Raw genomic sequence first — 51,386 nt, 5'->3', positions numbered from 1 at the left:
CAGCCAGCGCTACGCTTATATATGCGCATTTTTTATGAAGAGAGAATATCTGCAGGTACGCTCTCTCAACTTAAGCAGCACTTACGTGCTGTATTTTTAAAAGTGGTTTCGCAGCGGCAATGCTTGCCGCTGCTGCAACCAAAAATGTTGCATGAGCCGAGAGGGGCTCATGCGCTTTTGTAGATTTGACGCTCAGAATCGCGTCAAATCTTTTGCTGCTGTTCTGGCACGCTATCTGCTGTATAAAAAGTACTTGACGGGATGATTTGTTTCACATAGGCGCAAATGCTAAGGACGAAATAACTTTAGAATGCGGCGCATTTTCCATGAAAGGCATCATGGATATGTACAATAATGGAAATGCAGGCAACTTGAAAATTTCTGGCAACGAGGCTGATGCTGGTAAAAACGATGGGTTTGGTCTTGCACAAGTAGGTAATAATGCTACAAGTGCGTATTGGGTTGTATCTACCCCTTCTGCAGCACAGAGAACCTTAGACACAATCGATAAGTTCATTGAAACTGTTGATTCTAAGCGTGCGGCCCTAGGCGCAATCCAAAATCGTATGGAAAGCACCATCCGTAATCAGAGCTCGATTTCTGAGAACGAATCCGATGCTCGCAGCCGTATTCGTGATACTGACTTTGCCTCTGAAACCGCTGCTTTAACCTCAAATCAGATCATTCAGCAGGCCTCTCAGACCATCTTGTCCCAGGCCAATCAGCGTCCAACTATTGCGCTGCAGTTACTGGGTCAGTAATGGCTTAAGCTTCAACTAGCTTGCAAAAGGGCAGTGCTTAGCACTGCCTTTTTCGTTTGGGCGATACCACTGCTGACGCTACCTTGCTGACGACCTTGCTTATTGTGCTTGCTACTATTGGCGCTTGCTACTCGTGCTGCGGCTTTGATGCTGCAGTTATGGAGGCTATTGATAGCCTGGAGTGGCGATCTTGCGATGGTAATAGCTGCAGTTATTTGCAGCATGGTGCGGCCTGTGGTGGTGGGCCTTGCTTGACTGGTGGCTTTCGCGCCTAAACAAAGGGCCATGCTCGTGAGAGTGTGGCCCTTTTGTTTTGCGCCTGCGTTAGCCGGTGCGGCGCTGCGACGGTGCAGAGCTGCGGCTCTAAGGCGCGGCGCGGCGACGCTGTGTTGCGGTGCGGTGCTGCGGCGGTGCAGAGCTGCGGAGCTACGGCGCGGCGTTGAGTACTTTGAAGTGGCTATCTGTTGTGGTAGTCCTGAATCCTCTTGTACTCAGTATCGAAACGCTTAATCATGTCGTCGAGGTTATCCATGATGTGGGATACCTCATCAATGGCACTGTCATTCTCCTTGGAAATATCGGTACAGTGCATGGAGAGCTCGTAAACATTCTCCGAATCAGAGTTAATCTGGCTTGCAACCACGGTCTCAGAGGAGATAAGTTCGGTCATCTCCTGAGTCATTTGGCTCATACGCTCGATGTTCTCTGATACCTTTCTAAAGCCTGCAGCTGATTGCTGAATTGCCTCATGACCAGCATCGGCCAGCTCGCGAGATTTACGAGAAGACTGTACGGCAATTTGAGAGTTCTTAATTAATTCAGCTACAGTGCCATGAATCTGATTAGTACACTCTTTTGACTTGATTGCAAGGTTACGTACCTCATCAGCTACCACAGCAAAGCCACGACCTTGTTCACCAGCACGTGCTGCTTCGATAGCTGCATTTAATGCCAGAAGATTGGTGTGCTCTGAGATACTGATAATCTGCTTTAATAAATTAGAGATCTGCTCAGCATCGGCAGCTAAGGTCTCAATGATGCTACACATATTGTCGCTACCAGAGCTAATGTCATCTAAGGCAGAGCGATTCTTTTGCGACATAGTTGCTGTTGAGGTAACGAGGTCAGAGGTCTCACGTGCATAGTTATTGGTTTGATGCACTAATTGTTCAAGCTCGTTGATCTCATTGCTCGCGTGGGCAATTGAGTCATGAATATGGTTACTTCTCTCACTTTGCTCAACAATATAACGAGTGCTTTCATGAGCATATGAAGAGCAAGCATGTGCCTTGACACGTAACTCATCAACTGCATCGCCAACACGGTTGATCATAGATCTCATATTGGCATTGTTGGACAAAATCAACAGACGCACGTTGGAGATGATTTCATCTTCACGATCATTGGAGTAGCACAGCATGCCTACAGGATGGTCGTAGACTTTAGCAAGCAGCTTTTTGGCATTCTCCATCTTGCGCTTCATGATACCACGTTGATTAGCAACGCACAGGTATGAAGAGAGTGAACCCACTGCGATCGCTGCGATTGGATGTAAGAAGAAAGCACCTGCAGTCACAGCAGCACAACCTAGAGCAAGCTGCATAGACTTAGGAATAACTGGGAAGCTTGGCTTTAATGGCTGATTGCTATTGAGCTTTTTGTAAACTTCAATAGAACGCTGTACGTCCTTTTCATTTGGTGGATAACGAACCGACTCATAGCCAACGATATGGCCGCGATCAAACACTGGAGAGATGAAGGCATTCACCCAGTAGTAATCGCCATTCTTGGTTCGATTCTTCACAATGCCCATGAAGGACTTACCGCTCTTGATGGTAGTCCACATGAGAGCAAACACCGCTGCTGGCATGTCAGGATGGCGGACGATATTATGAGGTTTACCAATGAGTTCTTCTTCTGTAAAGCCACTAATTTCAATAAATGGCTTATTAACTTTAGTAATGACACCTTTCAGGTCGGTAAAGGAAATAATCTTGGCGTCCTTAGGAAAAGGCACACGCTTATCCGTTACCGGTAGATTGGTCTTCATTGGCACCTCCAAAAATGTCCTAGCTTATGTACTAACTAGGAACAAACACATCGCTCCAAACCTCAGCAATGCGCAATATAGGCACCCAAATAACAAGAAGCTTTGCTAAAAAGATGAAGACACGTTGAAGTGACTTAGCAAAAGCTACTAGGCTGCCATAAAAAACGGTACTTACTTTCGTGATCTTTGTACCGCGTAGATACAATTGACTATGCATGTGTTGGCGTTGGCCACGCACATAGAGCTACTTGAGATAGATATAACTTATCCCAAGCGCTTTTAATGAACTACTTACTAAAAAGTAAGACTGCAATAGTCTACGCTTTAGCAACTAATAGTATTAACTCACACTTGTCCATAAATGGACATAAAATCTCCTACAATTTAATGTCCAATCGTGTCTTGTTGCAAGTTGTTTTGGCACGCATCTCCTAGTTAATGACACATCTCACAGACTAAAAATAATCTTTGAGAGCGGCGTCAAAAGAGCTTGCTTCTCCAATCAGTATAAGTGTGCAAATACTTAAGCAAGGCATAAGCAAAACCTAAGCACTTTGCGCCCAATACTGGCAGCGACACAGTTATGAGTATCCAAAATAACTTACATATTAATGCACAAAAGACTTTGCATCAAAGCAAATAAGCATGTTAGGCAGAATTTTTATATAGCAACCGCCACCACCTAACTCATAAAAACCCGAAATTTATCAGCATTACGAGCAACTATGCTTTTAAGTTTCCATCTCTTGAGTATTTTGTTCAAACAACCATAAAATGGCACAAAATGGCCTTATAGCCCTATTCTCACGCAGTCTTTACACGATTATCACCAAAACCCCATCCTCACACGAACAAAGAGCCTCATCAACATCCAACCACATCAACTTTAAGCTCTGCTTTTACGCGGCTATCCAGCACAAGCAAGCTAAAAGCATCGACTGCAGCATGAACCAAGCGATCATCACCCTAGCCTATAAGATCACCGTATCGCTGCCTCTAAAGTTCACGCCAGGCTACATGAGTAGCATCCATGTCGCATGAGATCATATGCTTATCGCTGTAACAGCTAATAGCTGGACACGGACGAACACAACGAATAGCGGCATTAGCGCTGATGTACTTAATAGCATCTGTAGATGCACAAGTGCTCGCTTATGATTATTAACCAGCCTTAGCTGCGCTGATCTTGTGTTGCTTGGCTACTCCTCTTTTAAAGGATCTGTTTTGTAAGCTCTACTTGTATTGGCTCGTTAGGCTTGCAATCAATGGCCTTATCATCAGTTCCTTGATATCAGATGATCTTTAGGCCGTGATCTTGGGGCGTGCTCCGATGACCCACGATCTTATGTCCGCTATTTTGACCTGCGATCTTCAGCAGGCTATTTACCGTGAGTTCTGTTGGCTTGGGCAATTAGGTTGTGATCTCGGGTTAGTGATCTTAGGGATTTAATCTTGGGGATTTGCTCTTTAGCCTTGTGATCTTGTGACCTGGAATTTGACCTGTGATCTCGCAAGATCGGTGAGCTGCAGTATTGCCATTATTAAGCTTGTTCGCTCGTTGCTGCTCTGTTGGTGGCATACAGACAAGCAAGCGCTAGAGACAGCTAAGGAATTTAATCAACTGATGGCTAGAGACAGCTAAGGGAGTAGAAACGACAAAGGCCTAGAGCTTGTGCTTGCTAGGCCTTTGAAGATATTTAGCAGATATCTAGATGGATGGTGCTATTGGTGAACCTTCTGGTACTCAACCTCGAAGCGGTGAACCATTTCATCGAGGTTCTGCATGATCTGATTAACCTGCATAATGGTGTGATCGGATTCATCTGCCATATCAGAACACTGTTCAGCTAAGTTAGATACGTGAGCCGCATCTGACTCGATCTGATTAGCAATCGATGCCTGATTGCTAATACTGTCGGCCATGGTGTGGGTCATGTCCTTAATCTTAGAGATGTGAGTCTTAATCTCGTTAAAGCGAGTAGCAGACTGAGCAATAGCCTCCTGACCAGCCTCAGAGAGCTCTACAGAGTGAGCTGATGCATCGACAGCACGACGTGAGTTATCAATTAACTGACCTACGCACTCATCAATCTTGTTGGTGCACTCTTTAGACTTAATAGCGAGGTTACGCACCTCATCAGCTACCACGGCAAAGCCACGGCCCTGCTCACCAGCACGAGCAGCCTCAATAGATGCATTCAATGCCAGCAAGTTGGTGTGATCAGAGATATCAACAATAGTCTTTAAGAGCTCAGAGATGTTATCAGCACTAGCTGAGAGGTTATTGATAACGCCTACTAATTCTTGAGCACCCTCGTTAATTGCCTTAAGTGCCTTACGGTTGTTCTGAGTAGCATCGAAAGTGCTGTTAACGCGATCAGTAGTCTCAGTGGCAAGCTTATCGGTGTTCTGCACGTTATCACGCAGATTTTCGAGCATATGACTCATATTACCGATAGAAGCACGAATATTAGTACTCATAGCACTTTGCTGATGGATATCCTCAGCACTCTTGCTTGAGATCTCTGCAGAAACGCTAGCTCTGGACTTAAGAATTTCTAAAGCATCACCAACACGATTAATCATAGACATCATGTTAGCGTTGTTAGTAAGAATAGCTAGACGCAGACCAGAGATGAACTCATCTTCACGATCGTGGGAGTAGCACAGACGGCTTACTGGGTGATCGTAAACTGCAGCGAGCAGCTTATGTAAGTTCTCAACCTTGTGACGCATTAACCAGCGCTGATGGGCAACGCTAGCAAATGGGCCAATAATAGCTGCAGCTAAAGCGGCTAGTGGGTGAACAAAGTAAAGACCAATCGAGGCGGCCACGAATGCAGATGCTGTGATCATAGCACGTGGTGGAGTTGGAATAATTGGGCTTAAACGCTTACCTGTGCTTAAAGCCTTGTATACAGCCTCAGAACGCTGTACATCGCGCTCATCTGGGCAGTAACGTACGGACTCGTAGCCAACAATCTTACCGTTTTCAAATACTGGGGAGATGAATGCATTAACCCAGTAGTAGTCACCGCTCTTAGCACGGTTCTTTACGATCGCCATGAAAGGCTTGCCTGACTGAATAGTTGCCCACATCAGAGCAAAAGCTGCAGCAGGCATGTCAGGGTGACGCAGAATATTATGAGGCTTGCCAATCAGCTCTTCTTTTGAATAACCGCAGATATCCACTAACTCTTGATTTACCTTAGTGATGATACCTTTCAGATCGGTAAACGAAATGATCTTAACGTCCTTTGGAACGTTAATGCGATTGTTTGTTACAGGAAGATTTAACTTCATGGGGCACCTACTAGCTCAGCAGAATAAGTGAGTTAGAACCTAAATTAAGATCATCAAAGCTACGAGTTATATACCATGCTGTGGTGACAAACAGTATAGAGCAGCTAAGTACTATTACTAGGAAACAAGCGTGAATTTGAACTCTAGATCAAAGAGTTTACCCATACACACACTTGCATCATAAAGCTGCCTTGAGATGATTGCCACAACATGTACTCAAGGTATGATGATTGATGCTAACTTTGCCAAGCATTACTTGCTATGAGCATAAGTAGCTAAAAACAGTATCGCCATACATAAATGGCGATATTAAAATCCATGCAATCTCTTGCAGGTCCAAAAGCAAAGCGCACAAGTACTATTTAGAACTACTCTATCCATTCAAGCACTATAAACAACCTGTTAGATAGCTGCTTTAGCTTTTAATAGGCAGTTAATGATCCCTGGTGCTGAACTATGTAAATAAAACCTAAAGATCAGCTCGACTTATTCGAAGTCTAATCCGAAATATTAACGCTATTAACCTAGCATCTTGTATGTCAGTTGTGCTTTGATAACTACTATAACATAAACACAACCTAGCTAAATGCAAGAACACATGAGCAATCTAGTTATCTAGTGTTATTACAACACTTACAGTACTTATGATGCAGCTCTATAGCTTAGAGACATAATACTCCAATTTGTTTACAAAGCCTAAGAAAGTTAAATCTTATAGTCTTTTAGCAAACAAATGATCACCGCTGATGCACAAAGGTCAAACTCAGCTAGGATCATGAGTAACATAGTATTAAGTAATACTATTGCACTTTGTATCTATGCATACTAACCAAAGCCAATACATACATGCAAGTTCAGCTATCACAAGAACTATCTACATCACAAAATTTTTTCAAGTTTCTTCAACACATATGAAAATCACCCCCACCAAACCGCCAATCGCAAGAAAACTAAAGATCAAAGCCCATACACCAAACGATCACTTTACATTGCGTTTACCGGCTAAGATGAAGACCTCAGCAGCTACTCTGCTACCTAAATCCAAGCAAAAGATCACCAAGAGCAGCCAAGCATCTGGTGTCACGTCGCCCCATCAAACAACAAGTCAAACTACCTAGCGCCTACCATCAAGCATACAGTCGGGCTATCAGATCATGCCATCAAAAACCGAGCACCTTCTATCTAGCGTATACAATCAAGAGCCTAGCGCTTGCCATACAGCATCAATCAGCAGCTACCAAGCATCATGGTTCTAGCATCGAGCATAGTATCAGCTCGTGCCGTCGTTTTATGAGTTAATCGCCAGTCAGTTGTTTGATTGACATATAGTTGTGTGAGTATCAGGAAAGCTCAACTACCCTTTTCTAATACGAGTACATGACTAAGGAGTATAAAGTCAGTAGTAAGGCAAAGCTCTGGTGTTAGCAAATGCCAGTCATCTCAATAAACATTTCTATGTTTTTATGTTGGGCATGGTCAATTTGGTATAGCAATGCTTTATCTGTGCCCTGAAGTTAAAGCATGTTGGGCTAAGTGAGTTTATGGATATGCTTGTTTGTGGGCACATAATGGCTTAAATACGGACGATCTGAAAAATGGATATAGAAAGGCTAGTAATGTTCGTACCTGACTTTAAGGCTGATTAATGGTATATTGTCAGTCTTGCTTTTTTTGTACCCTCACTAGGACTTCAGCTTAATGGCCCCCACCCCTGTACGCCCTAATCTGCAGCCAGTGGTCAAGTGGGTTGGTGGCAAACGCCAGCTTCTTACTGAAATCGCACCACTGATGCCGTTGCGCTACAATCGCTACTGCGAGCCTTTTTTAGGCGGCGCGGCCGTGATGCTGTACCTGCAACCTAGCAATGCACTAGTTGGCGACCTCAATGGTGAGCTGATTTTGCTCTATGAGGTAATCCGCGACAATGTTGAAGACTTGATTGATTGCCTTAACAAGCACATCAATACCAAGGAACACTACTATGCGGTGCGTGATATCGACCGTGACCGTGAAGAGTTCTTAAAGCTCAATCGTGTACAAAGAGCAGCCCGTCTGGCCTATCTAAACCGAACCTGCTTTAACGGCCTGTTTAGAGTTAACAGCCGTGGTCATTTCAATACTCCATTTGGTAGCTATAACAATCCATGCATTGTTAATCCTGACAATTTACGTGGAGTAAGCCGCTACTTTAATGAAAATGACATTGAGTTCATGCACTGTGACTTCCAAAAGCTACTAGAGCGCTTAGGCCCAGGTGACTTTGTGTACCTCGATCCTCCTTATGATCCTGTGTCCGAAACCTCAGCCTTCGTAAGCTACAACTCTGGTGGTTTTGGTCAATACGAGCAAATGCGCCTCAAAGAATGCCTCGATGCCCTAACAGACAAAGGCGTGCTCTTTATGATGTCTAACTCCTCAACCCCATTTATCAACAAGCTCTTTGAAGAGTACGACATAACTGTGGTTAAAGCTCGTCGCGCTATTAATGCCAACGCCAATCGCCGTGGCCACGTAGATGAAGTGGTAATCCGTAACTACACCACTAGACCTGCTTACTAACAACCCCAATCTATGGTTAAGTGGCTATCAAAATGCCACACGACAAAGCCCTCAACTGTAATTATGTGTGTCATACCTACACTAGGTTAATAATTACTAGTTACTACACATAGCATTATTCGATAAGATAAGTAGTAGACATCGTCTTTATCAGGACTAGTCAAAACAGAATTCTAGTGCTCCTTAGTCAGCGGCATGCCCTCCTGACATAGTTAATAGCTATTGCTATACAGAGCAACACACAACTCCAGGAGACATGCCATGGCAGTATATGTTAATACAAATTTTTCAGCTCTTCAGGGCCAGCGCTACTTAGGCAACGTCCAGAACCAGCTCACTACTACATACCAGCGTTTATCTAGCGGTATGCGTATCAATAGCGCTAAAGACGACGCTGCTGGCCTCCAGATCGCCGACCGTTTAACCAGCCAGATCAACGGACTCAATCAGGGAAATCGCAACGCATCCGACGGTATCGCTCTTGCTCAGACTGTAGAAGCTGGTATGGACGAGATCTCTGGCATGCTCCAGAAGATCCGTACTTTAGCTGTTCAGGCTAATAATGGCACAAATACCACAGAAGATAGACAGGCACTTTCAAAAGAAGCTACAGCATTAGCAACTGAAGTTAATCGTATTGCTAAACAAACCACCTTTGCAGGCAAGACAATCCTTAATGGATACCAAACTAACTCTCTAGTTGCTAAGCCTGCTGGTGGTGCTGGTGGTGCAGCTCCAGCTAATGGCGATGCTCAGGAAATGACATTACAAGTAGGCTCAAACAAGGGTGATACTATTAGCTTTAAGCTAGCAAATGTTGTTTTCTCTAAAATTGCCGATGGAGGCAACGTCGCAGCTGCGCTGTTCGGTGACCCTGCAAATGCAAAAGATAAAGCATTTACAAAAGATGATAATGGTGTAACAAAAGTTCAGTTTACTGTAGCTCAAGCACCTGAAAACATCATCGATGCAATGGATAAGATGATTGGTTTCATCGATGCGCAGCGTGCCGATTTAGGTGCCATCCAAAATCGTCTTGAGAGCTCTATCCGTAATCAGTCTAACGTTGCTGCTAACGAAGCCGATGCTCGTAGCCGTATTCGTGATGCTGATTTTGCTGAAGAGTCTGCTAACTTATCACAGCAGTCCATCATTCAACAGGCAGCTGCTTCTATGCTGATGCAGGCTAACACCCGTCCTCAGCTTGGCCTGAGCTTATTGGGTTAATCGGAGGAAAGTCACATGGCAGTCTATGTTAATACCAATTATTCAGCTCTTCAGGGCCAGCGCTACTTAGGCAACGTCCAGAACCAGCTCACTACTACATACCAGCGTTTATCAAGCGGTATGCGTATTAACAGCGCTAAAGATGACGCTGCCGGCCTCCAGATCGCCGATCGCTTAACAAGCCAGATTAATGGCCTCAACCAGGGTAACCGTAACGCATCTGACGGTATCGCTTTAGCTCAGACTGCTGAGGCAGGTATGGATGAAATCTCTGGCATGCTCCAGAAGATCCGTACTTTAGCTGTTCAGGCTAATAATGGCACCAACACATTAGAGGATCGCAAGGCTCTCGCTAAGGAAGCATCTTCTTTAGCTACTGAGATTAGCCGTATTGCAACCCAGACCACTTATGCCGGTAAGACCATTTTAAACGGCAAGCAGACCAACTCCATGGATCCTTTTGTAGCAGGTGGTGCTGGTGCAGCTGGTGCTGATCAAAGCATCACTTTACAAGTAGGCTCAAATAAGGGCGATACTATTTCATTTGCACTCGTTAACTTGCAGTTCTCTGCTGCAGCAAATAAAGCTGGTATTGCAGCGGATAAAATTAAAGATGCAGCTGCAGATGATGTCGCATTCAAGACTGCTGCCGATAAGTCCATTACTGTTAATTTCTCTACAGCAGGAATGGCTGCAAACATTATCGGCTTCATGGATCAGATGATTGGCTACGTTGATAGCCAGCGTGCCGATTTAGGTGCTACACAAAATCGTCTTGAGTCATCCATCCGCAACCAGTCAAATGTTGCTGCTAACGAAGCCGATGCTCGCTCACGTATTCGCGATGCTGACTTTGCTGAAGAGTCTGCTAACCTTTCACAGCAGTCCATAATTCAGCAGGCAGCTGCTTCTATGCTGATGCAGGCTAATACCCGTCCTCAGCTTGGTCTGAGCTTATTAGGTTAATCGGAAGACAATCACATGGCCGTTTATGTGAATACAAATTTCAGCGCCCTGCAAGGCCAAAGAGCGCTGACTAATGTCACGAATAATCTGACGACTACCTATCAAAGGCTATCTAGCGGCCTTAGAATCAACAGCGCCAAAGACGACGCTGCTGGTCTTCAGATTTCTGATCGTTTGACCTCACAGATTAACGGGCTTAACCAAGCTAACCGCAATGCCTCTGATGGTATTGCGGTTCTCCAAACCATTGATGGTGCAGCTGAAGAAATCGTCAATGCTATGCAGCGTATTCGTACCATTGCTGTTCAAGCAGCTAACGGTACCAATACCACTGCAGATAGAGAGGCACTTAACAAGGAAGCTAGTGCACTTTTAACTAGTGCCATGTCTATTGCTACCGATACTACCTTTGCTGGCGCTAAGATCATGATGGGCTATTACCCTGCAGATCCAAACCGCCTTTTTGAAGACAGCAAAAGTGGTAATTTCACCAGCCGTCCAGGTATTTTAAACTTGCAAGTTGGTGCTAATAGCGGTGATACCATTCGAGCAACTATCGAAAACTTCTTCGCTGCCGATATTGCTGCTCGAGTAAAAGCACCTGGAAGCAAAGATACTATTGAAGATGCCTCAGCTGGCTCGTTAGTGACTGTTAAAGGTAATAATAGCGTTGATGGCATGACCATCGATATCACCACTGCTGAAAAGGCTGCAGGAGCCATCATTGGCATGGATGGAATCATCCAAGAGCTTGATAAGAGACGTGCATCGATTGGTGCATACATCAATCGTCTGGAGTCTTCTATCCGCAATCAGTCTAATGTTTCTGCTAACTCAGCTGATGCACGTAGCCGTATTCGTGATGCTGATTTTGCTCAGGAAAGTGCCAACCTTTCTCAGCAATCCATAATTCAGCAAGCTGCAGCTACCATGCTGATGCAGGCTAACACCCGTCCTCAGCTTGGCTTAAGCTTACTTGGCTAAAAGTCTTTATTTATTATCATACGGTGCCCTTCATGGGCACCGTAGTCACAGATAATCCTTTCATTTAAAAACAGCACTGTAATACCTCCTCTCCAGCAAAACCTCTCTTTACAATAGCTAGCCGCCTTAATGCTTACTGCGCTTCCTTGGATCTGTTAGACTGAAATTATTGACTGATAGAGCGTGCATGAGACGTTTATCAGCTGATAATTGCGACTGCGCAAAGTGCTAACAAATCGCTATTTTTTGCTAGTTTTAGGACTTTTCTAGGCTTCATCTTGCTCTATTTTTGGCAGTTACTTCTCAAAAGTGATTTGCTTTTGCAGTGTATTTAGTCGAGCTTAAGCACTGCTAAGATCTTTGTGCTAAGCTAGAGACATAGGCAAAGATAATTTGCCTCATGAGTAGCCTTAAAAAGGTCTTATATACAGCTTTGACTGTACTTTGCTCTTTAGTGCAATAGCCTTTCGTGCATAATTGACCTTGCTTTTGTAACCTATACTAAAACAGCTAGCTGCAACTAGCTTTTACCATCGTCTTTGACTACTTGTTCACACTCTTAGTCTAGGCCACAGAGATCATTATGGCTTTATACGTCAACACCAACGTCTCGTCACTCAATGCGCAGCGCAAAATGAGTAATGTGACCCTTAACCTGAGCGACAACTACTCTAAGCTTGCCTCAGGACAAAGAATCAACTCCTCCAGTGACGATGCCTCGGGCTTTCAGATTCAGGATCGTTTAACAGGCCAGATTAATGGGCTTAATCAAGGCAATCGTAATGCAAACGACGGTATTGCCTTTCTGCAAACCGTTGATGGTGCTGCAGGCGAGATTCTCAACAATCTCCAGCGCATTAGAACCTTAGCTATTCAATCAGCTAACGGTACCAACTCATCAGCTGATCGTAAGGCTCTAAACGAAGAGGCCTCAGCTGAGTTAATTGCAGCTATGGCCAATGCCACCGACACTACTTTTGCCGGTGCCAAGATCTTAATGGGTTATTACAAAACTGATGATAATTGCATGTATGGCGACTCAGGTATTGGTGGCAAAGTAGAACACCGCCCTGGTAAGTTTGACTTGCAAGTTGGTGCCAACTCAGGAGATGTTATTCCTGCTACCATCGAAAACTTCTTCATTGCAGATATTGCATACAGAATTAAACCTACTGGTGGCCGACCAACTATTGAAGATCTTTCAGCTGGCTCATTGAAGGTAATTGAAGATAAAGGCACTGTGCTTGGAATGACCATTGATATCTCGACTCCTGAGAAGGCTCAAGGAGCCATTCAGGCAATGGACTATCTCATTGCAGAGGTCGATCGTCGTCGTGGCACCATTGGCTCTTACATGACACGTCTGGAGTCATCTATTCGCAATCAATCAAACGTTGCTGAAAACGAGTCTGATGCACGCGCACGTATTCGTGATACCGACTTTGCCTCTGAGACTGCATCATTTACTCAAAATCAGATCATTCAGCGAGCTGCAGAGACTGTACTTTCTCAAGCTAATCAGCGTCCATCCGTAGCTGCATCATTACTTAAGTAAGATCACACTAGCTCATATCGCTGCGCCAAGATCCCTTGCGTGCAGTGATATGCTGCCACGCCAAATGATGCCGCTCTGCCCATCAAATTAATTATTTGAAGGCATGGCATTGTGAGGCTCATTTACCTCAAAGCTTCATGCTTGGTAGGCATTGTGAGGCTCATTTCACTCCACTTCTCAAGTATGTTAGGCATTATTAGCCTTATTCTCAGCTAGAGATCATGCATAGCAGGCATTATTAGCCTCATTCCCATCTATGCATAGCATGGCAAGCATGTGCTGCTGCATAGTTGCTCTTTATTTTCCTTGACAGCTTCCACTTGGCTGCACCTATTCGCTAGTTTGCTTTCCTGTATCTATTAGAAATGCAAGGCAATGTATGCAGTTTTATTAGCCTTTTTCAATAGATACAACGTATAGATGATAAAAAAATTTGGAAAGTAAAACGTTTCGCATCTATTATGTTGTGCAAGATTTGATAGAAGTGCGCTTGAGTTTAGAGCAGTTGAAGTCTTATTTACGGCATTTACTTTGTAAGGAGGGATGGAGTCTTAAACAATGTGACAAAATTTGCCGCTTTTGCCATTAACATAATGCAATTATTGCCGTATAAGAAAGTAGGATGCTGAGGGTCGATATTCCTAAGTCCTAAACCCCCAGCCACTGAGCAGATCGCTCAGGAGAGATCTTTTGCATTGCTATAAGCAATGAGAAAGTTGTAAGCAGAACATAGTTTGCAGACTATGCATAGTGCTTCTATTAGCCCAGACAGCACTCTTTTTCTGCGTACCTGTTCGTGCATCAGACATTCTGTCTGATGCCACCCTACCTCATCCTGTTTAAACACCTCACACCCATAAAGATATAGTATTACTACGTCCTTATTGTGCCAGGATAAAGCCATTTAAGGCCTCATCCATTTTAAGAGTTAAACAGAACTTAAGCAGAGCATTGACCGTTACTGCGCCATGCCTACAGGTCTTACTGATATATACATATCACGCCATCACCATTTTGCAGCGAAGAATTCTGTAATCAATACTCTCCTAACAGTAGTCTTAGGAAATTCGCTCTGCCCTACATAATGAAATATGCGTGCCAAAACTTACACCAAAAGTGTGATCTCGAACAAAAACTGCCAATATGTTGACCCACTGTCATATTTCAAACAGCCACGAAAAGCTCATAAATATCAGCATCTGCCTATGCTTAAGGCAATACCATCGTCGCCTCTAGCTCATGCACCGAACTTACACAAACTTGAGCCACAAGCCTTCATGGCCTAGCACCTGGCAAGGCTAAGATGCTGATACCTTACTAGCGGCAAAAACCTTTGCCACTACGACATGTTTTTCTGCCGGCAGACCTTTCTCCGGCAATTTGTTAGAAAGAATCACTTTGCTTCAGTATTAAGCGGCAATCTAATACCCATTAGCCCATAGTCTCAATTGCCTTGTATAAGTTATTTGTACCCTGTGATTATCCTAAAATCGCAACGCCTTCACAGGCTAAGGCCTAGCCATAGGCTATTGCCTAGTTTTGATGCGCCGCCATAGCTCTTGGTTTATTCGTGTAAATAGCAACAGACTGCTTGCCAATGGATAAACAATTTGGAAAAGCATAGTACAAGCTTGCTGAAGGCTCTACTCATCAGCTTTCAGCTTGTTCACAGCATTAGCTTGGCACTTGTGCCTATGCTTGTACTTGTGCATTTATGCGCTATTTATCTTTTGAATCTGCTGAGGTGTGCTGCTAAACAGCTACCGCAGCTAAGCACGATAGAGATTAAGATGAGCTCCACTGTGCCTGGATTGGCTTGCCATGGCTAGGCATGGCGCAGTATGGATGAGTGGCGCTTGGCTGGTGCGCTTGGTCTAGCCTGTTTTCGTAGGCATGGCTGGGCTATGATTGGCTCGTGTGCTTGGTCTAGCCTGTTTTTCGTAGGTATGACTGGGATATGCTTGGCTTTGGCTTGCCTAGCGATATTTGGTTTTGCTTAGCTTGCTTAGTAGTGGCTATGCTGATGCGGAAAATGGATTGCGTGGGCAGACTCTTTTGTGGCTAAGGCAGAGCCTGCACAGCGATGGGGTTGTGCTACTTATTTATCAAAGATGTCTTTGAGGCACTGAAGCTTGTTGATGTATCTGCACAGAGCTGCTTCACGCATAATTACAGCTTGCTTTAAGACTTCAACTTGTTCTGAAGAGCTTAACTTTAAAAAATCGCGGCTGTCAAAATCAAAAGGTGGAGGGCAGTCATCAGGTAGAGCAATATTCTCCATACCCAATCTATATAAGTCTTTGCCCTGCGCTTTATTATACTGCTGCGTCATGCGTTCATAATTGCGTGTGGAAGCTTTGTCAGTATCGTAAGGATCTAATCTTTGTCCTCTGCTATCGCGCTCAGCATAAACGCCTTTAGAACAGTTGTCCTTAGCATAAACAGGATCATCTTGAGTTGATAACTGAGTATCTCTATTGAAGTTGCCACCACGAGTAGTATCTTCTTTGTTAGAAGCATAACTATCTTGGTAAACATTGTTACGACGCCAAGCTTCTGCACGATCAAAAGCAGAATCATCTCTATAGCCATGGCTTGCAGGTAGAGTATCGGTGTTTTCTATGGCGTATATATCTTTTGCATTTTGATTATAGTCACGTGGATCTGTAGTGCGATAGAGATTTTCTGCCTCTTCTTGCTGTTCACTAACTGCAGCAATCTTATTTACTGGAATATCATATTGCTGATTAACATGGGCATTGAGCACGCCAGAAAGATGTGGCTGACCTTCACCTGCTACAAACTCTTGACGTTGTGCGGCGTAACGTGGACCAGGCTCTAAGGTACCAAAAGTAGGCAGTTTTTCTCCTAATACCATAGAAGAGCCACGCAGGCACTGGCGTCTTGAATTTGGGGCATTTACATCTTTACAGTGGCTTGCAGCACCACCTTTACGTAATACACTAATAGTGGCACTACTGCTTTGCTTTTTAGAGTATTCAGACTTATCGTGAAAAGAATAGACAAACTCACGAGGATCGGTTTTCTCTCGTACTACTACCACGTTTTTAAGCTCTGGATGAGCCTTCAAAAAGCGGCTAGCAAACACAATCTCGCCAAATGGACTCTCATAAATACGGCCGACACGAGCCATGCGATAAGGAGCGTTCTTTTTACCATATAAGGCAACTACATAGCCCTTTTGAATATCCTTTTGTACGTCACGTGATTGTATGACGCGTAGTGACTCATAGTCACCCCAGGTCTTCTGAAACTCTAATAAGTCCATTGCACACTACCTTATACAGTACCACCACACGCATGAGGCAAAATAAATCCAATGAGATAGATATTTGCCCGACCTAACAACCTACCAATTAATGTTGCTACTCTAACTAAAAATTTAGCCCTAACTAGATTAGCGTTTTTAGCTCAGTTACACAGGCATATTTGAAAGACTTGGCACCTTGTGTACGAGCCGCAAATGTAAACTTTAGCCCTAGTTTACTGGTTTAGGTTATAGTGCAACTATTATAGCAAACAAGACACAAAAACTTACAAGGTTTAGCTCACTTTCGTAAAAGAACTATTCGCACTACATTATTTATACTAAATTTATGATAGTAATGCACCTATACGGAGCAGCACTCCCGCTTATTGCACACTATTAAGAATAGTTTTTCTAAAAAAAGTATCCTCATATATGAACACTAAAAGTATGTATACAAGAGCAGTGCTATCTTTGATAGGATGCATGCGTGTTCATCATGTCTATGTTGCAGGTTAGATATTTTGTTCTCATCTGCTGTGCCCAACCTCTGATCTTGCTGTACTCGAATCAACTAAGTTGGCTGGCAGTAACGAGTTGCTTAGCTTGGCTTAGATTAGCGTAGCTTTGCCTTGCATTGCTTTGATTTGCTTTGCTTTGCTCAACTTAAATCAACTTAGCCATGCATGGCTTTATTTGCATAGCTTGGAGTGAATTTGCTGATTCGGAGTGAGCTTTTAATGGTTGTACATAGCCTAACTGATGGGGCTGTGCTTATGTGGCTTAGTTGCTATGAGAACTTGTGCGTGGCTCATAAATCACAAAGCCCACGTTGGTGGGCTCAGTTAGGCTGCTAGGTTGGGGCAAGTCTATGCTGTTTTTTTTGTGGTGGTGAGAGATTGTTTAGGGCGTAGTGTGCTTGTCTGCTACTGTTCACCAATCTTCTTCCAGGTGACCTCGTTGCGGCAGTACAGCGGCTCAGCTAAGGATGGATCGGTAAGAGTGAAGTCACCGCTCATGGCGCTATAGATGATGGCATCGGCTCGTGGATAAAGACGCAGGGTGTTTTCTTCGATGCTCTTGTTAGTAGCGGCTAAGAGATCTGCTGAGATTTTATCTTTAAGACCGGCCTCTAAAAGGATGGCAATGCCGGTACCTGCAAGAGCAAGCTTGTCAGAGGCAATTTTATCTGCGTGAGTTAAAAGATCTGCAATGGCATCTTCAGGCTTTGCCACCTTCTCTTCAATCACAGTTGCTACCTTGTTGCCGCTCTTTTCAAATAAAGCGTAGTAAACCTCGCCCATACGTGCATCTGCAGCACACAAGGCATAACTCTTATCCTCATGAGCGTTACCATCGCCACAATCTAAGAGCTCAGGAATAGCTAAAAGCTTAAGATCGCTCACGGCAAATACCTCAACATCTAAGCCTAAAGCTAAGGCTTGAGCTGTAGAAGTAGCAATACGTACACCGGTAAAAGAGCCTGGGCCGGCACCAAAACCTACTGCCTCAATATCCTCACGAGCAACTGAGTTTTCAGTAAGTAAGCTATCCACCATGCTCAATACTAAATTGGCATGCTTTTGTGGGGCTACTTCGCTCTTTAAGAAGACTTTGCCACCAACACTCAAAGCTACGGAGCAATTTTCTGTGGCAGTATCAATCGCTAAAACAGTCTTATCTCTCATAGTTTAATTGTCCTGTAGTGTTGTGACAAAAGTATCTGAGCCTTGCTAAGACTCATTAATGCCAAATTAGCAAAGCCACCGCTACCATTAGATGGCGATCATTTGCATTGCTAGATGATGAAGGCCTAGTAGAAAGCTTATCGCTTCACTACTAGCTGACAAACTATAGATCATAGCATGTCTAGAGCCTGCATAGCTAAAGCCTAGCAGCGCTTTTTGCTGCGATATGAGCTAAAGCTAGTGAGCTTGTGCAGAGTTAACTGACAATCCTAGTGCGCTGTTTGCTGCTATACAGGATTGAGCTAGTGAGCATTTGGCAGACATACTACTACGACTTGCATGAGCTCTTGGTGGCCATGCAACTAGGCCTTAGATGGGCTTTATCTAGCATTAATAACACATGATGGTTTACAAATCAGGCTATGGCACTTAAATGTGCTTAGCTTGCGTTTGTAGGCTGTATTGTATAAGATTCCGCTACTATTTAGTTAACTCATTAGAATGCACTTGGGCCTTTATTACCTCTTTGCAGCTTGGGCTCATGCATTGTCATGCTTGTTTGACAGCACTCATTGGTTTTTGGTTACTTTCGGTTCTGGGGATTATTGATGATTAAGAAACGTATTATTGCGTTTGATTTGGATCCGCAGCCGGCTGTATCCGATTCATATCGCTATCATCTGCGCTCTAAGGATTCGGCGGTTGAAAACTCCGAAGCCAAATACTATCAAGACCCATCCAAACCTCGAAAAGTAGCTCACGAGGATATTGCAGACTACATGCAAGTAGTCACACCACGTCGTCGTGGTCGTATTCAGGCAATCAAAGACAATCAGCCAAAGCACGTCAAGCAAAACATCTTAAAGCAGCAAGTCGAAGCCTTAGTTTCAGGTCAGCGCTCTCATGCACTCAAGCCACTGCGCATTAAGCTGCGCTCCATTGCTTTAGCCTTAGCTGAGAATGCTAAGAACTGGAAGAAAGAAACACCTGAGCAAAAGCGTGCCGAAAGCGAGCTGTCCGTATGCGAAATCAAGACTGATGCTTTGGTTTACGAGACTGCAGTTTCTCCAACAGGCTATACCTACCGTCGCCTCAAAAAGGCCACCACATCTTTAGCAAAGTAGCCTACACCAAGCTAAGTACGCTGCCACTCTTTCAAGCTTATCAGCACCCTACACACATAGCCCCTTGGCCACTTACAACCTGCTGTTCGCTAGCTAATCACGCCACAAACACAAGCAGATGCTATTGCCCATGAGCAGTTAGCACCACTGCATACATGAGCCACCCTTTCTAAGCTATAACCACTCAGGTTAATGCCACTGCAGCAGCTGCAGCTGTTAGTGCAGCAGTTACTGCAGTTATTGATGTGCTATTGCTGTAGCTTCTACAGATGCTGATGCTGCGGCAGTTGCTGCTATTGCTGTTGCTCATACATCCCCAAGAGCCGCATGGCCAATATCTAAGTTCTCAAGACTCTATGCGTGCCATGAGCTTCTACTTGCGATTAGGCAATGCATTTAGCTGCTAATAAGCCTATGCGCTTTCAGCACTTGGCAAACTATCCACAGTCTCTTAGGCGGCCACACAATCATGAGCTTGTGCTTGAGCATCTAAAGTGATGGGCCGACTAGATCCTGTGCTTTGCCTACACACGTACTTGCTGATTAAGCGTAATACGTGTGGCTTACTTGCCTTATTTTTATAGTGGCCGATGCTACTACCTTTTGCCTATAGCCGAGTTGCTTTAGCCTCAGTGCACTTGAGCTTTCTTTGGCTCAGGCCTTGGCTTTAGCGTGGGCTTGAGCTTTGGCGTTAGCTTGAGCCTTGGCTCTAGCTTGCTACTTAGCGTTAGCTTGCGCCTTAGCGATGCCTTGCGCCTTGGATTGTGGCGGCTAAGGCTTTGTGGTGGACATGTGCTCGGCTAGTGGCTTGTTAGTGGGCCTTAGGATTTGACCTTCTTTAAGAAGCTTAAGACTTCGGTAACTGAGGTTACGTGGGTCATTGGCGGTAAGGAGTTAAAGACGGTTTGACCGTAATTTTTGGTATGCAGTCTTGGATCAAGCAAGACTAAGGCACCTGTATCGGCTTCATTACGGATTAAACGACCTGCTCCTTGGCGCAGTGCAATGATGGCATTTGGCAGGCTCTCGCACTTAAAGACATTTAAGCCCTTGCTCTTAAGCTTGCCCTCAATTGCCTTGGTAATTGGGTCACCTACTTGAGTAAATGGCATCTTATCGATGATAACTAAAGATAAGGCCTTACCCGGTACATCCACACCTTCCCAGAAAGATGAAGTGCCAATTAATACTGCATTACCTGCCTTGATGAAAGCCTGCATGGTATCTGACACTGTCATATTACTGCCTTGCTTGAGGATACGGCGCTTATTTGAATAATGAGCACTCATATACTCATAAGCTTCATTTAAGGCTGAGTACGATGTAGTCAGAATAAAGATACCGCCATCGGTAGCATCGATAACTGAGCTGAGCATCTTAAGAGCCTTTTCCATACGACCCTTGACGTTAGGCTCAGGGAAAGATGGTGAGGTAAAGAGGCAAGCATGGTTCGTGTAATCAAAAGGAGATGGCACTATGCTTTGCTTTACTTCCTCGTGCTTGAGGCCAATGTCGTAAAGGAACTTATCAAACTTATTGTCAGTGGTGATCGTTGCAGAGGTAAAGACTACAGTACAGCCTTGCTCCTGAATCTTACGCAGAGCTGCACTTAAGTATGGGCCAATATCAATTGGGCATACGGTCAGAATGAACTTATAGCCTTGATCCTCTTTAGGCACAATCTCAATCCATGAGGCATTATCCCAACACTCTTCACCTTGCTTGTTGCGATCAGAGTTCATGAAATCAGTGATGAACTCTAAAGTCTCATCCACTTGATTTTGCAGAGGCTTGATATCCTCGACGGCTTCTTCATTACTCTTAAGGAGCTCAGCTAGTGACTTTAAGGCCATGAGTAAGTCAGCCATTAAGCCTCTAAATAAGGCATTGCGTACTGGTTGATTGGAGTAGTCATACACCACATCACCCATGTCGCTATCGTATGGGGAAATACGTGAGTAATCGATACCAAATTGATCGCACAGCTGACCAAAACGGCGCTTTAATTCCTTATTAAAATCACGCTCATCAAGATTACGTGAAGAGCGAGCAATCATCATCTCAAACTCTTCATCGCTAAGCGTGGACTCACTATCCTCAGATTCAGTAGTAATCTTCTCGCCGCCTAAATCAAGCTCGCCTAAGTCACGATCAAACCAACCGCTTTCTGTTAAACCATGAGCTTGTAAGATGGCTCGTACCTCTTTCATGGTGTAAGAGTCTTTACCAAGTAAGACACGGTCTTTGTTATTAAATAACTCGTAACCTAAGAGCTCAAATGGTGACTTAAAGTGATGGTGGCAGTACTTAAAGTTAGCAATACCGTGCTTACCATCGCCTCTAAACAAGAGACCACGCATCAGCACATTGACAATGCATTCAATCTTGTAGAGAGTTTTAGCAAAGGCACCTGTCTTAGTAGAGACCTTAGTCGATGAAAAACACTTATGCACCTCATCTACTAAATCCTTAAGAAACTCTAGGCTAACGTCGCGTTTGAAGAACTCTCGACCGACCTCAGCTAAGGTATGGGCCTCATCAAAGATCAAAACATCTGGCAGTGGCAAGATAGAATTTGGATTGCCAATACCATTAGGACTTTGCAGCGCAGCATAGAAAAGAGCGTGATTAATCACGACTACATCGCGCTCTTTAGCCTCCTGACGTGCGGCAAACACAAAGCAATGTGAGCCATCGATACCAGTATTGCCAGAGCGTACACGTTTAAAGCCAATAGCGGGATCTTTACCTGCAGCACCAGGACCAAAAGCACGGCCAATTTCCATATCTGCTTGATCTACAGGGACTACAGACGCAGCTGTATTAGAGTTTTCTGACAATTCCCTTAATAAATCGCGCTTACGAGCTGCATAAGGACAATTGCTCGCCATCTCTTGGCATAAAAATGAGTCACAAGTAACTAAAGAACGGGCACCTTCTTTAAGTGAGAAAATCATCTCACCAAACAAAGCATTTTTAGGATCGCTATCTAATGAGTCAGTACACTTATCAATATAGGCGCTAATGGTCTGACGATCACGCGCATTGAGTGAGCGCATGCCATCGCCATCAAACACATAGCGGCAAATATAGTTAGCGTGACCCTTAAGTGCGATGGAATTAAGGTGTGTGGTACCTAAAATATTAAAGATCTTGGGTACGTCTTTAGAGCTTAACTGATCTTGCAAAGTCTTAGTGCGAGTAGAGACCATCACTGTCTTGCCAGCAAGCAGCGGTGGCACTAAATAAGCGAATGTCTTACCGGTACCAGTACCTGCCTCTACTGCTAAGAACTGATGAGTGCTGATAACTTCAGCCACACTAGCAGCAAAGCTTTGTTGTCCTTTACGCGGTGAATAGCCCTCAAGCTTCTTACCAAGAATGCCATTAGCGGCAAAGACGCGTGCTACGTTCATCTTGAGTACAGACTCACGTGAAAAAGGCTTCATACGGGCCTCTTTCATCTTGAGTACATACTCGTTATAAGAACGATTAGACACAATGATGCTGCGATGATTGAGAATCTCTAAAGACTTCTTCTTTCTATCAAGCTCGCTAAAACTATCATCATAGTCGCCAGGCTCTACCGCTACTAGAGGCTCATCTTCTGAGTAGTCTCTTTCCGTCACCACACGACGCTCTTCATCCACTGCATCGATGACAACAGCATCATTAGCGACCTTAGCTTTATCCGCATGACCGAATAAATAGTCACTTGCCGCTTGTACGATTTCATTAACATCGCCTCTACGGATGACTTCTTTATCAACAACCGGAGATAAAATGTGGGTGCCAGCAATAATTGACCTAGCTAAATCTACATCTTCAGCACTAGGCTCATTGGCAGTCGCCTGATTATCAGCATCCCCTCCAAATAAGGCGTTAAATGCCTGATCATGCAAGGCATCATCTTTAGTCTTAACCTTAGATGCATTCTGAGTAGATTCACCCTTGCTTGACGCATGCTCAGAGCTACCTTTAGCAGCACTAGATGCGGCAGTGCTATCTTTGGCTTCGCTCTTTGCCGCAGCCGAGGCTTTAGCAGTGACTTGAGAAGTTCCTTTAGCAGTTCCTGTAGCTGTGGCATTAGCAGTAGCTTGAGCAGTGCTGCCTTTAGCTGCAGTGCTCTTAGCTAAGCTGCTAGCTGATGGGCTTGAAGCAGCTGCAGTCAAGCCAGCAGTATGTGATGCAACTATGGCGGCATCGGAGTCTTGATCGTCAGCATCATCAAAGATATCGCTACCACCAAAGGCCAAAGCAGAGAGGAAGTCATCGTCAGACATAGCCTCAATCTCTTGTTGTGAGCGAGACTTTTTGCCCGATTTTGAGCCTACATAAGTATTGTTCTCTGGGTCAAACATCTCAGTGCTATTATCATCACCTGCTACACGCACATCACCGTGCTTTAAGGATGCACCACTAATCTCTCTCACCTCATCCTCAGCCTCACTTTTAGCAGGACTGTTGAGATTCTGGCTAAAGTTGTTGATAGTGTTAATAAGATCGCTAGCTGTCTCCATGACAGCCTCAGATCTCTTCTGGGCAAAGTCATCATTAAACTTAGCATGTAAGAGGGCTGGATCATGTAAGGCATCCTTGATGGATGCTGCTTTCTTAGTCCCGCTAGCACTAACTTTTGAAGACGACGACGCCTTAGCTCCACCTAAGCTACGGCCACTTGCCTTACTTGTACCTGCCACCTCCTGTGCAAAGGCATTAGGCACAGCACTATCCCATGGCGCAACATCATCACCATTGGCAAGAGCAGACTGAGCTGAACTAGCAGCAGCGGCTGCGGCCGAACTTTCTGCACGGGCTACACTAGCTGCACTTGCTGCAGCGTGCGCCGCATTAGAAGCCTGCTCAGCATTAGCTGCATTGTGCATTGCAGCGCCGTCATGATGAGCACTAGAGCTATATGTTTGATCCATTGCAGCGGCATCATCTAGCGGCACATAGTTATCCCACGGAATATCAGCATTGCCATTGGCATTGCTATCCCATGGAGCTGCATCGTTATAGTTTGGAGTGCTATTTTCCCAAGGGGCTACATCTGCGTTGCTAGCGCTTGCGTTATCCCATGGTGCGCTCTCATTGCCAAAAGGAATATCCTCGTTCAAAGGATCAGAGCTTGGCTGACGCTTAGAGATCTTATCTTGCTTGCGTGCAACTGTGGCAGTGGCGGCATTGTCAGATGCACCTTGACTGTCATTACCTGAGGCAAACTTATTAAAGTCATCAATAGACAACACCTGACCAGCCCCAAACAGACCACCTGCGTAAGGAGATTCAAAGTCTTCATTAGAGTATGGGCCTGCATCTTGGCGAGCACCTGCCTTGTTTGCAGATGGTTTGGACTTGGCTGAATTTTTTGCAAGATCTTTTAAGTCCACAGCGCCTCCTTACTGGCTCATAAATATAAACAGACCACGAATACATGGGAACAATGAAGCAGCTATTGTACGGTCTTACAAAGTAAAACCATAGCGCCAATATAGAATGATCTCATACTTTGCTCAAATCTAGCCAGAAAGCGTAAAAAAGTTATCTCAAATCACCCCATATCCATGCTTTAGACACCAAACACCTATACAAGCAAGTTCATCATCCCCATCAAAATACCAGCAGCCAGCGACTGCAGCACTAAAAGTAATTAACCATTTTATAAGCACGTTAGCGCAGCAATTGCCTATAGCTGCCAGAACAGCTCATGAGTCTATGCTGTTAACACTCTGTAAGCTTCAACATACGGTGCAGAGCCTGAATGCCGCTATGCAGTCATATGCTTAGCTTCTGTGCTAATTATCAACCGTGTTTTGGCTGTAGTAGTGCGCTATGGTCTATTTGGGCTTAGCGGAATGTGGCGAGCCTTAAGAGAGCTTCCTCCAAATGGCCTAGCTCATGGCCAAGCTTCTTACCTACCTTGCTTAGGCTGAGCATTGGACGGAGCCACTACTAGCTGATGAAGGGGGGCTTTGTGCACTATAGACGCACACTTTTTCTCATATATATGAGACTTAAGGGCATTAGGCGTTATTATTGGCTATGCAAGCGGTGCTATAGGCACAAAAGATCTGAGCGCAAATGATGCTAAGTCTTTGTGTGTACAGCGTGCATCATCTATTTTCAACATGAGGGATATTCTTATGGCAGCAGAAGACCAAGATAAGAATAAAGCATCCTGCTCTTGTGATGAGAGCTATAATAAGAAAGGCTTTAAGCTCTTCGGTTCTAAGGGATCAAGCTCTTGCTCAACTAAAGGCAAGCGTAACTCGTGCGCAACAGGCAATTGCCCATCTGGTACATGTTCGACCAACAATACTTTGCTCTTAGTAGTGATTGCGGCAGTGATGTTATTAGTAGCCTATAGAACACGCTCTCAGTCTGAAGATGTCTCATTAGAGGCTAGCGTTGCAGCTCAAGAGACAGTAGCAGTTGATGCCCAAGAGGCTAATGCTCAGCCAAAACAAGAGCCATAATTCACCATAGATTGCGCTTGCACCCTTGGCACTTAAGGCCAATCCCTTTGCTTTGTTGATCCCCTTGCGCTCTTAAGTCGCGCACTCCCACCTCATGCCTTTCAGAGCACACGCTCTGTACCTTTCCACACCTCTTTCTTTTCCCAAGCTCATTGCGCTCCCCGACTGTCTTATTGTCGCTGTGCGGATACTCAACTCGCATGTGGCTATTTGCTCCAACCAATCGGTCGATTTAGATTTTTGTTGAGGCTCTTGCGTTCGTGTGATGAGTTGCAACAGGCCATGTTCTCTTTGCTACACATGGTCATGATGGACTTACTGCTAAGCTATTAGCATGTGGTGCCTTGGATTTTTTGTGCTTTGGTGTTTTGTCGTTTGGCTAGGTAGTTTTGCTGGCTTGATGTGGTTTACAGGCTTGCAGCATCAGCTGTTTTGATGTGCTTGAGGGATGTGATGTTTTTTGGGAGGGTCGTTAGTTTGTTGTGTTTTTTGTTGAGGTAGCTGCAGATATAAAAAAGCCCGTAGAGCTTGGTAGCAATACGGGCCTTTTCACACTTATGTGTGGTTACAAGTACGTAACTTTGAATATCGGGCGTTAAGCCTTACAGACGGGCTGTAAGGCGTCTTTTGCCGTTGGCCCGAAATATTCAAAAATTAAATTACTTGTTAGCGTTAGCAGCAGCGAAAGCAGCAGCCATTGCGTTAGGAACAGCTTCCTGAGCCTTCTCGTTTAAGGACTCTAAAGCTTCCTTCTCCTCAGCCTCATCCTTAGCACGGATGGATAAGGTCAGCTGACGGGTCTTGCGATCAACGTTGATGAACTTAGCCTCAACCTCGTCGCCTACCTTCAGAACGGTAGTAGCGTCGTCGATGCGGTCGCGTGAAATGTCAGCAACACGGATGTAGCCAACTACGCCATCAGCTAAAGCAATGGTAGCACCACGAGCGTCAACCTCTTCAACGGTACCAGTTACTAAGGAACCCTTAGCGTGGTTCATTAAGAAGTCTGCATATGGATCATCAGCGATCTGCTTTAAGCCTAAGGAGATGCGCTCGCGATCTGGATCTACCTGGAGAACGATAGCGGTGATTTCGTCACCCTTCTTGAAGTCGCGAACTGCGTCTTCGCCAGACTGCTGCCAAGAGATGTCTGATAAGTGAACTAAGCCGTCGATGCCGCCATCTAAGCCGATGAAGATACCGAAGTCAGTGATTGACTTGATCTTACCGGTTACACGGTCACCCTTAGCGTGGGCAGTAGCGAACTCCATCCATGGGTTTGGCTTGCACTGCTTTAAGCCTAAGGAAATACGACGACGCTCCTCGTCGATCTCGAGAACCTTAACGGTTACCTTATCGCCAACGGAAACAACCTTGGATGGGTGAATGTTCTTGTTGGTCCAATCCATCTCGGATACGTGGACTAAGCCCTCAACACCCTCGTTGATCTCAACGAAGCAGCCGTAATCGGTTAAGTTAGTTACCTTGCCCTCGAGGCTTGAGCCAACTGGGAAGCGAGCTGCGATGTTAGCCCATGGATCCTGACCTAACTGCTTGAGGCCTAAGGATACACGCTGACGCTCACGGTCGAACTTGAGAACCTTAACGTCGATCTCGTCACCAACATTAACGATCTCAGATGGGTGCTTAACACGCTTCCAAGCCATGTCAGTGATGTGTAATAAGCCATCAACACCACCGAGGTCAACGAATGCACCGTAGTCGGTGAGGTTCTTAACGATACCCTTAACTTCCTGACCTTCCTGGAGGTTAGCAAGTACGGACTCACGGTCAGCTGAGTTCTCAGACTCGATAACAGCACGACGGGAAACAACAACGTTGTTGCGCTTCTGGTCTAACTTGATTACCTTGAACTGGAGCTCTTTGCCCTCTAAGTGAGCGGTCTCACGTACTGGACGTACGTCAACTAAAGAACCAGGTAAGAAAGCACGGATGCCGCCTAACTGAACAGTGAAGCCACCCTTGACCTTACCATCGATAAGACCAGTAACAGCGTCGCCATTCTTGAATGCTTCTTCGAGCTTGATCCAAGCTTCGTTGCGCTTAGCCTTCTCGCGTGAAAGGACAGTCTCGCCGTCGCCTGACTCAACAGACTCGAGAACTACTGGGACAGTGTCACCAACAGCAACTTCGATCTCGCCAGCGGCGTTCTTGAACTGCTCAACTGGGATGTTGGACTCAGACTTTAAACCAGCGTCGAGGATAACGAAGTCGTCTTTAATAGCAACAACAACTGCGTTGATTAAAGAACCTGGACGGGTTTCGGTTTGATTTAAGGACTCTTCAAAGAGTTCGGCAAAAGACATTGACATTAAGGTTATGTTCCAAAAGCACCTAAAAGCATCCTGCTTAAAGGAGGTAATTAACAGTAGTGGATCATCCATGATCCTGAAAACAGTAAATGCCGATTATAACAACACAATCGTGTGATTGCAATTACATTTTCAAAAAAAATTTACCCTTCTGATTTGCTTTATCATTTGTTACCAAACTTGATAAACATCGGCTTTACCTTGTCTATAAAGGCACCTGCTTTTGCTCACTTGTTGCCGCTCTCAGCGCAAACCTTTTTGCACCTTAACTTTTTGTCTCTGCTGCGTGTAAGTTTACGGCTTTATTTCGCTTGTGAGGAGACAGTACATCGTGCTTGCGCTCTTTAGCTGTCCTGGTCATATACATTGATGCTCTGTAGCGTGCGTCCTTTTAAGGCGATGATGATTGCTATGTGTGTTTAGATGAGTGAAGCCTTCGTTTACAAAATACCGCCAAATGAAAAGCTTTGAGTTAAGATGATGAGTTATGCATAAGAAAAAACTGGCTAAAGTTAGTCTTTATCTTTGTATGCTCAATGGCTCTAGAGTTTGAGGAGATGGTAATGAAAGGTATCTTGCTCGCAGGAGGACGGGGAACAAGGCTCTATCCGCTTACCCGTACTGTCTCTAAACAGCTATTGCCTGTTTATGACAAGCCTATGATCTACTATCCTCTGTCTACACTGATGCTCTTTGGCATTAGAGATATCCTCATTATCTCTACCCCTGAGGATACGCCACGTATTGAGCAACTCCTTGGTGACGGTAGCTCTTTAGGCTTAAACCTATTTTATGCCGTGCAAGAAGAACCAAAAGGCATTGCGCAAGCACTGCTTATTGGCAAGGACTTTATCAAAGACGATCAGGTCTGTCTTATCCTAGGCGACAACATCTTCTATATGGGCGAGCAGCTCCATCAAATCGTTGATAAGCTCCATAGTACCGACAATAATGTCGCCACCATCTTTGCCTATCACGTTTCTAATCCTCAGCGCTTTGGTGTTGTCGAGTTTAACTCTCAGATGCAAGTAATCTCGATTGAAGAAAAGCCTCAGAGGCCAAAGTCTAACTATGTAAGTGTCGGCTTGTACTTCTACCCACCTGATGCTGCAGACAAAGCCGCTAGTTTAAAGCCATCGAAGCGTGGCGAGCTTGAGATCACCGATCTAAACAATCTCTACTTAAAAGAGTCACGGCTTAGTGTCATTCCTATGCTAAGAGGCAATGCCTGGCTTGATGCCGGTACTCCTGAGTCGCTGATGGACTCAGGTGATTTTGTTAGAATTATTGAACAGCGCCAAGGACTTAAGATCGCTTGTTTAGAAGAGATCGCCTTAAAACAAGGCTTTATTAACAAGCAGCAATTGCTTTGCTTAATTGAGCGCTTGGATGAATGCAACTACAAAACGTATCTACAAAAGGTTTACTTAGATGAGCTTGAGATTTACTAGCACCGACATTGAGGGCTTATACATCATCGAGCCGCAAATTTTCCATGATGAGCGTGGTTACTTTACCGAGACTTACAATCTTAAAGATTTTGAGGCTCATGGCATCAGTCCAAACTTTGTTCAAGACAATCAGTCCTCATCTACTCATGGTGTCATTCGTGGACTGCATGCACAACGTGGCGAGCACTCCCAAGGCAAGCTCGTTCGCGCTCTTATTGGCACGGTCTTAGATGTAGTTGTAGATATTCGTCCTGAATCTAAAACCTTTGGTAAGTCTTTTAGCATCGTACTCTCGCAAGAAAACTTCAAGCAGTTATATATTCCGCGTGGCTTCTTGCATGGCTTTTCTGTCATGTCAGATGAGGCAGTGCTTGCCTACAAGTGCGACAACTTCTACTGCAAAGGTGCTGAGCTAACCGTGCGCTATGACGATCCTGAGCTCGACATTGATTGGCAAATCCCAGGCGTTATATCCATTGTTTCGGACAAAGATCGCAACGGCATCTCCTTTGCCGAGCTTAAAAAGCAACTCCTTCAATAACCATCCGCGATGCGGCACTATTCTTACTTAGCTAGGTATGACTTATGTTCAAACGACTCTTAGTTACTGGCGGCGCTGGTTTTATCGGTTCTAACTTCATAACCTACTTTTTAAGCAAGTATCCAAATGTCTTAGTAGTCAATCTAGACAAGCTTACCTACGCTGGTTCCATGGACAATTTAAGTGAGGTAAACTCAAAAGATAACTTTGTCCACGTGACTGGAGACATCTGCGATGAGAGCTTAGTAAACGCGCTTTTTGAGCAATATGACTTTGATGCTGTAGTGCACTTTGCAGCTGAGAGTCATGTGGACAATTCAGTAACTGGGCCTAAAGCTTTTGTTCAGACCAATGTTGTGGGCACCTTTACCTTGTTGCAAGCAGCTTTAAAACACTGGATGGATGGTCCGCATCAAGTAAAGTCTGGCAAAGAGCATTGCCGTTTTCACCACATCTCCACTGATGAAGTTTATGGAGCCTTAGGAAAAAGCGGTTCCTTTACAGAAGATACTGCCTACGCTCCAAACTCTCCATACTCTGCCACCAAGGCAGGCTCAGATTTTCTTGTCCGAGCCTATCACCATACATATGGTTTAAACGTTACTACCTCAAATTGCTCGAATAACTACGGCCCCCGTCAGCATGTTGAAAAGCTTATTCCTAAGACCATAAGCTGCATCCTTAATCATCATGAGATTCCGGTGTACGGCACAGGCTTAAATGTACGTGATTGGCTCTTTGTTGAAGATCACTGCAGCGCTATCGACACGATCTTACGTGAAGGTAAGAGTGGTGAAACCTACAATGTCGGCACCAACAATGAGCTCGACAACATGACCCTCATTACGGCGATTTGCGCTTTAATGGATAAAAAGGTGCCAGCTAAAGACGGTCAGTCTTATACCTCACTCATTACCCATGTCAAAGACCGTCCAGGCCATGACTTTAGATATGCTGTGGATGCATCTAAGCTCAAGGAGCACACCTCTTGGAGGCCTAAGTACAACTTTGAAGGGGCTCTTGAGTACACCATCGATTGGTACATCAAGAAGCTTAGCACTTAGAGATGGTCTAATTGCTTGAGTTGAATTGAATTGAACTGAACTGAACTGAATTGAATTGAATTGAATTGAAAAGAGGCCTATGAGGCCTCTTTTTGTATGCCCCTTTAGAATGAGGGGCGGCAAGACAATAAGTTAATGGATACTACTTATTGAACTTGCTCATGAATTGAGCTGCAGCAGCCTGATCCTTTTGAGCCTGCACTTGAGCTGCAACGCCTACAGGAGCGCAGATCTTGCCAACTGGCTGCAAAATGGTGTCTAAGCTCTTAGCTAAAACGACGCCTGCTGGGATGCCTAAAATAGTTATGAAGCAACCAATCATCTGACAGATCACGATGATGGTGAGCCACCAACCAAAGAAGATGATGTACAGGATCTTAAGAATGGTGCCGTAGGTTTGGAAGACTGGATTCTCTTCCTCGTTTGAAACATCACTCTTCTTAACCATGGTGTAAGAAAAAGGCAGCAGTAAGAACTTAGAGTACTGAATCAGACCAAAGCCAATCGGGGCGGTAACAACTAAGGCCACAAAGAGCAGGCCGATTAAGAAGGTAATCAGGGCACTGATAAAGCCAAAGAAAGGGAAATGCCAAATAATATTGGCAATAACGCGTAACATAAGAGATTCCTTAACTGCAGCAACTGCAGGATGCAAAACAAATAGTTGCCACAACACACGAAAGCAACTTGGCGCTGATTATACATATAAGTTCTATTCTTATATGCATCTGCACCATAAATGATTACAAATGTGCCAACTTGATCAAACATATCATCAAAAACGCCTGTCATTTTCGACTATTGCACTGTTACAGGCAATGAAGAATCAAAAGGCCTCGCACATAGCACTCAAAAGCTCTCTCTACATGCTACAAAAAACAAAGGCAGATACTTGTAGGTACCTGCCCGTGTCTAGACAATAGAAAGTAATCTTGAGAGCTAGTCTTGCTTGCTCTTAATGTAATCCATTGCAGCATTGAATACTTCATCAATGCTCATATTGGTAGAGTCAAGGATCAGCGCATCCTCAGCAGCCTTTAATGGAGCTACAGGACGGTTGCGATCGCGCTCATCACGCTCGGTGATCTCTTGTAAGATTAAGTCAAAGTCTGCTTCCTTACCTGCAGCCTCAAGCTGTAACTTACGTCTTTGAGCACGCACCTCAGGAGAGGCATCTAAGAAGATCTTAACCTGTGCATCAGGGAATACTACAGTACCCATATCACGGCCATCAGCAACTAAGCCTGGCTCACGACGAAAATCGCGCTGACGCTGCAGCAAAGCCTGACGTACTAATGGATGTGGAGCAACCTTGCTAGCATTTAAGCCGCACTCTTCAGTACGAATAGCCTTAGATACATCCTCGCTACCTAAGAATACGTGGACGCCATCTTCCATCACCTCAAAGCTCAGATCCATTACCTGAGCCTCTTGTACTAAAGATTCCTCATCAAACATGGCTAAACCGGCTTTACGAGCTGCATAGGCTAATACGCGGTAAATAGCACCTGAGTCGAGTAAATCAAAATCCAATGCCTTTGCAAGACGCTTGGTCAGCTCACCCTTGCCAGCACCGCCTGGGCCATCAACAGCAACTACAAATGCCTTTGCCATGTTTAAAATCCTCTTTTTTTCATCCTTACACAAGCTAGATTTCACTGCTTGCAAACTTAATTTGTTTGCACAGCAAATCTGCAGCTAAAGCCTATTTAGTCGGCTTTCACTAGCTTGCAAAACCCGCTCATTGTACGCGTCTTGAGAAGAAAACGCAAAAACACCCCGACCTTGCACCCGGGATCTATCGAACAAATGTGAGATTGTCGGATTTTGTGATAAAAAACGTCTAGGGATGCCCCGTCTAATGAGCGCTTGTGTATAATGTGCATCTTATCGTTGTAGACATTTTCCATGTGAGTTTTCACATGTGACGCTCTTAGGTAGCAACAGCTTAAGATCTCGCGTTTGACACAGATCTTCATTGCACAGCTACTCAGGGCATTAGTAACTTTAAAATTTTTAGGTAATCATCGTGTCATCTAGTGAGATTTTCGAGCAGGGCCCATCCGCTTTGCTTCCAAGCCGTTTCGGCATGTTCAGAATCAAGGTCTTTAAGGATCATCAAATGCGCGAGCACGCCATCATTTACAGTGGCGACTTAAGTGGTGACGAGCCTGTTCTGACTAGAATCCACTCTGAGTGCCTAACTGGTGATACCTTAGGCTCTTTACGTTGTGATTGTGGTTTCCAGCTTGAAGCTGCACTGCGCAAGATCTCTGAAAAGGGCCGTGGTGCCTTACTGTACATGCGCCAAGAAGGTCGTGGCATTGGTCTTTTCAATAAGATCGCAGCCTACCGCCTGCAAGATAATGGTCGTGATACTGTTGAGGCTAACTTAGAGCTTGGCTTCCCAGCTGACGGTCGTACTTATGGTCTGTGCGCTGATATGATGCGTGCTATGGGCTTTGATAAAGTTATCTTAATGACCAACAACCCAGCTAAGATCGAAGATATCGCTCGTCACGGCATTACTGTGGTTGCTCGTGAGCCTCTTGAGTACGGTGAGAATAAGTTCAACACCGACTACTTAAAGACCAAAGAAGAGAAGATGGGCCACCTCCTGCACCATCAAGACTAAGGCAAGGCTAAAATTAAGCCCTAACCTACTGTTAATTGCTCTTAAACAAGCCCGTCTGCCTCGCAACGGGCTTTTGTTTTTCTAAAAAGCACCACAAAACCCCCACGCTCAGTTGCAGCGCCCGCACAGCCAAGAGCTGTTAGCATTCATCTAGGCCAGAGCGAGTGCAAATGCCCGTTACTCAGCATAGATACACCAAATGCACACAAGGCATATTGAGTCTGTTATGATGTGCACGTACTGTGATTTTTCATTTAGATAGTCTAAGGAGTGTGTATGGCCGTACTACTGTTTGATGGACGCGAAATCGAGACTGACGACGAAGGCTATCTTTTAAATCTTGATGACTACTCTGATGAGCTTAGAGACTTCATAGCAAGTGAAATGGATCTTGAGCTTACCGACGAGCACATGGTCATTATAAATACCGTGCGTGAGTACTACAAAGAGTACGACACAACCCCGCCTATCCGTGGCCTTATCCAGCTCTTAAAGAAGCAAGGTCATACAGAGCTTGCAAGCTCAGTAAAACTCGCCCGCCTCTTCCCTGATGGCGCTGCTAAGTGCGCTGCTAAGCTTGCCGGCCTTCCCAAGCCAGCTAAGTGCATCTAAGAACCAACAAGTAAGGACGCATAGCAAGTAAGCTAAAGCACAAGAGAGCAACCTGTTGAATTTCTCATAATCAAGTTCAACATAGTGTTTGCTGTAGTTATCTACGCTGCACTATGCTGCGAATAAGACCACTTTACTTTGCATCTCTAGCACTATGACTGGCTAACACATCCATCTTGTATAGAAACTCCTCTTAAGTACCAACCTCATGGCTAAGATATAGCCTCTTGTGGCTTGAAAAACACCCTGTTGCCATGCCTAGGATAGCTGTAACACGACCTAAGCCTTGGCCTAATGTAAGGTTCGAGCCATAACTTATATACTCACCCCATCAACAGCAACATAATGACATTGGCCAACAGCTTACTTTGCGGCCATTAAAAAAGGAGACCTGAAGTCTCCTCTTTGTTGCACGATATTGTGCGGTTCAATACTAATTAGCTTGCTTAGCTTTTATCAGAGCCCTGAGCCTCAACATTAGTGTTGGTCTCAGCATTAGCACTAGTCTCTGCCTTGGCACTGTCATCTTGGCTCTTAGCAGCCTCATCGCTGACTACTGCAGTTACAGATGCAGCATCTTCTTTAGTAGCAGGAGCAGAGGTTGCAACCTGAACAGCATCTTCAGTCATGTGTGCCAGACCCGCCTTTAAGTACACAATCATGGACCATAAAGTTAAGATCGTAGCAACTTGTAACAGACCTAAAGCAGCATAGATGAGAGGATCGTTATAGCGCCATACTAACAGGGCAATCGCGGTCATCTGAATTGCAGTCTTCCACTTACCCACCCAGTTAACAGCAACCTGGGCTCTCTGACCGATCTCAGCCATCCACTCACGCAGAGCAGATACAACGATCTCACGAGCGATGATTACCATAGCAGGAATGGATACTAAGAGGTTAACGTGTGGGAAGAAGTCAGATACGTGCACACTGTAGTACTCAACGATGAGAACTAAAGCAGTACATACGATAATCTTGTCAGCTACTGGATCTAAGAATGCACCAAACTTTGTAGTTTGCTTAAGTTTTCTGGCTAAATAACCATCTAACAGATCGGTTAAAGCGGCAATCACAAACACTAAGGCAGCCATCATATTGGTCTTAGTGGTTGGATAGTAAAAGAGGCCCACAAATACAGGAATCAGTAAAACTCTAAGTAGAGTGAGCAAGTTTGGCAGGTTAAACATTTTTCAGATCAGTCCATAGCTACAGTTAAGCCTGAGTACAGGCAGATAAAGCGCACCATAATTATAGGACATCTAGCTAAGATTCTTTGCGATAGACGGCTCAAATTTACATACTGCTTACGTAAGCACTGACAAAAACCCGCGATTTACCACTTACAGCCGCTGCTCCAGAGCTTATTCAAAGCCCGTCCACTGCTTACTCCCTCCAATAGCAAATAGCAAGTGCCTTATCGATGCAGGCAGACTTACTGTCCTAACTAACAAAACTAATACAATCCATCCGCTCACAAAAAGGATTTAGGCTTAGCCATCTTACAGATGAGCAGCCATGCTTATGTGAAATGAAAAAGAGTCAATGAGGATACTCAACCCCATGATATTGCTTCTGATCGCTTGAAATTCATACACAGTAAATGTCGCACGCTCATGACTATAACTTAGCTTACTTATGGTTAAGTCACGATCCAAAGAAAGTGCCAAACAAAAACGTTACGCCCTGGTTATAAGCTACGTCCTATTAGCTATGGCAGAAAGCAAAGTCTCATTTGCTGAGACAAGACTCTATTACTTAAGTTGATGTTGGTCTATTACCTAAAAGCACCTCAGGTTACAATTAGTCATGACCTGATTAAGGAGATACTTATCGTCAAGCAAGGTCACTTAGTATAAGCTGTTCATACTTTAGCTGTAGCTACCGCAAGGGATTACCAATGTTAAATAAGCACATCAATCATGTTCGCTCCGAGCTTGAGAACAAGTTCTCAACTAAAGAGAACAAGAGCGAGTTTACTCACACGCACTCATACACCTGCAACAATCGCCTTTACCACATCTTTGACTTCACTGATGCTAAAGGTAAGGCAAAATCATTAATTAGTGGCGGCTACTCTGATCTTGGCCTTGATAGCGATAGCGCCTTGTGCGAGCTGAAATTTAAGCTTGGCGAGAAGATGGGCAAGGGTGAAGCGTCTGCAATTACTCATGCCACAGCGCGTATCGAAACAGAGCTGATGCAAAGAGTTAAAGCTCCAAAGAAAGTCTCTGCCAAATATGATATTGGGAACTACTCATCTCAAATCCCAACTATCAATAATCTGCTCTCTGACGTACCTCAGGGCCTAAGTAAAAACGCGCTTGAGAGGGTTGAGCCTTTTGTTATCTATATGCTGCTGCCCAATCAAATTGATGCAGTCAAAGCATTAAGCCTCTTTTCAGATATCTATGAAGAAGCTGACCCAGAACTCAACAAAACCAATACTAAACAAAGAGATATTACCTTTTTCAAGAAGCGTAATAGCACGCAACAGCACACTATACTAAGTGCATATTTATGCGATTATAAGGCTTCGTACAGTAGGCCAGATCCCAGCCCCTTGAATGGCAACCTACTTAACAATCTTTTTCCAACACTGAATGTAAACTGCGAGAAACTACTTGGTTTTATGCTAAGAAGCGATGCCTTGTATCCACTCAATGAGATTAAAGACTTAGTTAAGAGTTTCATGTTGGTGTGCTCACAGACTAAAAAAGAGGATATCCGAGGCATTATTGTTAACGATGAACTACTTTCAGTCCAAGAATTTGTAAGATTAGGTACTGAGCTTTTAGAAAACAATCATTGGTCTGAAAACTTCATGACAGGCATCTATGAAGATCATGATGAGTGTGATGAGTATGATGCGTATGATGAGATTGTCGAGGATAACGGCAAACCTACAGGCAAAATGATCTACGAAAGCACTTTCTCTACAACTGGCTTAAGTGCTCTAGGCTTTAAGGATATTGAGCTTGAAACGATTGTGAAGACTAAAAAGGACATTAATCTTTACAACAAGATGCTTAACAAAATCAGCGATACTTTCTTAAACTCAGGCTTTATCCTCACCAAAGATGCTCCTCTGGTTGTTAATCTCAAGGACACCCTCATTCAACTTGAAGATCAGCGTGGCTGCCTTTATGTGAGGGATATTCGCAAACTCAAGTAAGACTCAAGCTATCTACTAACAAGGTATCAAGGGCTGGACAAGAGCCAGCCTCTTTAAACCAATTAAGAAGCATTCAAGGGCTCTCCCATTTGTCTCTAGTTCTTGCAACCGCTTAACTACGATCTTCCTGTTATCACGGAGCCACTATGATAGTTAAGCGCACTTGTTCCTCTGTCAGACAATGCCGTTCATAGGCTTGCACATTGCCCATCATACAGCCAACCTAAATCACTACTTTCTATTAGTCATAGGCTTAAGTTAAGGGTCGAGTTAATTGTTGAGTCAACTATCAAGTCAACTGTTAACTCAACACCTACCGCTAATGCAATCAAGACCAAGAAATCTGATAAATATCAGCTTCTGCTGCCGATTTTCAGCATATCTTAATCTTGTATTGGTAGTTAAGTTAACTGTTAAGTCCACTGTTAACTCAACAGTTGACTTAGCACTTAACCTCACAGACAAATATAAATAATCACCCTTTGAAAGCATGTGGTCATACATGGACATTGCCAACATTGCATTGTGTCTTAACTGCCTACTCTTTAAGTGAATGATGTATTGAGCCCCATACTGACTACTGCTCTTCAAGCCAACATGCACAATGTCGATAAGCAAGCTCAGAATTACCCCAAAGGCTCTTATACAACCATGTCTGTTGATTTAATGACTACCCTCTGTGCTTGTCTAATTTATTGATTCTCTTTTGATGAATTGCCTGCGACTCATTTAGTGTGCTGTTGTGTGGCTTCTATATTAGATCTTTTAACTTTGCTTGCAGCTAATTCTTTGTGCAGCGCCTTACATATCTTTTTAGATGCAAATGAGCCATTTTTAATGCCCACTATTATGCTTGTGGATATTTAAATGCATGCCATGGAGTATGCTGCTATCTTAGACTAGACTAATTATGTATGATACTTTATGTCATACGGCTGGCATGCGACTATGGGTGTCGGATATTAGTTGCTTGCTCAAGTATTGATAAACTGCTAAAAGCTGTTAAGTTAGCCTAATACTTAGCTGCTTGTACGAATTTGACTGTATTTAAGCATTTGGCGCCATTTAAAGCTCGATGCCATAAGGCTCATCTAAGAAATTAATAATTCCATGAATTAAATTTAATTTCGAAAATTAATTATCCATCTCCATTCAAAAAGCACATAAAAAAGAACAAAACACCATATAACACCGGCGTTTTGTCCTTGCTTAACCCAAATACAATGCCTAAAAAAGACTATTTTTCTAAATTAATATTAATAAATTATGAAAAATCTCTAAGAGCATTTTCTCGGCTCAACCTAGCCTCTTCAATCCATTCTGGCAAATATTCACTAATAACTCCATACGCCTTTTGACTACGGCGCTTACGCTTTTCGGATTCATTTATGAAACGAATACTGTGAGCTTCGGATAAATCTCGATATTCATTAGATAAAGGGTCATAAAGCTTCACATAATGTGACATTAGTGTTCCATACCAATTTATACCATAAGCAGATTCATATAGTTTTGCTTTGCCTTTTCTATCAATAGTAAAAAGTTCAAACGGGTTACTACCATTAAAATCAGAGTTTCCTGATCCATCAAGCAACTCATGAATTTCAATCCCTAAAATTGGCTTACCCATATTCCATGCCGTCTCAATTTCATATTGAATCCATTTACGTTCAGCGGTCTCACTTCCAACAAGCACTACCACTACATTAGATTGTCTTAACTGGTCATTAATCCAATTTTTGATTGAGTTTACGCCTTTCCTTTTAATTTCCTCCCAATCATTAGGTTCAACAAGCTGATCACCCTCAACTACACCCATGTTCCTGATTTGTTGTACACGCCAGTTATCTTTTTCATAATGAAAGCTAAAAAATACTTTTTCAAGCATAATAAAATCCTCACTAATTAATAGTTTTAATGTAATTAATAATTAAAGAAATAGCCTTATCATGGCTGTTTTCTTCATTTCCTAATGCCTTTAGTAATTCGATTAAATCGCAAGATTCAACACTAGAATTTTTTAAAAGCTCATCAAATAATACATCTGACGAATATATAGATTCCTGTTTCATAGGCACAGGTATGCAAATATTGCTATTGTTCTGTGAAATCTCATACTCTGAGCGAATTCCATCATTACTCTTGCCTTTGGGCAATTTTCCGTCAATATATTTATTTCCTGCAATAAATATTGATATTCCTGTTAGTGCAATCATCATCTGACGATACTCTTGCCATAACTCCTCTAGGCTCTTGGTACCTGTCTGTAGCTGAGGAAATGGCTTCAAAATCAATTGACTTTCTGAGCAAGTTGATGGGTTGTCCTCTATTGCAGCTAAAGCACCATTTATAACAGCGCTACCGACTGCTAGACCAAATCCGTTAACAACGCGATACTGATTTTTAATTAGCTCATATGAAAGCTTGTGGGTAAACTCTAGAATCTTTTCCTCGTTCTTTTTATTATTGATATCACTTTGATAATCACTAATGCTTCCTGAGATAAAAACGGTTTTATTTTTAAGCTGCATTGAAATATTCTCTAAAATACTTGTAATTTCATCATATTCGTCAATAAGAATTGTCTGAATGCCGTATCTTTTGAGCTCATTGATCATGAGCTCTTGCCGTCTGTGCTCATGTAATAAGTTATCTTTATGGTCTAGCTGATCGCTTTGAGCAAGATTACTATTACTAGTGCTAGTGCTAACTGTCTTTCTTTTTTCGATCCAATAATGGTTACGTTGATTTTGGCCAAAGCTGTGTCGGACAAGCCTTAACACATGATCAACATTAGGGTCATTAAAGCTAAAGCCTAAAAATAAAAAGGTTTTAGAAGATAGCGCAGCACTTAATTCACGAATAAATGCAGCATGTGAGGTTGAATATTTTTCGTATTGCTCTTTCGCTAGAATTGCATCGAATGGATAATCAACATCTCCATGCATCTTGTATATTTTGACATCAGCACCAGGTATGCTGTTGGTTAGCTGTTGAACGTTATGCTTAACATCGACGACTTTCCCGCTGTCACGAAAAGCCCTTTCAAGCAGCTGATCATAATTTGTTGTCCATATTGTGCGGATCGGCAGTTTTGCTATTATTTTATGATTTTCTGTAAGCTTCGATTGCTTTGCGAACTCGTTAAGAATCTTGCTGTTAATATGATGTCTATTTTGATATTCATTAATATAAAACTGGCATAGCAAGGTATAGTCATATTCTTTATTAATATCTAAATTAAGCATCTCAGCAACATCACTTAGCAACTCCTTCCAGTCAACAAATCCCGCGCCTACAGACAGCCCTGCACCTGCAAAGATAGCTGCACTACCTTCGCGTATATTCTTCACATATGTTTGAATAAAGTGGTCAATGATCTTTTTATCTTGATTTTTAGTCATCAATAATTAAATTCCCTCAAATTAAATAAAAAATATTATTGGTATGAAATTACCTAGAAAAAAGCGACCACAACTGATGCTCTATCCCCAACATCGATCATGATCGCTTAGTAAGACCGCGCTAATCCTTAGGATTTGAGATTAGAGCGCGATCTATATACAAGTTATGGTTTGTTCAAACCTAAGCCATGAGGGCTAGATTAGAACATGTAACGAGCCTGGGCGTTAACACCGAAGGTGTCGGTGTTTTCAGAGCCAGTGTAGTTGATACCGAAGGAGGTACCGAATGCACCGTACTGAGCACCTAAGCCAACGGTTAAGCCGTACTGAACTTCGTCAAGAACCTCAGTGTTCAGGCCGATTGCAGGAGCACCAGTGAAGGTAGTGGTGGACTTAGCCTCAGTATCACCAGTGTTGAAGGTTAAGGTTAAGTCAGCGCTAGGAGCTAATGACCAGCCGCCTGCAACAAATGCCTTAGATAAGGTTACGCCTAAAGGTACTGAGAAGACGTTCTGTACGTCAAAGTCAGTAGTAGCCAGTACGCCGTCAGCTGAGATTAAATCGTAGCTATCGGTGTTCAGGCGGATGAAACGTGCACCTAAGTGTGGAGTTACATCTACCATTGGAGTAGCTACAGTGTACTGACCGGTGACACCCATGGTTACTGCAGTGGTATCAGCCTTACCACGTAAACCAAAGCCCTCAACATCGTGAGAAACAACGGTCATAGAAGCATCACCAACTAAAGCAAAGTTACCAAAGCCCATTGCTGAGTAGATACCAAAGCCGTAGTAGTCGAACTCGTCCTTCAGGCCGTTGCCGTTACCCTTACCCTCGGCATCACCAGAGCCGATGTTAAATACTGCACCAAAGCGCATGTTGCCGTTTACAGTATCAGCACCGAAGGCTACACCGGCAGCATCAACGTCTGAGCCATAAGAAGCGCCCTCAGCATTGAAGCCGTCAGCGTCCATTGACTTGTACATTGGGGTTAACCATACACCGCCATTAGCCTGTGAACCAGTAGCAGCAATGGAAGCAGCCTCAACGCCAACTGCACCTACACGACCAAACATAGCGTCAGCCATGGTGGTTACAGATACTACAGCAGCCTGCTGTGCACCTGCATAGGTTGCAGCGTGAGCTGCAGCATCAGCAGCAACACCGCTAGAATCAGTGATGTTATTAGCTACCTTAGATAAGAACTTGCCACCGATCTGGCCCTTATCAATTACACCACCCTCGTTCAGGATTGCAGTCTTCAGCAGATCACGAACTGGTGCAGATACAGTTAAGAATTTGTTATCAAGCTTATCAGGATTAATGTTTACAACGCCAATGGTACCATTAGTACCAATAGTGCCATACAGAACGCCATTTGCAGTCTCAAAATTGATAGTGTCTGAAACAGCTGCTACACCTGTACCACTACCAGCAAAGATCTTTACACCAGCGTCGTTAGCATCAAAGTCACCGTTTAAGATAACCTTTGAATTAGGCTCAGCAGAAACAGAACCTGCAGCACCATTTGCTAAGGTTACAGCCACGCCATCGAGCTTGCCGTTAACACGCTTGTAAACAGAGTCGTTAATGATCAAGGCGGCGTTGCCCTTCATCTGGAACTTATCGGTAGAAACAGCTGCAGCTAAGTCCTTTGCATTCTTGGCAGAAGTGTCGATCAGAACGCCATTGCCTGTAGCAACGTTAATAGCATCGTTGAGGATTAAGGCTCCCTTGAATGAGTCTTGATTATTAATGAACTTGTGGTCAGCCATTAAGCCAGCCTGAGTCAGAACCTGCTCAACTTCAGCGCGGGTGTCGAAACCAATACCCACAGCGGAGTTTTGGCCTACAGCTATCTTGCCATCAAGTACCTGAGCATCACCGTTAGAATCTTTTGCAGACAGATCCTTTACAGCAGCGATTGATGCTGGAGCATTCATGTCTGGATCAACAATTAAGCTGCCCTTAGCTAATGTGAGCTTGCCAACTTCTAAAGTGGCTGATGAGGTAGTAGTACCATCATTCTCACCAACAAAGAGGCTGCCGCTTTGCTGCAGGGTTAAGGCATCAACGTCTACAAAAGCGCCCTTTGCGATGTTGAATGTTGTTGCGTTGCTGCCATTAGTATTAAGAGTTAAAGACTTAGCAGTCAAGTCGCCGAAGATCTGAGCAGACTTATCGGCAGTTGCAGAAGCAACCACGATATCCTGATCAGCAGCCTTTAAGAAAGTGCCATCAGCTAAGTTCAGATTCTTGGTCTGAATCTTTACTGACGCTTCTGAGTTTGCTGGCTTAGCAGTAACAATCACGCCACCTTTAACCACGTTTACAGTGTCAACGCCTTTCTTAGCACCGATAGAAGTAACGGTTACTTCACCAGCAGTCTCGCCAGTTCTGGAGTGACCAAATGAAACCACGCCATTGCCTGATGCAGCACCGTCAATAGCTCCAGCCTTACCTACACCTGCAAGAGTGAGGGATGACTTGTCTGCTAAGGTAACATCTGTAGTACCTGTCTTGTTAGATACAAAGTTGTCATTTGCATCAGCTTTATACAGTACTACACTCTTTCCTGCTTTAACATCAACCTTGCCATCATTCGTGGTTACATTGATGTTTCCTACCATGACATTGTTTGCAACTGAACCAGTTGCAGTTGTAGCAGTTGCGCCATCGTATACGTCAGCACTTGTAACCTTATCAAGCTCAACTGTACCACCAGACATTCCATCAAGCTTGATGCTATTACCGTTAGTGTCTTCAAAGCTAATGAAGCCTTCAACAGTTGCATTAGTGCCTAAAGCTGCAATTAAACTGTCTAATTGCTCTTGATTAATCTTGAAGTCATCAGCAACCGAAAACTTAAGAACAGAGTCAGAGGATAGCTTAATAGCCTTTGTATTTACCTCATTGTTGGCAGTACCATCAGTCAGTGTTGCAGTATTTCCTGAAATGGTAAATACTTGAGCAGCATTTACCTCGAGAGTTGAACCACCCTGCACATCAAGAGTCGATTCATTACCACCACCTGACTTGAGAGTTAACTTGCTTGCACCAGTTGCATCTAAAGTGGATGCTTCACGTACTTTAATGAGAGTGTTCTCATCAGTAGTAGTTAAATCACCATTAACTACCAATGTTGAACCACCGTAAATATCAGCAATGCCCTTAGTTACAGTTAAGGAACCAACAGACCAAGTACCGCCAGCTACATCTAACTTAGCATTAGCCTTGTCAGCAGCGTCAGCAAGCTTGATTTCCTTGGCTGCAACAGTATGCTCAGCACCTGTACCATTAAGCTTCAGAGTAGCAGTATCAACGGTTAGCACACCGTCATTAGCACCGCCATTTACCTCTAATCCATTAGTGATCTCAACAACTGCAGAACCAGAAAGTTTTAAAGCATTATTTTTGCCTGCATTCAGATCGCCAAACTTGTGAATACCGCCAACTTTAAAGGTATCAGCTTGGTTATATTTTGCCTTAGTTGCACTAATACCACCCATTACTGCAGTAGTAAGCTCGATTTTAGCATTATCTCTTGCGCCATCATTTAAAATGGTATCAAGGTCGATTTCAGTATCACCTACGACGTTGAGGTAGAATTTAGCTTTGTCGTCTGCACCTGTAGCGCTTACTTTGCCCTTAAAAAGGTTCTCATACTGATCTGCAGAAACTGTTAAGGTTGCTGACTTACCTTTTGCTAAAGTACCGAAATCGAGCTCTCCGCCATTTGTTACAGTAGCATTGCCAAGATTTAATGAGACATCTTCAGTCTTGTGAGTTACAGTAAGTTTGCCTTGCTCGGCAATAGTAACTGTGCCGCCTTCACCCTTGAATGCAACATTACCGTTTACAGTAAGTTCTGTTGCATCAGATCCATCGCCGCCAACTAAAATCTTACCGCCAGAAGCTTTAATGTCACCTTCAACTGTTGCGGCACCACTATTGGCTACTGATATTGTGCCACCAACAAGGTTTACGCCTTTAGCTGCAGTAATTTTTGAAGTATCGGCAGTGGCAGCCTTTGTAAAAGCAATTTCACCATTGGCATTAACAGTGAATACTGATTTGTTGCCTTCGGTTGTTAAAGTACCGCTCTTACCAATGGTTACTTTTGCAACTTTGCCGGCCTTTGGTGCGGCAGCATTTGCTGCTTCACCAATAATAATGCTACCAGTGGCTTTTAAATCTGAGTTCTTAGTACCATCATTGACTAGGACGAGCTCACCCTCTTTGATCTGCATTGATGCTAAAGTTACCTTAGCTCCGCTAGAACCACCAATAGTTAGCTTTGCACCATTACCGTCAATTACGAAAGAGCCACTTTTAGCAACTAATTCATGATTAGCTGTGCCAGTACTATCAATAGTATTCTCGCCGCTTTGAATAGTTGCTGTAAAAGATCCAGTATTTTCCTTGTTGGCATCAGCACTAACCTCAAGCAAGCTACCTGTCTTGAAAACTGTGCCATCCTGAATAGCTGTAAAATCGGTCGCTGCCTGAGCCTGACCTGCTGCTAAAGCAGCAGCTGCCATGGCAGCTACCATAGCGATGTTTGCGTTCTTGAAAATTGCGCGATATTGAGCCATTAAGAACTTAATGGCGTTATTGGTTTGCTTCATTCTTTGTAAGCTTAATAAACCGAATTGGATTGCGATTTGGAGGCTTGACTGCATTTCCTTTAGAGGGTGGCATCATGAGCGTTTACCATGATACTTGTGCAGATCAAATCGCATTTAGTATGTGTGTTTGCCGCTATATCGAGTTATATACCAAAACTCTGTAACCACTTACTAGATAAGACTATGCGTAACTTTAGGAGGGATGAAGTGCACCAAAAAAACTGTATAAACCAAGCAGAATAGCTGGATGTCTCATTATGCTTTTGCTTGATTAAGTCCCTATGCTATAGAGCACCGACACTTGCATTAGGAAATGCTCATAGTGTTGCGAGCATAGTATGGTAGCACTTAGCAGTCTTCTTCTAGATTTGACAGTGATGTTTGGGTCTTTTATTAGGCAGGATCACACGATATAGACTAGGCCATACTTTAGACTCGTGCATCTGAATTAATTTACCCCCCCCCTAGCATATTTTTTATACTTATATAAGTATAAATATGTTATATTTCGTATTTATTTAATACACAACATCGTTTTTAATCACATGTTACGAACACAACTCTTACTTATCTTCTTTTAGCTAAATAAGTTATTCAATGCAGCGATACCTATCTTTATGTAAACACAGGGTAGGCTAATATCCTTCTTCGTTCAAAAGAAAAAAGCGACCACGACCGATGCTCTATCCCCAACATCGATCATGATCGCTTAAAGAGACCGCGCTAATCCTGAGGATTTGAGCTTGGTTCGCGGTCTCAAGACAAGTTATGGTTTGTTCAAACCAAAGCCATGAAAGCTAGATTAGAACATGTAACGGCACTGAGCGTTTACACCGAAGGAGTCAGTGTTATCAGAACCAGTGTAGTTGATACCGAAGGAGGTACCAAATGCACCGTACTGAGCACCTAAGCCAACGGTTAAGCCGTACTGAACTTCGTCCAGAACCTCAGTTGAGTACTCGTAAGCCTTAATGCCAGTGAACTGGTTGCTTGACTTAGCCTCGGTGTCGCCAGTATTGAAGGCGATGGTTAAGTCTGCGCTAGGAGCTAAAGTCCAGCCGCCAGCAACAAATGCCTTAGATAAGGTTACGCCTAAAGGTACTGAGAATACGTTCTGTACATCAAAGTCAGTAGTTGCAAGCACGCCGTCAGCAGATACTAAATCATAGCTGTCGGTGTTCAGGCGGATGAAACGAGCACCTAAGTGTGGAGTTACATCTACCATTGGGGTTGCAACAGTGTACTGACCAGTTAAGCCCATGGTTACTGCAGTAGTGTCAGCCTTGCCCTTAAGACCTAAGCCCTCAACCTCGTGAGAGATTACGGTCATAGAAGCATCACCAACTAAAGCGAAGTTACCAAAGCCCATTGCTGAGTAGATGCCGAAGCCGTAGTAATCGAACTCATCCTTCAAGCCGTTACCTAAGCCCTTACCCTCAGTGTCACCGGAACCGATGTTGAATACAGCACCAAAACGCATGTTGCCGTTTACAGTATCAGTACCGAATGCAACGCCAGATAAGTCAACGTCAGCACCGTATGAGCCGCCCTGAGCACCAAAGCCGTCAGAGTCAACAGACTTGTACATTGGGGTTAACCATACACCGCCGTTTGCCTGTGAGCCGGTAGCCGCAATAGTTGCAGCCTCAACGCCTACAGCGCCAACACGACCAAACATAGCGTCAGCCATGGTGGTTACAGCAGCAACAGCAGCCTGCTGAGCACCAGCATAGGTTGCTGCGTGGGCAGCAATATCAACAGCCTTGTATGCATCACCTGGTTTAGTTAATGACTCGTAGACAAACTTGTAGCCTAAGGAGCCAGATGCATCTGCAAACTTACCATCACGGTAATCAGCAAAGAGCTGAGTGGTAGGCTCTGAGATATGCTGACGCATCTCATCTAAGCGCTTGTCGTTGTTAGTCAGAGTGATGGTGCCATTATCATTGAAAGCAACATTTAACAGACCACCAGCAGCTTGACCCTTTAAGTCAGTATCTACAGTAGTGTTAGCACCAAATACGCGCATACCTGAGTTTTGCTTGGTTACGTCAGCTGCAAAGATTACGAGTGAAGACTTGTCATTAGCTGCAGTTACATGACCTGCACCATTTGCAAATTTAACTGCACCATCAGGGGCTAAGGCCTCATTGGTCACGATCAGAGCAGCACCAGCACCAAGAGTTAAGGTGTTACCTGAAATCTTAGTGTCTAACTCGGTAGCCTTTAAATCACTAGCAACGGTAATGCCCTTATCAGCACCAATAGTTACTGGCTTGTTAAGAACAAGAGCGTTCTTAACAGGGCCATTATTGTCAAAGCCACCCTTATTGGTGAGGTATGGAGAAAGGGTCTCCTCGAACTCAGCCATTGAGGCAAAGCCAACACCAAAAGCAGAGTTGCTACCAATACCTACCTTACCGCTTACATTGTTACCAGCAGTGCCAGCTGCATCTGTAATGGTCTCAGTAGCAAATAATGAAGCACCAGTACCATAGTCTGGATCTACAAAGATGGATGAACCAGTCTTGTTCATCTTTAATGCACTAGTGTAAACCTTTGCTGAGGAGCCAAGGTTCTCTGGAGTACCATCACCAGCTTGACCTACAACAAGACCTTGTGCCTCACCAATAGTAAGACCAGTCAGTTTTACATTTGCGCCTCCAGCGATCTTATGAGGATCGGTAGAGCCGTTGTCACTTAAAGTTAAAGTATTTGCGGTAAGAGAGTTGCCTAATACCTGCAGAGAGCTGGTAGTAATATCGCCGTTTACATTAGCAGAAGAACCTTCAAGCATGTTGAAGTTATTGGTAAATACATTACCATGCTCAACAACTAATGAAGAGCCTGCAGAAAGGTTAAGCTCTTTAACTGCATCTGTACCAGCAGCGCCGATACCTGCAGGAGCTTCCTTAGTGCCCTTAACGGTTACGTTGCCAGCATTCTCGCCATAGCCTACGTTTACAGTGCCCTTGGCAGCACCAGCAGCTACAGTGATAGCGCCAATATCGCCCTTATTAATTAAGGTTAAGGAGTTGTCAGCGTGACCAAAGTTAACACCAGCTACTTCAGTGTCAGTTCCTGACTGCTTGGATACAAAGTTGCCATTGCCCTTGTCTTTTGAGGCATTGTTAAGAGTTAAAGCACCCTTTGCAGTGGTCAGCTTAAGATCTAAGTCAGTCTCAACTTGAACATTACCTACTGAGTAGTTGTCTGACAGACCTGCAGCCGGTGCATATAAGGTTTTAGCATTGTAAGAATCGGTCTCTAATTGAGGAAGAACGTCTGTTGGAGTCAGTTTCTCTGGAATCTCACCAACATCAACGTTCATCTTGTAAACGCCGCTGAATTTTCCAAACTTCTTCCTGAAAGCTTCGTACTCGCCTCTTGAAATAGCAGGAGTAGTCTTATCGCCAATGACAATTACACCAGCGCCGCTAATAGCACCTGCCTTAACCTTATTCTCATCAAGTGCATTAGACTTTAAGATGTCGATAGAATCAAGCTTAAGGGTACCGCCAGCTGCAACTACCAGCTTGTCAGCACTAGCCTTATCATAAGCAAGACTACCTGAGCCAACAGTGCTTAAGGTACCACCGCTGCTAATGGTTAAAAGTGAGTCGCCTGATGAAGTTAAAACACCTGCAACATTCAGGGTTGCTCCGCTATAAATGGTTGCGGTACCGCTCTGAAGAGTTAAGTCAGTAACAGTCCAGTCACCTTTCTTAACATCTAAAGTTGCATTGCCTACTGCACTAGCTCCTAAAAGAATGGTCTTAGGACTGAGCTTCACAGCAGGAGTGCCATTAAGAGTTAAGCCACCGCTAGTAATAGTTAACTTATTGGCACCTGAGCCATCAATGGTAAGAGACTTGCCTACTTCTAACTTAGAGCCGCCCTTAACCTCAAAAGCACCTGCAGTACCAACAGTTACATTGTTGCCCGCAACAATCAGCTTATTGATATTTACATTGGCTTTCTTTAACTCCATGGTGTTGGCAAAAATCTTAAAATCACCGTCACCTTCCATGGCAAGCTTTTCAGAATCTAATGCATCACTTTTGATAATACCGTCATCTACCAGATTGATCTTGTCATCAGTGAAGCTAAGAACAGCGTGGGTACCTGCTGCACCTGATGCCTTAATTTTCTGATTTTTACCATTAGTGAGGGTGCCGAATGTAGCCTTGCTGATAGTGAGGGTAGAAGTCTTTGCAGCATCGTCTGCACCGTTCGCGTCGCCGGTAATCTGAACAACGCCAGCATCACCAAGAGCAAAGGTTGCCTTGTCTGAAATAGTGGTTTTGCCAGTGACAACTAAAGTACCTGAATTGGAGAGCTTAGCGCCTTCATTGATATTAGCAGTGCCTTTTAAGGTCAGATCCTTGGTTGGATCAACCTTAATCTCGCCGCCATTAGCGTTAAATTCGCCGTCATTAGCAGCTTCGATGGTGAGCTTGTTGGCTGAATGAATAAGACCATCAGTAAGAGTAATAGTCTTACCGAAAACCTTACCGCTAGCAGATGCTGCATCTACAATTGTACCGCTCTTAATCTCAATTGATGAGGTAGCAGAACCAAAAACAGCACTTGCATTAGCACCAGAAACATTAATCTTGCCATCGTTAACGATGATCTTTCCACCAGTTAATGTAGCAGAGTCACCAATTGTAATAGTGGAGTTTTTGTTAATTGTCAGCTTGCCTGAAGCTAATACACTACCGCTTTTACCAACGGTTACATCAGCATCACCGCCAGTTTCTTTTCCAACGTTGATGTTTACAGCTTCAATGCTGTTCTTTACAGTGGTGCTATCTACAGTTGATAAAGTTCCCTTAACTACATTAAGCTCAGAAACCTTAAGAGTTGTTGCATTAGTGTCAGCTTTGCCTACTGCTAAATTATTGTTATCTTTTGTAGTATTTCCTTTAGGATCTACATCAAGGGTAATAGTTGCACCTGTTAAATCAACAATGGCAGCGGCATCAGCGCCAGTGCCCTTAATTGTATTATCAGTTGCTGCACCGCTCTGGATAAGGAATGTTAATCCTTCCAACTTTGAGCTTTGTGCTACTGCGCCAGAAAGGGTTAATTTCTCATACTTATTTGAGGTACCATCTCCTGAACCATCAATGGTAATGGTACCTTCTTCACCGGTTAATTGACCAAGTTCTGTGTTAGTAAAAGGCTTTGCTTGAGCCTGGCCAGCTGCTAAAGCAGAAGCAGCTATAGCGGCTAACATGGCGATGTTAGCGTTCTTGAAGATAGCACGGTATTGAGCCATTAAGAACTTAATGGCGTTGTTGGTTTGCTTCATTCTATGTAAGCTTTATTGATTTGATTTGTTTGCGATTTGTAGACTAGACTGCATTTCCTTGAGCGGAAGACATCATGTGCTTTGTTAATGATGCTGATGCAGCGCAAATCGCCTTATATGTATGTTTGCCGTCTATAGCGACTTATGAGCAAAGACTTCATGAAAGGTTGCTAGAGAAGACTATGCGTAACTTTAGGAGGGAGGTCATATACCTTATACTGTTGAGCATAGCACAACATATAAGCATCCGCGCTCATTATGT

The 51,386-nt window shown here is 43.9% G+C and carries 27 protein-coding genes and 2 pseudogenes; 16 read left to right on the top strand and 13 right to left on the bottom strand.

The genetic code is table 11. From position 1 onward, the window contains the following. From H524_RS17585 to H524_RS17580, 3 genes and pseudogenes are all read left to right on the top strand, one after another. The coding region (locus tag H524_RS17585) for a hypothetical protein (RefSeq protein ID WP_211232156.1) at positions 1 to 183 on the top strand (183 nt) is incomplete at its 5' end. A gap of 299 nt (positions 184 to 482) precedes the next feature. Further along, positions 483 to 761, top strand: a pseudogene (locus H524_RS14410) (flagellin); the annotation flags it as partial. Between the two features lie 56 nt (positions 762 to 817). Next, positions 818 to 1,036 (top strand): hypothetical protein, encoded by a 219-nt coding sequence (locus tag H524_RS17580; RefSeq protein WP_027939493.1) that lies wholly within the window; start codon positions 818 to 820, stop codon positions 1,034 to 1,036. A 182-nt stretch (positions 1,037 to 1,218) separates the two neighbouring features. Here H524_RS17580 and H524_RS0105415 read toward each other — a convergent pair whose 3' ends face one another. After that, complete coding sequence (locus tag H524_RS0105415; protein ID WP_027939492.1) at positions 1,219 to 2,811, bottom strand: methyl-accepting chemotaxis protein; 1,593 nt, start codon at positions 2,809 to 2,811, stop codon at positions 1,219 to 1,221. 1,722 nt (positions 2,812 to 4,533) lie between these two features. After that, a complete protein-coding gene (locus H524_RS0105410; RefSeq protein WP_027939491.1) occupies positions 4,534 to 6,114 on the bottom strand; it encodes a methyl-accepting chemotaxis protein in 1,581 nt (526 codons plus the stop codon). Positions 6,115 to 7,812: 1,698 nt separating this feature from the next. On the opposite strand from H524_RS0105410, the gene H524_RS0105400 reads away from it, so the two are divergent. From H524_RS0105400 to H524_RS0105380, 5 genes are all read left to right on the top strand, one after another. Continuing rightward, a complete protein-coding gene (locus H524_RS0105400) occupies positions 7,813 to 8,673 on the top strand; it encodes a DNA adenine methylase (protein ID WP_027939490.1) in 861 nt (286 codons plus the stop codon). Positions 8,674 to 8,934: 261 nt separating this feature from the next. Further along, positions 8,935 to 9,900, top strand: coding sequence for a flagellin N-terminal helical domain-containing protein (locus H524_RS0105395; protein WP_027939489.1), 966 nt, complete (start codon positions 8,935 to 8,937; stop codon positions 9,898 to 9,900). A 15-nt stretch (positions 9,901 to 9,915) separates the two neighbouring features. Further along, the gene (locus H524_RS0105390; RefSeq protein WP_027939488.1) at positions 9,916 to 10,866 is read left to right on the top strand and encodes a flagellin N-terminal helical domain-containing protein; all 951 of its coding nucleotides are present in this window, start codon (positions 9,916 to 9,918) and stop codon (positions 10,864 to 10,866) included. Between the two features lie 15 nt (positions 10,867 to 10,881). After that, positions 10,882 to 11,850: a flagellin N-terminal helical domain-containing protein gene (locus H524_RS0105385; RefSeq protein WP_027939487.1), complete on the top strand. Its 969-nt coding sequence runs from the start codon at positions 10,882 to 10,884 to the stop codon at positions 11,848 to 11,850. Positions 11,851 to 12,433: 583 nt separating this feature from the next. Further along, positions 12,434 to 13,405 carry a flagellin N-terminal helical domain-containing protein gene (locus H524_RS0105380; RefSeq protein WP_027939486.1) on the top strand — a complete coding sequence of 324 codons (972 nt, stop codon included), beginning with the start codon at positions 12,434 to 12,436 and terminating at the stop codon, positions 13,403 to 13,405. Positions 13,406 to 15,503: 2,098 nt separating this feature from the next. On the opposite strand, the gene H524_RS0105365 is transcribed toward H524_RS0105380, so the two are convergent. Next, entirely contained in the window at positions 15,504 to 16,694 is a 1,191-nt protein-coding gene (locus H524_RS0105365; protein WP_027939483.1) for a hypothetical protein, read from the bottom strand. Positions 16,695 to 17,599: 905 nt separating this feature from the next. Next, the gene (gene tsaB, locus H524_RS14405) at positions 17,600 to 18,361 is read right to left on the bottom strand and encodes a tRNA (adenosine(37)-N6)-threonylcarbamoyltransferase complex dimerization subunit type 1 TsaB (RefSeq protein ID WP_052338928.1); all 762 of its coding nucleotides are present in this window, start codon (positions 18,359 to 18,361) and stop codon (positions 17,600 to 17,602) included. 608 nt (positions 18,362 to 18,969) lie between these two features. Between tsaB and H524_RS0105355 the strand changes: the two genes are divergently transcribed. Next, positions 18,970 to 19,485 carry a hypothetical protein gene (locus H524_RS0105355; protein ID WP_027939482.1) on the top strand — a complete coding sequence of 172 codons (516 nt, stop codon included), beginning with the start codon at positions 18,970 to 18,972 and terminating at the stop codon, positions 19,483 to 19,485. 821 nt (positions 19,486 to 20,306) lie between these two features. On the opposite strand, the gene H524_RS0105350 is transcribed toward H524_RS0105355, so the two are convergent. Continuing rightward, positions 20,307 to 24,878 (bottom strand): ATP-dependent DNA helicase, encoded by a 4,572-nt coding sequence (locus H524_RS0105350; RefSeq protein ID WP_027939481.1) that lies wholly within the window; start codon positions 24,876 to 24,878, stop codon positions 20,307 to 20,309. 753 nt (positions 24,879 to 25,631) lie between these two features. On the opposite strand from H524_RS0105350, the gene H524_RS0105345 reads away from it, so the two are divergent. Next, complete coding sequence (locus H524_RS0105345; protein ID WP_027939480.1) at positions 25,632 to 25,964, top strand: hypothetical protein; 333 nt, start codon at positions 25,632 to 25,634, stop codon at positions 25,962 to 25,964. Between the two features lie 659 nt (positions 25,965 to 26,623). Here the strand turns inward: H524_RS0105345 and rpsA are convergent. Then, positions 26,624 to 28,297, bottom strand: coding sequence for a 30S ribosomal protein S1 (gene rpsA / locus H524_RS0105335; protein WP_027939478.1), 1,674 nt, complete (start codon positions 28,295 to 28,297; stop codon positions 26,624 to 26,626). 563 nt (positions 28,298 to 28,860) lie between these two features. On the opposite strand from rpsA, the gene rfbA reads away from it, so the two are divergent. Genes rfbA through rfbB form a run of 3 tightly spaced genes read left to right on the top strand, consistent with a single transcriptional unit; the run spans position 28,861 to position 31,353 of the window. Next, positions 28,861 to 29,748, top strand: a complete 888-nt coding sequence (gene rfbA / locus H524_RS0105330) for a glucose-1-phosphate thymidylyltransferase RfbA (RefSeq protein WP_027939477.1) — start codon at positions 28,861 to 28,863, stop codon at positions 29,746 to 29,748. Next, a complete protein-coding gene (rfbC, locus tag H524_RS0105325; protein ID WP_044121556.1) occupies positions 29,729 to 30,289 on the top strand; it encodes a dTDP-4-dehydrorhamnose 3,5-epimerase in 561 nt (186 codons plus the stop codon). Before rfbA ends, rfbC begins: the two co-directional genes overlap by 20 nt. A 44-nt stretch (positions 30,290 to 30,333) precedes the next feature. Beyond that, the gene (gene rfbB, locus H524_RS0105320) at positions 30,334 to 31,353 is read left to right on the top strand and encodes a dTDP-glucose 4,6-dehydratase (RefSeq protein WP_027939475.1); all 1,020 of its coding nucleotides are present in this window, start codon (positions 30,334 to 30,336) and stop codon (positions 31,351 to 31,353) included. Positions 31,354 to 31,495: 142 nt separating this feature from the next. Here the strand turns inward: rfbB and H524_RS14400 are convergent, their stop codons facing one another. Further along, positions 31,496 to 31,972: a YccF domain-containing protein gene (locus H524_RS14400; protein ID WP_044121555.1), complete on the bottom strand. Its 477-nt coding sequence runs from the start codon at positions 31,970 to 31,972 to the stop codon at positions 31,496 to 31,498. Between the two features lie 320 nt (positions 31,973 to 32,292). Beyond that, positions 32,293 to 32,967, bottom strand: coding sequence for a (d)CMP kinase (gene cmk / locus H524_RS0105310; protein WP_044121553.1), 675 nt, complete (start codon positions 32,965 to 32,967; stop codon positions 32,293 to 32,295). 415 nt (positions 32,968 to 33,382) lie between these two features. On the opposite strand from cmk, the gene ribA reads away from it, so the two are divergent. Together ribA and H524_RS0105300 are read left to right on the top strand one after the other, a co-directional pair. Continuing rightward, the gene (gene ribA, locus H524_RS0105305; protein WP_027939473.1) at positions 33,383 to 33,988 is read left to right on the top strand and encodes a GTP cyclohydrolase II; all 606 of its coding nucleotides are present in this window, start codon (positions 33,383 to 33,385) and stop codon (positions 33,986 to 33,988) included. A gap of 276 nt (positions 33,989 to 34,264) precedes the next feature. Further along, positions 34,265 to 34,600, top strand: a complete 336-nt coding sequence (locus H524_RS0105300; RefSeq protein ID WP_027939472.1) for a TusE/DsrC/DsvC family sulfur relay protein — start codon at positions 34,265 to 34,267, stop codon at positions 34,598 to 34,600. Positions 34,601 to 35,223: 623 nt separating this feature from the next. Here the strand turns inward: H524_RS0105300 and pgsA are convergent. Beyond that, positions 35,224 to 35,790 (bottom strand): annotated as a pseudogene (gene pgsA, locus H524_RS14395) (CDP-diacylglycerol--glycerol-3-phosphate 3-phosphatidyltransferase); the annotation flags it as partial. A gap of 710 nt (positions 35,791 to 36,500) precedes the next feature. Here pgsA and H524_RS0105290 point away from each other — a divergent pair. Next, positions 36,501 to 37,775: a hypothetical protein gene (locus tag H524_RS0105290; RefSeq protein ID WP_027939471.1), complete on the top strand. Its 1,275-nt coding sequence runs from the start codon at positions 36,501 to 36,503 to the stop codon at positions 37,773 to 37,775. 1,264 nt (positions 37,776 to 39,039) lie between these two features. Here the strand turns inward: H524_RS0105290 and H524_RS14390 are convergent. The 4 genes from H524_RS14390 to H524_RS0105270 form a co-directional block, all read right to left on the bottom strand. Continuing rightward, entirely contained in the window at positions 39,040 to 39,663 is a 624-nt protein-coding gene (locus H524_RS14390) for a TIR domain-containing protein (protein ID WP_044121552.1), read from the bottom strand. A 13-nt stretch (positions 39,664 to 39,676) separates the two neighbouring features. Beyond that, on the bottom strand, positions 39,677 to 41,179 hold the full coding sequence (locus tag H524_RS0105280; RefSeq protein WP_027939470.1) for an SIR2 family protein: 1,503 nt from the start codon (positions 41,177 to 41,179) through the stop codon (positions 39,677 to 39,679). A 200-nt stretch (positions 41,180 to 41,379) separates the two neighbouring features. Further along, on the bottom strand, positions 41,380 to 45,807 hold the full coding sequence (locus H524_RS0105275; RefSeq protein ID WP_027939469.1) for a beta strand repeat-containing protein: 4,428 nt from the start codon (positions 45,805 to 45,807) through the stop codon (positions 41,380 to 41,382). 802 nt (positions 45,808 to 46,609) lie between these two features. After that, complete coding sequence (locus H524_RS0105270) at positions 46,610 to 51,124, bottom strand: autotransporter domain-containing protein (protein ID WP_027939468.1); 4,515 nt, start codon at positions 51,122 to 51,124, stop codon at positions 46,610 to 46,612. Between the last annotated feature and the right edge of the window lie 262 nt (positions 51,125 to 51,386).

This window comes from Anaerobiospirillum succiniciproducens DSM 6400, from assembly GCF_000482845.1.
GTDB lineage: Bacteria > Pseudomonadota > Gammaproteobacteria > Enterobacterales > Succinivibrionaceae > Anaerobiospirillum > Anaerobiospirillum succiniciproducens.
This window is presented reverse-complemented; position numbering and strand designations above follow the sequence as displayed.

What these genes read in the sequence shown, in the direction of transcription:
- H524_RS0105365 (WP_027939483.1), bottom strand. Translation starts at nt 16,694, where the DNA reads ATGGACTTATTAGAGTTTCAGAAGACCTGGGGTGACTATGAGTCACTA.
- H524_RS14400 (WP_044121555.1), bottom strand. Translation starts at nt 31,972, where the DNA reads ATGTTACGCGTTATTGCCAATATTATTTGGCATTTCCCTTTCTTTGGC.
- H524_RS0105400 (WP_027939490.1), top strand. Translation starts at nt 7,813, where the DNA reads ATGGCCCCCACCCCTGTACGCCCTAATCTGCAGCCAGTGGTCAAGTGG.
- H524_RS0105395 (WP_027939489.1), top strand. Translation starts at nt 8,935, where the DNA reads ATGGCAGTATATGTTAATACAAATTTTTCAGCTCTTCAGGGCCAGCGC.
- rfbC (WP_044121556.1), top strand. Translation starts at nt 29,729, where the DNA reads ATGAGCTTGAGATTTACTAGCACCGACATTGAGGGCTTATACATCATC.
- H524_RS0105380 (WP_027939486.1), top strand. Translation starts at nt 12,434, where the DNA reads ATGGCTTTATACGTCAACACCAACGTCTCGTCACTCAATGCGCAGCGC.
- rfbB (WP_027939475.1), top strand. Translation starts at nt 30,334, where the DNA reads ATGTTCAAACGACTCTTAGTTACTGGCGGCGCTGGTTTTATCGGTTCT.
- H524_RS0105385 (WP_027939487.1), top strand. Translation starts at nt 10,882, where the DNA reads ATGGCCGTTTATGTGAATACAAATTTCAGCGCCCTGCAAGGCCAAAGA.
- H524_RS0105280 (WP_027939470.1), bottom strand. Translation starts at nt 41,179, where the DNA reads ATGACTAAAAATCAAGATAAAAAGATCATTGACCACTTTATTCAAACA.
- cmk (WP_044121553.1), bottom strand. Translation starts at nt 32,967, where the DNA reads ATGGCAAAGGCATTTGTAGTTGCTGTTGATGGCCCAGGCGGTGCTGGC.
- H524_RS0105300 (WP_027939472.1), top strand. Translation starts at nt 34,265, where the DNA reads ATGGCCGTACTACTGTTTGATGGACGCGAAATCGAGACTGACGACGAA.
- rpsA (WP_027939478.1), bottom strand. Translation starts at nt 28,297, where the DNA reads ATGTCAATGTCTTTTGCCGAACTCTTTGAAGAGTCCTTAAATCAAACC.
- H524_RS0105415 (WP_027939492.1), bottom strand. Translation starts at nt 2,811, where the DNA reads ATGAAGACCAATCTACCGGTAACGGATAAGCGTGTGCCTTTTCCTAAG.
- H524_RS0105290 (WP_027939471.1), top strand. Translation starts at nt 36,501, where the DNA reads ATGTTAAATAAGCACATCAATCATGTTCGCTCCGAGCTTGAGAACAAG.
- H524_RS0105345 (WP_027939480.1), top strand. Translation starts at nt 25,632, where the DNA reads ATGGCAGCAGAAGACCAAGATAAGAATAAAGCATCCTGCTCTTGTGAT.
- H524_RS0105275 (WP_027939469.1), bottom strand. Translation starts at nt 45,807, where the DNA reads ATGAAGCAAACCAATAACGCCATTAAGTTCTTAATGGCTCAATATCGC.
- rfbA (WP_027939477.1), top strand. Translation starts at nt 28,861, where the DNA reads ATGAAAGGTATCTTGCTCGCAGGAGGACGGGGAACAAGGCTCTATCCG.
- H524_RS0105270 (WP_027939468.1), bottom strand. Translation starts at nt 51,124, where the DNA reads ATGAAGCAAACCAACAACGCCATTAAGTTCTTAATGGCTCAATACCGT.
- H524_RS0105355 (WP_027939482.1), top strand. Translation starts at nt 18,970, where the DNA reads ATGATTAAGAAACGTATTATTGCGTTTGATTTGGATCCGCAGCCGGCT.
- tsaB (WP_052338928.1), bottom strand. Translation starts at nt 18,361, where the DNA reads ATGAGAGATAAGACTGTTTTAGCGATTGATACTGCCACAGAAAATTGC.
- H524_RS0105410 (WP_027939491.1), bottom strand. Translation starts at nt 6,114, where the DNA reads ATGAAGTTAAATCTTCCTGTAACAAACAATCGCATTAACGTTCCAAAG.
- H524_RS14390 (WP_044121552.1), bottom strand. Translation starts at nt 39,663, where the DNA reads ATGCTTGAAAAAGTATTTTTTAGCTTTCATTATGAAAAAGATAACTGG.
- H524_RS0105390 (WP_027939488.1), top strand. Translation starts at nt 9,916, where the DNA reads ATGGCAGTCTATGTTAATACCAATTATTCAGCTCTTCAGGGCCAGCGC.